Consider the following 55,646-nt stretch of genomic DNA (forward strand, 5'->3'; position numbering starts at 1 on the left):
GTCACGTCGATCACCGGAACGCGGAGGTGGGGAACATCAGCCAGCCGTCCTACCACCACGGCAACCTGCGGCGCGTCATCATCGACGCCGCGCTCCAGGCCATCGGCGAATCCGGCCCGGCCGGATGGAGTCTGCGCGAGCTGGCCCGCCGCGCCGGCGTCTCTCACGCCGCTCCCGCCTACCACTTCGGTGACAAGCAAGGCCTGCTGACGGCCGTGGCCGCCGAGGGCTTCGCCATGTTCGCCGACGCTCTCGAGAGCGCGGCCGCCGACGTGTGGGAGGTCGGCGTCGCCTACCTCCGCTTCGCCCTCGACCACCGGCCCTACTTCGAGGTGATGTTCCGGCCCGAGCTCTACCGCGTCGACGATCCCAGCGTCCAGTCCGCGCACCAGCGCGCCGCGGACGTGCTCATCACCAGCGCCCACTCGCTGTCGCCGGGCCCGGAACACGACCGGACCACCACGGTCGCCGCCTGGTCGCTGGCCCACGGCTTTACCACCCTGTGGCTGAGCGGCGCCTTGCCGGAAAGCACGGACGGAGACCCGGAGGCCCTGGCCCGCTCGATGATCCGCCTCGTCTTCGGCGCCCTGGCGGGAGGGTCGGCGCCCGGAGAGGACCGGACCGGATCGCGGCGCTAGGACCTGTGCCCGGCGGGCCGTCCGGATCGGCGTGAACCGTCGCCGCGCGAAGCCGGGGCAGGTTCGGATCCCGCAGCGCGCGGATGTGAGGCCCCACCAAGACGGAACCCCCGATCCTGCCGGTTCGGGGGCAGGGTCCTATTCAGCAGGACGACCTACGGTGGTCACTCCCCGTGCTCGGCGTCGAATGCCTCGCGGGCGCGCTCGACCTCCGGCATGGTGACCGTCGCCCAGCCCAGCAGCGCGTCGACGAGGTCCTGGAGGGTCTTTCCCAACGCGGAGACGCGGTATTCGACGGCGACCGGGCGGGTGGCGATCACCACGCGGTCCACCATGCCGTTGCGCTCCAGCCTGCGCAGCGCGGCTGTCAGGGACTTCTGCGAGACCGTGGGGATCACCCGCCGCAGCTCGTTGAAGCGCCGAGGGCTTTCACAGAGCCTGTCGAGCACCAGCAGCGACCATTTGTCGAGCACCTGATCCAGCAGCTCCCGATGTTCGCGGGCGATCGGTGGGTGCCCGGCCTGGGCCGCGGTGGTTTCGTTCATGACACCTGGTCTCGTTGAGGTGGCCTTTCTGTACTAGGTATACATGAGATACCTGATTTCGCACAGAGAAGGCCATCTCATGACTGTTGAGCTTTTCACCCCAGAAGGCATGTTCCAGCCGGTTCCCTACCACCATGTCTCGGTCTCCACAGGCACGCGACACGTCCACGTCGCCGGCCAGGTCGCGCGAGACGAGCAGGGGAACAAGGTCGCCACGGGCGACTTGGCGGGGCAGATCGCTCACGCTCTGCGCAGTACGGCCCGTGGTCTGGCGGGCGCGGGAGCGAGCTTCTCCGACGTCGTACGCCTCCGGTTCTTCGTCACCGGCTGGCAGCCGGAGAAGTACACCGAGTTCATGGCGGGCATCGAGAGCGTGGTGGACGAACTGGGGATCCCCCAGCCGTTGCCGCCGCTCTCGGCGATCGGCGTGGACTACCTCTTCGAGCCCGACGTGCTGGTGGAGGTGGAGGCGGAAGCAGTCCTCGACTGAATAGGCCCATGAGGAAGCCGCGGGGGCGGAGTCTTCGGGCCGCGCAGGGCGATGTAGACGAACAGCGCGCCCATGACGGCGACGCCCGCCCACATGGCCTGCTGCCAGCCGTCGACGAAGGACTGCCGGGCGGCGTGGACCAGGTCCTGCGCGTGCGGGCCCGCGCTGCGGGCCACCTCGACGGCGTTGGCGACACCTGCGCGCGCGGTGTCCGCGAGACCCTGGGGAATGCCCCGCAGGCGGTCGTCCACGGCGCCGCGGTAGCCGGCGGACAGCAGCGCTCCCAGCAGGGCGACGCCGAGGGCGGTGCCGAACTCGCGGGTGACGTCGTTGAGCGCGGAGGCGACACCCTGCTTCTCGCGCGGCAGGGAGCTGGTGATGGCCTCGGTGGAGGGGGCCATCGACAGGCCCATGCCGATGCCCATGGCGAGCATGCCGGGCAGGATGGTCAGGTAACCGCCGTCGGCGGAGACGAACAGGGCCATGAGGGCCAGGCCGACGGCGGCCAGCGCGATGCCCGCAGCCATGGTCGAGCGGGGGCCGATGCGCGCGGCCGGCTTGGGGGCGAGGCCGGAGGTCGTCATCATCATGACGGCCATGGGCATCAGGGCCAGCGTGGACAGCAGCCCCGACCAGCCGAGCACGGCCTGGAAGAACGGGAAGAGCACCACGGCGATGCCCGCCTGGACGCCGAAGACCACCAGCAGCGTGATCGAGCCGCCAGCCAGTCCACGTTCCCGGAACAGGCGCACGTCCAGCAGCGCGGCGTCCCGGCGGTGCGACTCCCAGGCCACGAAGCCGATCGCGGCGACGAGACCGGCAGCGAGACTGATCAGGGTCGCGGGCGCGGTCCAGCCGCGCTCGGGGCCCTCCTGCAGGACGAAGATGAGGCCGGCCACCGCGACCGCGGACACCAGCGCGCCGACGGTGTCGAAACGGTGGGCGGACCTCTCGCGGGAGTCGGGGACCGACTTCAGCGTCATGGCCAGGGCCACGACGGTCAGGACCACGGGCAGGACGAACAGCCACCGCCAGTCGGCGACGTCGACGAGGAGGGCGGAGAGGAACATGCCCAGGATGCCGCCGCCTCCGGCGACACCGGTCCACACACCGATCGCCGTGCCGCGTTCCTCCTCGGGGAAGGTGGAGGTGATGACGGCGAGAGTGATGGGCATGATCATCGCGGCGCCGATACCGCCGGCCACGCGCGCGGCCAGCATCACCTCGGCCGTCGGAGCCAGGCCCGCCGCGACACCGGCGACGCCGAAGACGCCCAGCCCGGCGATGAGCATGGGCTTGCGTCCCAGGCGGTCGCCGATCGCGCCGAGCGGCAGCAGCAGCGCCGCCAGGGCCAGGGTGTAGATGTTGATGATCCACAAAATGGTGTTCTGCGAGGCGCCGAACTCGACGGCCATGTGCGTCTGGGCGACGTTCAGCCCGGACACCGACGCGATGACGGCCATCAGCGCGATGGAGACGGCGATCAGAACGCTGCGCAGCTGACGCGCGTCCGGTGCGCCTCCGCCGCTTCTGTTAGCGGCCTGCGGAGGCTGGTTCGTAGTCATGGATTCCCCTCATCTGGGCATGCGATCTTCCGCACACGACGGTAAGCGTGGCTTGCGGTTGAGGCATAGGATGTTGCGTATGACGCAAGAAAGTGGAGAGCTGGACGGCCTCGTACGCAAACGCATCCGCGCTCTGCGGGTCGCTCAGGGCTGGTCCCTGGAAGAGCTGGCCACCCGCGCCAACCTCAGCCAGTCCTCACTGAGCCGCATCGAGAACGGTCAGCGCCGCCTCGCCCTGGACCAGCTCGTCACCCTCGCCCGCGCCCTGGACACCACCCTGGACCAGCTCGTCGAGACCGCCACCGACGACGTCGTCATCAGCCCGATGATCGACGACACTCACAGCCTCATGCGCTGGCCCGTGAAGGGCGACCCGGGCGTGAGCGTCGTACGCCAGCGCATGACCGCGCCACCCGACAGCCCCTCCCGCATGCGTGCCCACCCCGGCCGGGAATGGCTGGTCGTCCTCTCCGGCACCGCGATCCTCATGCTGGGTCACCGGCGCTTCCGTCTTGAGACCAACCAGGCCGCCGAGTTCCCCACCATGCTGCCGCACGCCATCGGCGCCGAAGGCGGACCGTGTGAGATTCTGGGCATCTTCGACCGCGACGCCCGCCGCGGACACCAGCGCGACAACGGCGGCGTCTGCGACACGCCCGGCACCCGCGCATGACGTCGACGACATGCCCGCCTCGTACGGCCGGCCGCGCCGGCGCTTCTCATCCCTCGGCGCGGACCTCGGCGATCACGTCCCGCAGCACGTCGTCCAGAGAGTGCGTCGACCGCCATCCCGTCAGGGACCGCAGGCGCCCGGTGTCCGGCACCCGTTGCAGCGGCTCCTCCGAGTGCGGTCCGTACACCTCCTCGTGCGGGACGAAGACAATTTCCGAGTCCGAGCCCGCGAGCTCGATGACGCGTCTGCCGAGATCCAGGATGCTCGTCTCCTCCGACGACCCGAGGTTGAACGTGCCGCCGATCGACCGCTCGTTCTCCAGCAGCAGGAGCATCGCGGTCACCGCGTCGTTGACATGCAGGAAGCACCGGGTCTTGGCTGCCGTCGCCGTAGATGGTGACCGGCTCGTTCGCCACCGCCTGGCGGACCAGCCGGGGCACCACCATGCCGTAGGCCGGGCTCTGCCGGGGGCCCACGGTGTTGAAGAAGCGCACGATGATCGTGTCCAGCCCGCGCTCCCGGTGATAGGCGTTGACCAGGCACTCGTCCACGGCCTTCGCCAGGCTGTAGGACCAGCGGGCGACCTCGGGCCGGCCCAGCACGTGGTTCGCGTCCTCCCGCAACGGCATCTCCCGGCTCTGGCCGTAGACCTCGCTCGTGCTGGCCAGCAGGACCTTCTTGCGAAAGGCGTCGGCCGCCTGCATGACCACCTGCGTGCCGCGCACGTTGGTGATCAGCGAACCGAGCGTCCGGCTCACGATCAGCCGGACTCCGACCGCCGCCGCCAGGTGCACGACCACGTCGCAGCCCTCGACCAGCTCCGCCACCAGCCCTTCGTCCAGCACCGAGCCCTTGACGAAGGTGAAGCACCCGCCGGCCGTGTGCGCGGCGAGGTTGTGGCCCGTGGACAGGTCGTCCAGGACGACCACGGAATGGCCTTGTGCGAGGACCGCTTCGCCGAGATGGGATCCGATGAAGCCGGCCCCTCCAGTGATCAGGTATCTCACGGTTGTTCCTGGCAGAAATGGATGGGCAGCCGTGACGCATACGATTCATAGAGCATAATCGAAATGCTCAGCCGTGGCCTGTGCGCGCCGACCGGAAACTCCCCGGACATTCGGCGGATTACCCGGCGGCCGAAAAGCAGGAGGCGGATTGAGGAGACTGCTGGTGGTCGTCGCGCACGGCGATGACGAGACCCTGGGCGCCGGCGCCACACTCGCGCGGCTGAGCGAAGCGGGCGTGCGCATCCGGCTGTGCGTCCTGACCCGCGACGACGGCTCCCGCGACCCCACCGGGGGCGGCGCGACCGACCGTGCCGGGGCGATCGAGAAGGCCGCCGGCATCCTCGGCATCGAGGAGGTCAGCGTCCACGGCTATGGCGACAACCGGCTCGACCAGGTAGGTCAGCTCGAACTCAACCGTACGATCGAGGCGGAGATCCGGCTCTTCGGCCCGGACACCGTGTTCACCACCAGCCTCAGCGATCTCAACCAGGACCACCGCCTGGTGAGCTCCGCGGTGCGGGTGGCGGCCCGTCCGGGGCGCACCGGCGTCACCGAGATCCGGTGCGTCGAGGTGCGGTCGGCGACCGACTGGGGCGAGGCGTCCGGCCTGCGGCCGGCGTTCTCCCCCAACTGCTGGCAGGTCGTCTCCGAGAAGCATCTCGAACGCAAACTGGCGGCGCTGCGCGCGTACGGCGGGGAGGTGGAGGAATGGCCGCTCCCGCGAAGCGAGAATGGCGTGCGGGTATTGGCCGCATATCGCGGCAGTCAGGTGGCCGCCCCCTTGGCCGAGGCCTTCGAGATAGCGCGCGTCATCCACGATTAGCCGGACCTCTTGATCGGTTCCCTCGGCGGGGTAATCTTCTGTCGTGAGCTCCATGCCTTCGGAAGCGATGGCAGCGATTCGTGCTCGACAGCAGGAGCAGTTCCGGCATCTCGCCAAGAGTGGCTGCGAGAAATCCGTCCTGGACGATTTCGAAGCGTTCTTGGCCGCACCGGGGACGCTGTCCCGCCCGTCATTGATCGTGCGCTGCCGGATCAGCGCCCAGGATCTCGATGTGCGCGTGGTCGTGGACAAACCCATATCGCGGCACAGGCTGACGGATTCCCTCCTGCCCGCCCTGCGGCGCCTGCTCCCCCGGATACGTCACCCCGCGGACTTCTTCGTGCTGCTGAGCGACAGCGTGTACGTCTCCCCTGCCGGCCGGGCCGAGTTCGTCGAGTTCCTCATGAGGGCGCCGCTGCTGAGATGTGACCGGCGTGACGGCGACGACATCAGCGCGCACTCCATCCTCATCCCCGACTTCGCCATTCTCGGGCCCCGGTACGCCGGCGAGCTCGCCGCCATCGCGAAGGCGTCCGCGGCGATCCCGTTCGAGCGGCGCCTCGGCCTGATCAAATGGCGGGGCACGCTGTCGGGTCCCGGATACCCGAACTTCGGCAACCGGCGCGACTTCGCCCGCTACGCGCTGCTGATGGCCTCGCGCAAGCACCCCGAGGTGCTGGACGCGCGCCTCGTCACGTACGACAACCTGACCGACAGCGAGTCCGCGCTCGCGCTGCGACGCCACCTGCGGGAGATGTTCGGCGACCCCGCGGAAGAAGTGCCCGCCGAGGGCTTCGTACGCTACAAGTACCTGATCTCGCTGGACGGCGCGGTGGCGGCGTGGAAACGCGTGCCCACGATCCTGGCTTCGAGATCTGTCCTGCTGCTGCAAGCTCAGTGGAGCCAGTTCTTCTACGCGGGGCTGAAACCGTGGGTCCACTACGCACCCGTCCGGCATGACCTGTCGGATCTGCTGAAAGTCCATGAACGGCTGGCCGAGCATCCGGAGGAGGCGGAGGCGATCGCCGACAACGGGCAGCGCTTCGCCGGGGAGATACTGCACCCGGCCGCGCTGGACACCTTCTTCGTCCACGTCGTCAACAGGTGCGGCGAGCTGTCCAGCTGATACGGATGACGGTCGACGCGTTCTCCCTGATCTCGCCGATGCTGCGGCAGCCGGCGATCCGCATCGCGATGCGCAGCTCCTCGACCAGGAGGCCGACCGCGTCGACGACCCCTCGCTCCCCACCGGCTGCCAGCGCCCACATCACCGGCCTGCCGAGCAGGACGCCGTCGGCTCCCAGGGCGATCGCCTTGAGGACGTCGGTGCCCCGCCGGAACCCGCTGTCGATCAGCAGGCCGGTGCGCTTCCCGACGGCCGCGGCGATCTCGGGAAGCATCCTGATCGTCGACTCCGTCGTGTCCAGTTGCCTGCCCCCGTGATTGGACAGGATGAGCGCGGCCACCCCCAGGTCCAGGGCCGGCGGGACGTCGAGCGGGTTCATGATGCCCTTGAGCACGACGGGCAGCGCGGTCTGTCCGCGCAACCACTCGACGTCGCTCCACGTCAGCGCGGGATCGAGGTCCGCGCCGACCGAGTGGATGGGGTTGTCGTGCACGACCACGTTCCGCCGCGCGAAATTGGCGGCGACCACGTCCGCCGGGAGGGCGAACCGGTTGCGGACGTTCCTGTAGCGCCTTCCGGTGACCGGACATCCCACGGTCAGGACGATCGCCTTGTATCCCGAGCCTTCGGCCCGCTGAATCAGCTCCTTCGTGAGCGCCCTGTCCTTGAAGATGTACGTCTGGAACCAGAGGTGCTCGTTGCCGGAATCCCTGGCGACGTCCTCCATCGCGACACTGGACATCGAGCTCACGATCATCGGGATGTCCAGGGCCTTCGCGGCTCTCGCGGCCGAGACCTCTCCGCTCTCGTGGACGAGCCGGTGAAAGGCCGTCGGGCTGAACCCGACGGGAAAGCCGAACGAATGCCCCAGCAGGCTGGTCCGCAGGTCGAGGTCGGCGACGTCACGCAGGCACAGGGGCAGCAGCCGGATCCCGTCCAGGTCGCGGCGGTTGGCCCGGCTGGTGATCTCGTCGCAGGCGCCGCCGTCGATGTAGTCGAAGACGCCGGCCGGCAACCGCTCCCTTGCCAGGGTCCTGAAATCGTCGAGGCTGGGCGGTGTCATGGCGGGGGCGGGCCCTCGTCGACGGGGGCCCAGTCGCCGTGCCGGTGCACGATCTTCCATATGCCGTCCTCACGCCGGTAGACGTGGGTGACCCGGATCGTCATCGGCTCGGCGGGCCGCCCGTCCACGGACGCGGTGAAGCGTTCGCACCCCACGGTGTAGGCGAGGTCGCCGACGATGTCGACGACCTCCACGTCGAAGCTGAGGTCGCCGCACCGGGAGAACCTCGACCCCACCCAGTGGTAGACCCGGTTGAGCTCGGCGGATCCCGTGGTGCACGACCCCCAGGCGCCGAAGAGGCTCAGCGGGTCCCGCGTCGACCACATGCTCATGAACGGCGCCTGGTCTCCCGAGAACAGCGCTCTCATCGCCTCGGTCTGGCGGGCGAGGGTGTCCGCGCGAAAGTCGTCGAGCTCACCCATGGGGCCTCCCGAGGCGGGACTTTCCTACAGCCGGGAAGTTATACCGGCGGGTGACCCGTGTAAACGGGTCACCCGCCGGGGAAGTCCCGACGCTTATCATGTCCTCGGTATAACCGAGCTTCCGCAACAGCCTGTCCCTTACTCCGGGCCATTCACACCGGATAATGCTGTACAGCACGGAATCCCTGACCCGGCCGTCGTCGTAGATCATGTGCTGACGGATCACGCCTTCCTGCACGGCTCCCAGAATCTTCATGGCGGCCCTCGAACTCAGGTTGTACGGGTCGGTGATCAGCTCCACCCGGTTGACCGACAACCTTTCGAAGGCGTACGTCAACGTCAGCAGCCTGACCTCCGAATTGATGAGCGTTCCCCGGGCGCTGCCCGTGTACCACGTCGAGCCGAGGGCGAGGCGGCGGTGCTCGGGAGCCATGTCGTAGTACCGCGTCGATCCGACGATCCTGTCGTCCGCCCGGCGCCGGACCGCGAACGGGTAGAGCTCCCCCATCGCGTCCCGTTCCACGGAGTAGTCGAACCAGTCGTCGAAGTCGGACCCTCGTACGGTGGTGAAGTACGTCCAGATGCTCTGGTCGTCGCCGGCGGCGGCCCGCAACGGCTCCCGATGCCGCATCGCCAACGGCTCCAGCACGACGCGGGGCCCGGAGAACGTGCCGGGCCGGGCGAATCTCATCCGCCTCCCCTCCCTCGCTGACTGGTCCTGACCTCGACGTAGTGCGGGAACGGACGGACGACGCCCGGGTCGTGGTCCAGCAGCACCACGTCGCCCGACGCGGCCACTTCCCGGAATCCGTGGAACCTGTAGGTCAGGTACATCATGCGGTTGCGTTCGTTGGCGACGAAGTCCGCCCGCAGCCGGACGCCGTGGCGCCGGGCCGACCGCACGATGTGGCTCAGCATGATCCCGCCCACTCCGCGGGTGATGACGCGGCAGGACATGACGAGCAACTTCACCAGCCAGGCGTCCGGACCCCGCTCGACCAGCGCCAGGCCGATGGTCCCGCTGGACCCGTACCGATCTTCCAGCTCGGCGACCAGCAGGAGGTGATCGGGCGAGTCCTTGAGATCGTTCAGCTCCTCGTACGCGTAGTGGCGGCCGGTCGTGTTGAGCTGGCTGGTCCTCAGCGTGAGTTCCTCCGCCCGGCGCAGGTCGAGCTCCCCGGCCGGGCGGATCGTCATGCGCATGCCGAGCGTCTCCAGGAACTTCTCGCGGCTGCCCGGGGACTCGTTCTCGGCCCGGTTGCGCTGGATGTCGGCCTGGCACATCTGCCGCCTCCGCCTCGACTCGTCGGTGACGAACCGGGGTCGCATCCGGGGCAGGTCCAGCAGCCCGCCGAGGTCGGCGGCGTCGATCACGCTCACCTGAGGCAGGGCGTACCGCACCTCGTCCCGTTCGAACGCCTGATCGTCGACGAGGGCGAGGGTGTCCAGGCCGATGCCGAGCTCGCGGGCGATGATCCTGATCGACGCCGACTTGTCGGCCCAGCCGATCTGCGGATGCAGGAAGAACTCGGCGAGACCGAACTCGGTGACCTTCGCCCACGCCAGGTCGTGGTCGTTCTTGCTGGCGACGGACTGCAGGATGCCTCGGTCGTCGAGCTCGCCGACGACGGATCTGACGCCGGGCGCGAGGACCAGGTCGTCGCCTTCGAGCAGGGTGCCCTGCCACAACGTGTCGTCGAGGTCCCAGACGACGCACTTGATGCCCGGCCCCTGCCGCTCAGCCCGCATGCTCACACTCCGTCGCCGTCATCGCAGGTACGGCCGCTGGAAGGCGTAGTCCGCGAGGGTCACCTGGTGGATCTCGTGGGTCCCCTCGACGATCCCCATGACGGTGGCGTCACGCAGATACCGGGCGACCGGGTAGTCCGTGGTGCAGCCGTTCGCCCCGTGGAGGTGGACCGCGTCGTTGGCGACCCGGATCGCCGCCTCGGCCGCGTGGTACTTCGCCAGCGCGGTCTCCATGACGGCGCGCGGGTCGCCCGTCTCCCGCAGGCATGCGCTCCGGTAGCAGACCGCCTGGGCGGCGGTGTGCGCGACCAGCATGTCGGTGAGGTGCCGGCGGACGAGCTGGTGGTCTTTCAGCGTGCGGTCCCCCTGGGTGCGCTGCCCGGTGTACGAGACGCAGGCGTCCAGGCATCCCTGGATGATTCCGGTGCTCCCCCAGGCGACCGAGAACCGCCCGTGGTCGAGCGCCAGGTTGGCGACGAAGCCGAGTCCCGCGCCCGTGGGCCCCACCTGGTGCGATCTCGGGACCCGGACGTCGTCCAGCCGGACCTCGGCCGGCATCGACCCCCGGGTGCCGAAGATGTCCGTGACCGGTGTCACGGTGAGGCCGTCACTGTGCCGGTCCACCACGAGCGCGACCGGCTCGCGTTCGCAGTGCGCGAAGACCAGGAACAGGTCGGCGATCTGCCCGAAAGTGATCCACTTCTTCGTGCCGCTGACGAGGTAGCCGTCGCCCACCTCCACCGCCCGCGTCCCGATCGCCCGGGTCGCGCTGCCGGCGCCGGGCTCGCTCAGCGCGAAGGCGATGATCTTGCGGCCGGTGCAGAGCTCCGGCAGCCATCGCTGCCGCTGATGCCGGTCGCCCAGCGCGGTGAGCGCCTGCGCCGCCATGTTGTGCACCGTCATCAGGCTGCGCACGGACGAGCACGCCTTGCCGATCTCCTCGGTGACCAGGCCGTAGCTGACCGGATCGAGCTCACCGCCGCCCCACCGCGCGGGCAGGGCGGCCCCCAGGTAACCCTCCTCGCGCATCGCGGCCAGGACGGAAGCGGGAGTGGCCTGCTGCCGGTCGATCTGGTCCGCCAGCGGGGCGATCCGCCCGGCGGCGAACCGCCGCGCCCTGTCGCGCCACCCGGCCTGGACGTCAGTCAGCCGCATGGCCGGGCCCGAATGGCGGCTGCGTCTTCCTCAGGACGAACGCCGTCAGAGCATCGATCGAGGAGAAGTTGACGATGTCCAGATCTTCCCGCTCCGCCTTGATCGAGAACTCGTTCTCCACGAACTGGACGAGCTGCAGAGCGAACAGGGAGTTGACGAGCCCCAGCTCGAACAGGTCGTCCCCGTCTCCGACCTCCTCCATGACCGCCTGTCTGAGGTAGCTTCTGACCCTGGCTTTCACGTCCATCGGAGCCCCTGCTGTCCGGAGTAGTCGAAGAAGCCCTTGCCTGACTTCCGTCCGCGCAGGCCCGCGTCGACCATCTGCCTCAGCAGCGGGCACGCGCGGAACCTGCCGTCCCCGTAGCTCTCGTTCAGTACGTCGAGCGTACGGAGGACCGTGTCCAGGCCGATCAGGTCGGCGGTCGCCAGCGGTCCCATCTCGTGGGCCAGGCACTTGACGAAGATCTCGTCGACGTCGGCCGGGGTGGCGACCCTGTCGTGCACGACGCTGATCGCTTCGTTGATGGCCAGCATGAGAACGCGGTTGGACACGAAGCCGGGCATGTCGTTGGTGACGACCCCCCGCTTGCCCAGCCCGCCGAGGAAGCCCTGGACCGCCTCCACGGTCGCGTCGCTGGTGTGCCAGCCCTTGACGACCTCCACGACGGGCTTCCGGAAGACGGGGTTCATGAAGTGCACCCCGATGACGCGGTCGGGCCGCCGCGTCGCGCCGGCCAGGCGGGTGATCGAGATCGCGGAGGTGTTGGCCGCCAGGATGCGGTCCGGCGGGCAGATCCGGTCGAGCCGGGTGAAAACCTCCTCCTTGATCGGCCGGCTCTCCGTGCTGTTGTCCACGACGAGGTCGATGTCGGCCAGGAGGCCGTAGTCGGTCGTGCAGTCGATCCGCGACAGGATGCCGGCATGGCTGGCCTCGCGCACCCCGGCATCGAACAGGGACGCGTACCTCAGGTTCTCGCCGATGGCCGACCGTGCCCGGTCCAGGATCCCGGTCTCGACGTCCACCAGGACCACCCGGTGCCCGGCCTGGGCGAGGCACTGCGCGACCTCGGTCCCGATGGTCCCCGCACCGATGACGCCGACGTTCGGAAACTCCATGGCGACTCCCCTGCCTGTACGTCGAGCTCGCTCAGGCGGTCAGCCCGAGGTCCCGGTGGACGATGCGCTCGATGGCGCCGGCGCCGTCGAAGTCCAGCTCCGCACGCCGATCGGGTACGCCACGGCCGATCGAGCCGATGGCCCGGGCGAACATCCCCGGCAGTTCGGAGAGGTCGAGCGACACCTCGAGGTCCACGAACTGCCGCAACCGGGCCGCATGACGGTATTGCTCATCGCGCCGATCCCTCCAGAACGGGAAGCAGAGAATGCGGGCGTTCCCCTGCAGCGCCTCCAGCAGCGAGTTGTAGCCGCCCGAGGAGATCACCAGGTCCGCGCCGGCGTGGAGAAAGGGCATCTCATGGGTCTCCTTGTGGAGGCGCAGGTTGCCTGTTTCGACGAGGTCGCGGTGCCGCCGCGGCCAGGCGATGTTCGACCGGGGCCCCCGGACGATGTCGAAGGTGACGTCCGGGTACGCGCGGACGAGCTCCAGACAGCCCTCGATCAGCGGCTCGCCGAGCTGGCCGCCGCCGGCCGAGGCGACCACCCAGAGGTCGCCGTCCTTCAGGCCGCGGTCCTCGCGGACCGTCTTGACCGTGTCGTGCGGCACGCCGTCCGCGACATAACCGGTGTGGACCGTCTTCTCGCGGATCGCGGGCCCGAGGTTGTACTGCGCCGCGAAGTCGAAGACCTTGCGATCGGTGGCGACCAGGATCCGGTGATAGTACGCGTCCAGATACCGGCCGGCCTTCCCGCCGAAGACCAGCCGGCGCAGGTTCGCGGTCTCGTTCAGCACGCCTCTCGTCACCAGGTACTTGAGGCATCGCGTGTCCTCGATGACCTCCGCGAGCTCCTCCCCCGCGCCCAGCGGAAGATGGTCGACGAAGATGACGTCGGGCTCGAACGCCTCCACGACCGCCGTCAGGATCGACTTCCGCAGCCGGACGGCGCCGGCTTCGTCCAGGACGACGAACGGCCGCCGGTCCCAGTAACGCGCCTTGTCCTCCAGGAGGCTGTCCCAGCTCGGCAGGTGGACGTACTCGCACTCCTCCGGCACGAACCAGTGCGCCGCTGACCGGTGACCGGTGACGATGAGGCACGAAAGACGCCCTTGGAGCCTTCTGGCCAGGCAACCGAGTCTTCTCAGATGCCCGATGCCGGTGCCCCTGTCGTAGACGAAGAAGATCGCCCTCTTGCCCGGGCGGTTCGACACGCTAGTTCGTCCTCCTGCGTACGAGTGACCTCCGGACGACGGCGAGGAAGTCGTCCATGTCGGCGAACGTGACGTCCGGGTAGATGTAGAAGAGAGGCTGGCCGGCCAGGGCCAGCGCGTCGTCCACGCCGCGCACGCGCACCGGGATGGCGCCGGCTCCCTCCAGGGCGAGGACCGGAAGGGTGCAGAGCTTGACGTCCTTCCTCCTGGTGAGCTTGAACACCGCGGCGCCCGCCCACGCCTGGACCCTGATCCCGGCGGCGATCGGCGTCGACAACGCCAGCTGGCCCGCCTTCGCGTGGATGGTCCAGCGAAGATGGCCTGGCAGACAGGTCAGTATGGGGTCTTCCGCGAGCTCCCGGTCGCTCTTGATCTCGGCCATGTAGTCGATCGCACAGGCCCAGGACTCCCTCAGCATCATCTGCCTCAGGCGCTCCTTCACCCGATCCGTGGGCGCGAGCCCCGCGCGGGCGTCGATGCGGACGCCGGCGAGTTCGTCGGGCGGGATCGCCACATACGGTTCGAAGATGTGCGCTGTCAGGTCGCGGTAGAGAGCGTGGCGGGCATCGGCCGGCAGGGGGTCGAACATGGTGAGCGAGTCGTATTTGATCGTGTAGATCAGGGATTTCAGCAGGGAGACGAACCGGCCCTCGGCATTGGCGTATTCCGGATCGGGCTCGACCCGGGCGGCCATGGTCATGGCGGACACCATGTCGTTCGGATCGAATACCGACCACAGCACCCGGCCGTACTCCGTGCGCGCTCCGGCGGCGATCGCGCTTTTCCGCCGCCGGTCACCGGCCGGCATCGAGTCCCGGAGCAGCGACCGGTAGTCGAGGATGGTGATGTGCTCGTCGAGCCGTAACCGTTCGACCCAGACGCCCAGACGATTCCAGTAGCGCTCGACGACGCTGTCCGGCTCGTTCACGAGCTTGTTGTAGCGGCTCCCGTCGGAAACGACCGTGAATCGCGCCAGAGGCCCTTGGAGATCAGGTCTCGCCGCCCGATAGATCTGCTCGACCGTCGACACGATCTCGTTGAGACCGAGGAGGAAATTGAGCTCGGCCAGGTCGGGCAGCCGGCCGCGGGTCTTGAGTGGTGAGGAGAATTTGAACGGCAGCGCCGGAATGACCATCTCGATGGGAGAACCGGCTTCGACCCGCTCCGCCACGGTGCCGCACAGCAGCTCTCTGGAGCAGCTCCGCAACGGCTCGGCGCGATACTGCCGGTCGAACATGACTTCCGTGATGACCTGAGCTGTTCCGACCTGGCGTGGATCGGCCAGCCCGTAATCCTGGTAATTATCGCGCGCCCTCGACCGTGCGGCGGCGGCCCGATGCCCGGAGAAGACGTCGCAGGCTTCACGCAGGGCGGGAATCAGCCGGTCGTGGACGGCCTCGGCGTCGATATGCAGCGTCTTCGCGACGAACCGGTCCTCGTCGTAGAGTTCGAGCCGCGGATCGCCGGCGAGTTCGTGCATGAAATGCGAACTGATCACGGCCTCTTGGATCTTGTCGAGGCCGACCTGGTAGGACACCTGTTCCGGATAAGGAGCCCGGGGAAACTTCATGGCGCCAGATCGCCGCATATCCAGTCCATGTGCCGACGCCCCCTCAGCTAATACCGGCCACCTCGACGGGGCCTCGGTGCTGAAATGTCTTTCGGGACCATCCGCCGCGGGCGGAACATGGCTGAACCACTACTATCACAGCCCTATCCGGCCAACAAGCAGTCATTTCCGTGGCCGCGCCGCTCCGAGATCATCCGAACGGCCCGGCCGTTGACGACGGCCCCGCGAGATCGGTTCATGTCGCTTGACGTGCGCGAAGACGTGTGTCGATACTGCGATATGCGGAGCTTCGACCAGGTGGCCGTCTACGAACACAGGGCCTGGAAGGGGTTCCTGCTTCCGGCCGTTCTTCCGGGCGCGCGCCGCATCACCGCCGGCCTCGGAGAGGGATTCCAGGATGTGCTTTCACGAATACCGGCCGGCTGCCGGTTATTCGTGTTCCATATCAACCTGACGCTTTCCGCCCGGGTGCCGTTCGACCGGGAAAAACTCGTCGGAGAACTGCGGGCCCGAGGCGTCACGGTTCGAAACGCCGGGATCACCGACATCTCGAAGCGCGCCGTCCAACGAGCCTGTGCCCGGGCCGGGGTCGCCACGGCCACGGCACCCCGCCAGGGCGATCCCGGCGAACCGCTGCTGGTCAAAACGAACTGCAACTACCACGGCGTTCGAGAATGCGAACTGACGCTTCCGCAGCGGCGAATGCTCGGATACGAGGCACCGCACGACATGCCGTCCTCCAGAGCGGAGGGCGAATATCGGGTGATGAGGCGCGACGAAGTTCCCCCAGCAATCTGGGCCTCGCCGCACTGGGTCGTCGAGCGGTACATCACCAATGCGGCCCATCGTTTCCATCGTGTCTATCTCGCGGGTGAGGCCATGGTCGTGTCGCGGGTGCACGACTCGGCGGTCTTCAAGAAGATGCCGGTGGGCATCACGCGCGAGAGCTACTACCTGAAGACGTCCGACGCCGGCCGCCCGGCGGCGCTCCCGGCGGACGTCGGCGCCGTCGCGGCGATGTCCGCCCGCGTCTCGGACGCCGCGCGGGTGGAGTACGGAGCTTTCGACGTGGTCAGCGATGATCACGGCGGTCTCTACCTGATCGACGTCAACACGACGCCCTCCTGGGGCGACGGAGGACATCCCGACCTGCTCGCCTATCTCGGGGCGGGTCTCGTACGGAATCCCGATGGAGGATAGGCGGGAGACGCCGCTGATCCGGCTGCCCTGCCTGGAGGAGCGGCTGCGCCTGCCCCACGTCTATGCCAAGTGCGAGATGGGGAACCCGACGGGGACGCACAAGGACAGGATCGCGGGCGGGCTGGTGCTCGCCGCGATCCGCGACGGAGCGGCCGGCGTCACGGCCGGCAGCTGCGGCAACCTCGGGGTGGCCCTGAGCCGGGCGAGCCGCGCGCGCGGACTGCCGTGCACCGTCTTCGTGCCGATCCGGTACCACCACACCCGCTCAGAAGAGATGACCGGCCTCGGAGCCGTGGTGATCGCCCAAGGGGACAACTACGAGGCGGCGGTCAGGGCCAGCCGGAGCTTCGCCAGGAAGCGCCGGCTGTTCGACGCCAACCCCGTCGGCCGTGGGGGAAGGATCGCGATCCTGGCGTACGGGGCGATCGTCGACGAGCTGATGGCGCAGTGCCCGGTGCCGCTGGGGTCGATCTGGCTGCCCGTCGGCAACGGCACGTGCGCGGCCGGGGTGCACGCCCGGCTCCGGCACCATGGCGTCGAGGTGCGCATCGGCGTGGTGGGAAGCGCCGGGAACACCGCCCTGACGGCGAGCCTCGCCAGCGGCCGTCTGGTCGAGCTGGACGCGGCGCGGCTGCTGGAGACGGAGGTGAACGAGCCGCTCGTCAACTGGTCCTCGTTCCATGCCCGCGAGGCGATGGACGCGGTCCTGGGCACGGGGGGCCACTTCTGCGACGCGACGGACGAACAACTGGTCCTGGCCAGTGACGGCATGTTCAGGCACGCCGGTCTCCGCGTGTCCCCGGCGGGCGCGGCCGGTCTGGTGGGCCTGCGGGCCTTCGCCTCACAGCTCGACCGGGCGTCGGCGCACGTGGTGGTTCTCACCGGTTGAGCTCACAGGAACCGCCGGAGCTTGCCGCCCGGCAGGTTGATGGCCGGGACGTTGACGAGCTCGAACCTGGCGCCGGGGAAGCGCCCGCGCAAGACCGCGGCCAGGGCGGTGTCACCGCCGGGCCGTCCCACCCAGGAGATCACGATCCGATGGTCCTCTCCCGGCGCGACCTGGAACTGCTTCACCGGAGGATCGGCCGCCGCGACCGCCGCGCCGATCTCCTCGGCGGTGATCGAGCCGGTGCCGTCCCCGTAGGCGGCCCGCTCGCGTCCGGGCATGGCGACGATGGTCTGGCCGTCGTGGCCGCAGCCGCACTCGCCCGAGGTCACCGTCGCCCTGTCGCCGATGCGGTAGCGGATGAAGGCGTGGCGCCAGTTGAGCGCGTTGGTGATCAGCAACTGCCCCGTCCCCGTCGGGCCGAGGCTTCCGTCGCCCGCCTCCACCTCGACCGTCAGATGATCCGTCACCACGTGCATGCCGGTGCGATGCCGGCACTCGTACGCGATCAGGCCCGCCTCGCTGGCGGCGTACGCGTCGAGCACAGAGCATCCGAGCCCGGCCTCGATGCGCGCGCGGTCGTCGGGGTAGAGATTCTCGCCGCTGCACACGACGTAGGCCGGCGCGATGCGCCCGCCTCCGTCGTGCGCGCCGTCCAGCTCGATGAGATCCAGCAGCACCGAGGGCTTGGCGTGCAGCAGGGCGATCCGTGCGCGGCGGAGGTGCTCGACGAGCGCGACGTCGGTCATCTCGTCGCGGCCAAGGATCAGCCTCCGCAGGATCGCGCCGTCAAGGGCGGGCATCACGACCGAGGTACGGAGATCGCGCGGTGAGTCGGAGATCACGAAGACCGAGGGTTCGCCCGGGACCAGGGACGAGAAGAAGGCGGGCAGCACCGTCGAGAAGCGGAGGTAGCTCGCGTGGTTGAGATCGAAGAAGCTCGGCAGGTCCCAGGCGACGCGAAGGGTCCGGCCGAAGGTGCCGTTCGTGGAGATCCGGAGGAACTCGCCGCGAGGATCCTCGAAGTCGGTGCTGATGAAGTCGAGGCGCCTGTCGTCGTGGTCGGCCCGATCGATGACCGGGAACCGGTCCAGATCCCGCACCGCGCCCTGGAAGAGGTTCCGATAATGGGGGACCGCGGCCGAGCACTCCGCCAGGAACGCCCGCTTCAGGTCTCGGCAGGTCAGCCGTTCCACCCACAAGGGGTACGCCTCGAGTGCCAGTCCGAGATTGACGCGGGCGTTCTCGCGCGAAGTCTCGTCCGCGGTGAGATCGTCTCGCTGGATCGCCGGCATGTGGCTCAGCACATGAGCAGGATCTGGATCCCCCGCGCGCATGCCAGTCGCTCGTCGGCGATGTCGTCGATGTGCCGGCGCAGTGCGGCGCGGACGTCGTCGACCGTGCCGAGATGCTCCTCGGCGACCTCGATCACGACCCTCTGCTTCGCGCCCGCTGTCGCGTAACTGTCGTTCATGTCCCCTCCCCCATCATGGAGATGACGCTGGCCGCGCCCCTCTATGGCTTTCTGTGCGGCGAGCGTAACACGGGGTGACATGGCCGATCCGCCAACCTTTCGTGTGGCGCCACGCGGGGGTCCGGCACGTAGGGTGAGCGCGTGTGGTACTTAGTGATCTTGTCGGCGGTGATCGCCGGCGGTCTCGCCGTCGCCCGGCGCCGGCTGGTGATCGTCCAGGTGACGGGGCCGAGCATGCTCCCGGTGTACCGCTCCGGAGATCGTGTGCTCATCCGCCGCGTGGCCGGTTCGAGACTCAGGCGGGGTCAGGTGGTGGTCTTCGAATCGGCGCTGGAAGGCCGGTGGCGCACCGGCCCGCTGTCCGCCCCGAAGGACTCGAAGTGGCTCATCAAGCGGGTGGCCGCGCTGCCCGGCGATCCGGTGCCGCCGGAGGTCACGCACGCGGTGAACGCCCCGGAGGGGGCGCTGGTCCCCGAGGGGCGGCTGGTCGTCATCGGCGACGGCCCGGCGAGCGCGGACTCGCGGAACTGGGGCTATCTCCCGGCGGACCGGGTGCTGGGCGTGGTCGTGCGCAGGCTCTCCCCCGCTGAGGGGTCCGGCGTGAGCTCGTAGCCGCTGGCCTGCAGGCCGAACAGCCGCGCGTACGTCCCTTCCATCGCCATGAGCTCGCCGTGGGAACCGCGTTCGGCGATCCTCCCGTCGCTCAGCACGACGATGAGGTCCGCGTCCCGCAGCGCTCCCAGCCGGTGTGAGATCAGGACGCTGGTACGGCCCGCCCGATGCCGGCGCAGTCCCAGGTGGACGGCGTGCTCGGCCTCCGCGTCCAGGCCGGAGCTCGGCTCGTCGAGGATGAGCAGATCCCGCCGGTGGCGCATCAGGGCGCGGGCCAGCGCCAGCCGCTGCCACTGCCCGCCCGACAGGGTCACCCCGGCCTGGCGCTCGTCGTCGTCGCCGAAGAAGATCCGGCTGAGCAGCGTGTCGTAGCCCCTGGGCAGCGTGTCGAGCGTGTCGTGGATCCCGGCGCGCCGGGCGGCGGCCCGGACGGGCTCCGGATCGGCGCCCGCGGCCAGGTCGCCCAGCATGATGTTCTCGCCGGCGGTGAGGTCGTACGCCATGTAGTCCTGGAACACCGCGCCGACCCGGGCGCGCAGGTCGTCCGGGTGCACCTCACGCAGGTCCACGCCGTCCCAGTGGATGGAGCCGCGGACCGGGTCGTACAGCCGGCACAGCAGTTTGACCAGGGTGCTCTTGCCCGCCCCGTTCAGGCCGACGAGGGCGACGGCCTGGCCGTGCGGGATGAAGAGGTCCACGCCGCGCAGCACCCAGGGGTGCTCGTCGTCGTAGCGGAACCACACGTCACGCAGTTCGATGCCCGTTCGCAGCGGGGGCAGCGCGGCGGGCTCCGGGGCCACCGGGAGACCGGGCCCGGCCCGGACGACGCCGATGTAGTGCCCGAACATCAGCAGGGCGTTGTGCGCGCCCGCCCACTGGCTGACGATCGCGGTCAGGGCCGTCTGCACCCCGGCGACGGCGGCGACGAACACCGAGACGTCCCCCACGCTCAGACCTCCCGCGGCGGCGGCGAGCACGGCCCAGATCAGGCCGCCGGCCGCGACGGCGGCGCCCAGCAGGGACAGCAGCCCCTGGCTGTGCAGCGTCCGCCGGTCCAGATCCCGCTCGGCCTCGTTGACCGTCCCGAGCTCCGTGAGCATCCGGCCGCGCAGGAAGTCGCCCAGCCCGAACAGCCGCACCTCCTTGGCCGCGTCGGGGCTGGTGAGAAGGGAGCCGTAGAAGAGCTGGCGGCGCGTGTTGGTGCTGATGCCCCACATCATGCGGGCCCTGCGGCGGCTCAGCGCGAGCTGGACCCGGGCCGACGGCAGGGCGGCGGCGATGACGACGACGACCATGACCGGGCTGAGCACGGTCAGCGTGACGACGAACCCGAACAGCGTCAGGATGCCCTGGCAGATCGCCAGGGACGAGCCGACGATCTGCTGCGGAGCGTTCTGGCCGGCCTCATGGGCCAGCCGCAGCTCGTCGTGGAAGGCGGGGTTCTCGAAGCGGCTGAGCCCGGGGTCGGCGTTGACGGCCTGGAACAGCCGGTCGTAGATCAGCGTCTGCAGCCCCCGGTGCAGCTGTCCCTTGAGGTAGTCGGAGACGTGCGGCAGGACGACCAGGGCCAGGCCCGCCACCCCGAGTGCGGCCGCGAGCGGGAGGAGGACGCCCTGGCCCCCGCCGTCCGCCAGCCTGTCGAGGACCAGCTTGGTCAGCCACGCGGTCACCACCGGCGCCGCCCCCATGAGCAGCACCGTCGCCAGCGAACCCGTCAAGGCGGCCGGCTGCGCCCGCCAGGCCAGCTCGACCGCCACCCATCCGCGGCGGAACAGGGAGACCCCGGCGGGACCTCCGGCACCCCTCACGTGATCACCGCTCGGCCGGCGCTGGCGAGGCGGGTGACGACCATCGGCGCCGGCCGGCGCGAAGCCGACCGGCGCACGTACCGCATGACGATCACTCGGCGAGGACCTCGATCAGCGCCAGGGGGTGCAGGCCGTGTAACCGGCGGCGATGCAGCACGTCCTGCGGATGGTGTAGCCGACGAACTTCGTCTCGTCCCAGCAGGTGTCCGCGGCGGCGGAGGTCTTGGGCAGCAGCTTGTCGAGCAGCCGGTCACCCAGCTTGCCCAGGGAACGGATCATGAAATCTCCTCTGTCGAGCCCCGTAAGAGGTCATGCCGGAGCGGTGATCATTACTTGCCGGCGCCTGCAACCTATGCGGACCAAGATCAGAAAATAATGATCAAGATCGTCATATCAGACGATTCCGCTTTGATGACTTTTGCTGTTGACAGATTTTTCCGGGTCCGTCAGCATCACTGACCTGCTCGATCCGCCGGCTCTGGACGCGGGTGCCCGGCCCGCGACGCATTCCGTGAGCGTACGAGCAGGTTTGTGACAGCATGGGGGCGCACCTCGATCTTCCCGCCCTCGCCTGCCACATGGCACGGTGCGGACCTCTGAACGGCTGCGGTCAGTCACGAAGCTGGGAGAGCTCGATGGAATTTCGGCTGCTCGGGCCCGTTGAAGTCTGGAACGACAGGCGCCAGGTGTCTCTCGGGGGGACCAAGCCCCGGACGCTGCTCGTGGCGCTCCTCCTCGAACCGGGCAGGGTGGTCACCAGCGAGCGGCTGGTCGAGGCGATCTGGGCAGAGGACCCGCCGGCCACCGCGAAGGGGATCCTGCACACCTATGTGGCCTCGCTGCGCCGGGCGTTCGCGGCCGCGGGGCTGCCGCCCGTCATCATGTCCCACCGCGTCGGCTACCTCGCCCAGATCCCGCCGCGCACTCTGGACAAGGACCTGTTCGAGCAGCATCTGGCCGAGGGGCGCGGCGCCGCGCGGAAGGGCCACCACCGGGAGGCGTCGGCCTCCTTCCGGGCCGCGCTGTCACTCTGGCGCGGGACGGCGCTCGGCGGCATCGGCGACTCCTTCCTCCGCGCCGAGGCGGACCGGCTGGAGGAGCTCAGGCTGGCGGTCATCGAGGAACGGGTCGCCGCCGACCTGGGAGCGGGCCAGGACCAGCAGCTCATCGAGGAGCTGACAGAGCTGGTCGCCCTGTATCCGGGACGCGAGCGCCTGCGCCGCGACCTCATGGTGGCGCTCTATCGCTCGGGCAGGCAGGCCGACGCCCTGGCGATGTACCAGCACGGCAGGCAGGTCCTGATCGAAGAGCTGGGCATCGAGCCGGGGCCGGAGTTACGCGAGACCCAGGCGGCCATCCTGCGTTCCGACACCACGCTGCTGCACAGGGCGAAGGCCGCCGCCCAGCTGCCCCGCCAGCTGCCCTCGCCCGTGCCCGACTTCACCGGCCGCGCCGAGGAGATGGCCCGGCTGAGCGGATATCTGACCGGCCCGGACGCCGTGCCGCTCTGCGTCATCTCCGGGCAGGGCGGCGTCGGGAAGTCGGCTCTTGCGCTGCAGACGGCGTACGAGGTCGCCCCCCACTATCCCGACGGGCAGCTCTACGTCGAGCTGCGCGGCACGACGGAGGCGCCCGTCACCCCGGAGGAGGCGCTGGGGCGGCTCCTGCGCGAGCTCGATCAGCCCGGCACGCCGATACCCGCCGCTCTGGAGGAGCGCGCCGCCCGCTACCGCACGCTGCTGGCCAGCCGGCAGAAGCTGATCGTGCTGGACGACGCGGTGTCCGAGAGCCAGGTGAGACCGCTCCTGCCGGGCGGCAGGGGATGCGCGGTGATCATCACCTCGCGCAATCGGCTCGCCGGGCTGGCCGGCGCGGCGTTCGTCGATCTGGGCCTGCTGCCGCGGGAGTCCGCGTTCGAACTGCTGTCACGGATCAACGGTCCCGAACGGATCGCCGGCGAGTCGGACGCGGCCTGGCGCCTGGTGAACCAGTGCGGTGGCCTGCCTCTCGCCCTGCGCGTCGCCGGGGCGCGACTCGCGTCGCGCCGCCAGTGGTCGGTGGCCCGGCTGGCCGACCGGCTGGACGACGAGCACCGCAGGCTGGACGAGCTCGCCGTCGGGGACCAGGCGGTACGCGCCAGCATCGGCCTGAGTTACCAGCTGCTGCCGCCGCTGGCCAAGACCGCGCTGCGCCGGCTCGGCCTGCTCGGGATGCCGCACTTCACCGTCTGGGTGGCCGCCTCCGCCATGGAGGAGAGCCTCGACGTCGCCGAACAGGCGCTGGAGCAGCTGGTCGACGCCTCCCTCGTCGACCTCGTGGACGCGGATGCGACGGGCCAGGTCCGCTACCGGCTGCATGACCTCACCCGGCTGTTCGCCAAGGAGCGCGCGGCGGCCGAGGAGACGGAGGAGGCGTGCGCGGCCGTGGTCACCCGGGTGCTGGGCGGGTGGCTGTGGCTGGTCGAGCAGCTGAGCGAGGCCCTGCCCACGGGCATGATCCCGATGCGGGCCACGACCGGGCTGACCCACCCGGTCGACGCCGAGGTGGTGCGCGCGGTGCTCGCCGACCCGCACGCCTGGTTCCGCAGAGAGGAGGAGTCGCTGATCGTCGCCGTCGAGCTCGCGGCGGCGATGGACCTCGACGAGATCGCCGTCGAACTGGCCTCCGCGTTGTCCGCCGTGGCCTTCGAGGGCAGCCAGTATCTCTTCGACAACCCGTTCGCGGCCTGGCACCGGACGCACCAGGCCGCCCTCGCCGTGGCGCGGCGGATGGACAACACGCTCGGCGAGGCGAAGCTGCTCGCCGGGCTCGGCCAGCTCTCCTACGAACGCGACTCCTTCGCCGAGTCGCGCGAGTATCTCAGCCAGGCCCTGCCGTTGTTCCGCGCCGCCAAGGACACCAGGGGCGAGGGCACCACCCTCGCGGCACTCGGCGCCGCCTGCCGCGAGCAGGGATATCTTCCTGAGGCCCTGCACTTCCTCGGCAAGGCGGAGGAGCTGTGGGACGACCTCGCCGACTCGGCGGCCGTCGCGCACATCAAGCGGCTGATGGGCACGGTCCACCTCGAACGGGGAGACTACGCCGCGTCGTGGGCCTGTCTCACCGCCGCGCTAACGCTCTACCAGCAAGGCGAGAACCGCCGCGGTGAGGGGCTGACGCTGCGCAGCATGTCGCTGTACCACCGCGCGCGAGGCGAGCTCGACAGCTCGGAGGCTCTGTGCGAACGGGCGCTGGCGATCTTCGAGGACCTCGGGGACCGTCTCATGGTGGCCTACTGCCATCGTTCCCTGGCCAAGACCCGCGTGCGGCTGGAGAGATACGACGAGGCCCGCGAACCGCTGGAGGAGGCGCTGGTCACCACCCGCACTCTCAGCGACCGCTGGGGCGAGGCCTGCACCCTGCGCACCCTGGGCGAGCTCTATCTGGCCGAAGGGCGGCTCTACCAGGCCAAGAGCCACCTGGAGGAGTCGCTGCGGCTGTGGGAAACGCTGAACATCGCCCTGTTCCGCGCCCGTACCCTGCGTGACCTCGCCCTGGTCCACCAGGCCCTCGGCGACGACGCGACCGCCGAGACCATCCGGTCGGAGGCCGTGGAGGTCTTCCAGCTGTACGGCGCCCGCGAGTACGGCGAATCCCGCTCGCTGTAATGATCTGTAACGCCGCTACAGCGCTTTTGGAGCACCTGGCCGCACCATGGTGACCTGGCGTCTCACGCGGAGCGCCGACGGTCCATCACGAAGGCTTGCATGACTGAGATAGTGCTTCTATCGGACAAGCGAATCGCCGAGACATCGGTGAGGGAGTGCGGAGAACCCCTGCTGGATCTCCGCACCGTGGAGGCGCTCCAGCTTGACCTGAGGCTGGCCGACCCGGCCGGCGCCTTCGCACACGTACGGGTGAGCGTGGCCGACCGGCTGGTCGCGGCGCAGACCCGGCTGCCCCGCGGGCTACGCCTGCTGATCGTCGAGGGCTACCGCCCGCCCGCCCTGCAGAGGCGGTATTTCGCCGACGCCCTCGCCCGCCACCGGGCCGCGCACCCCGAATGGGACGAAGGCCGCGCCCGGATCGAGACCAGCCGGTACGTCGCACCACCCGAAGTGGCCCCGCACACCACGGGCGGCGCCGTCGATTTGACCCTGTGCACCGCCGACGGCGTCGAGCTCCCGATGGGCACATCGGTCAACGCCACTCCGCCGGAGAGCGACGAGGCCTGTTACACCGCCTCGGCGGACATCTCCCCGGAGGCGAGAGAGAACCGCCGGCTCCTGTCCGCGGCCATGACCTCCGCCGGGTTCGTCAACTACCCGACCGAGTGGTGGCACTGGTCCTACGGCGACCGCTACTGGGCCTTCAGCGCCGGGGCACACCACGCCACGTACGCCACGACCGACGCGCTGTGAGTTCGCGGCCTCTCGATCGGCACGGTCGTACCGCCTCACGGTAGGCGCCGTTCCTCGTTCACGGGGCTGTGGCGTCGTCTGGAGGGAAGTTACAGCGGATTTGCAGGGCCCGCCGGGAGTCTGTCGACATCCGATCGATGCTTCCCCGGAGGATCTCGTGTCCCAGTCCGCTGTCTTACGCGTCGCCATCACCGGCACGCTCATCGCCTTAGGCATGGTCACCACGGCGAGCCCCGCCCTGGCGGCCCCCAACCTGCACCTGCCCTTCCCGTGCGGCCAGCAGTGGCGGCTGGACACGTGGGCGCACGCCCCCGCGCTCGACATGGTCAAGGAACCCGACCAGCACGGCACCGACGGCGCCACGTTGGTCGCCCCCGCCGCCGGGACGGTGAACCAGTCCTTCTACCACAGCAACGCCGGCAACGTCATCCAGATCAACCACGGCGGCGGCTACTTCACCACCTACCTCCACCTGGAGTCCCGCGCCGTCTCCGTCGGCGCCAGGGTGAGCATGGGCACGACGATCGGCCGGGTCGGCAAGACCGGCCCCACCTCCAACGGGCATCCGCACCTGCACTTCGAGCTCGGCTACGACGCCGACGGAAGCGGTTCGGCCAGCTGGGGAACCGCGGGCTCCGAACGGGTCAGGCCCACCTTCAACGGTGTGACCTACGGCGGGTCGAACGGCCAGACCTGGCGCAACGTCACCAGCCGCAACTGTTCGTCCCCCGGACTCGACGCTCCGGCGATGATGCGTGACGACGGCGACGGGTCCATGACGATCTACCGGTGGACCTCCAGCGGATCGGCTTTCGGCCGCGCCTCCGACTACACCTCCGGCGGTTGGACGATGTCCAACACCGGGGATCGGGTGGCTTCCGGGGATGTCGACGGTGACGGCAAGGACGACGTGGTCGCCGCGTACCAGAACTCCGACGGGACCTTCAGCTACCACGTGTGGAAGAACGGGGTGTCCTACGCCGGTAAGTGGTACACCTCCGGGCCTTACGCCCTGGGTCCGGTCGGTGGACGCCTGGTCGTCGCCGACTTCAACGGTGACGGCAAGGCAGAACCGGCGATGATGCGCGACGACGGCGACGGATCGATGACGATCTACCGGTGGACCTCCAGCGGATCGGCTTTCGGCCGCGCCTCCGACTACACCTCCGGCGGCTGGACCATGTCCAACGTCGGGGACCGGGTGGCCTCCGGTGACGTGGACGGTGACGGCAAGGACGACATCGTCGCCACGTACCAGAACTCGGACGGGACCTTCAGCTACCACGTCTGGAAGAACGGCGTCTCCTACGCCGGCAAGTGGTACACCTCCGGCCCTTACGCCCTCGGCCCTGTCGATGGACGCCTGGTCGTCGCCGATCTCACGGGTGACGGCAAGGCAGAGCCCGCCATGATGCGCGACGACGGCGACGGATCGATGACCATCTACCGGTGGACCTCCAGCGGATCAGCCTTCGGCCGCGCCTCCGACTACACCTCCGGCGGCTGGACCATGTCCAACGTCGGCAACCGCGTCGCCTCCGGCGACGTCGACGGGGACGGCAAGGACGACGTCGTCGCCACGTACCAGAACTCGGACGGCACCTTCAGCTACCACGTCTGGAAGAACGGCGTCTCTTACGCCGGCAAGTGGTACACCTCCGGCCCTTACTCCCTCGGCCCCGTGGACGGACGCCTCGTCCTCGGCAACTGGTAGCCCCAGAACCAACCGCATCTGCACTCATTCCAGGAGGAATCGACAATGCGACGCTTAACCAGACTGGCCGCCATGGCCATGCTCTTACCTTTGGGCATCGTCGGCCCGTTCGCGGCGACGCCGGCATCGGCCGTCTCGCCGGTCCAGCAGGAGCCCCCGCCCGGCGACCCGCCGCTGCCCGAGTACCCGGGTCTGCCGTCGGACGGCGCGATACGGTCGTACGCGGTGTCGACCACCCCGGTCCCCTGCGACAACAACGGCGCCGACAAAGCCCTGACCCGCAACCAGGTGATCACTCGGGCGCGCAGCTGGCTGGCCGTGGGCGGCGTCCCCTACAGCCAGGTGAGGTGCTATCGCAACTCGTACGGCGACTACCGCACCGACTGCTCCGGATTCGTCTCGATGGCGTGGGGGCTCGGCGGCTCCGGGAGCGCCTTCTGGACCGGCAACCTGATGGACCAGGCGTTCCAGATCTCCCGCAGCTCCCTGCAGCCGGGCGACGCGCTCCTGCGGCACACCGGCAACACTTCCGAGAATCATGTGGCGTTGTTCGTCCGATGGGCGGACGGCGCCCACACGCAGCCGGTCGTCATCGAGCAGACCGGCAGCTCGGGCACCATCGAGCGCACCTGGTCCGCCAGCTACGCCGGCCTCTACACGCCCATCCGCTACGACAACATCGGCGGAGGAGGCGGGACCGAGGAGCCGGCGATGATGCGCGACGACGGCGACGGGTCCATGACGATCTACCGGTGGACCTCCAGCGGATCGGCCTTCGGCCGCGCCTCCGACTACACCTCCGGCGGCTGGACCATGTCCAACGTCGGCGACCGGGTGGCCTCCGGTGACGTCGACGGGGACGGCAAGGACGATGTCGTCGCCGCGTACCAGAACTCCGACGGCACCTTCAGCTTCCACGTCTGGAAGAACGGCCTGTCCTACGCCGGCAAGTGGTACACCTCCGGGCCTTACGCCCTGGGTCCGGTCGATGGACGCCTGGTCGTCGCCGACTTCAACGGTGATGGCAAGGCAGAACCGGCCATGATGCGCGACGACGGCGACGGCTCCATGACCATCTACCGGTGGACCTCCACCGGATCCGCCTTCAGCCGCGCCTCCGACTACACCTCCGGCGGCTGGACGATGGCCAACGTCGGCAACCGGGTGGCCTCCGGTGACGTGGACGGGGACGGCAAGGACGACATCGTCGCCACCTACCAGAACTCCGACGGCACCTTCAGCTACCACGTCTGGAAGAACGGCGTCTCCTACGCCGGCAAGTGGTACACCTCCGGCCCCTACGCCCTCGGCCCCGTCGATGGACGCCTCGTCGTCGCCGACCTCACGGGTGACGGCAAGGCAGAACCCGCCATGATGCGCGACGACGGCGACGGATCGATGACCATCTACCGGTGGACCTCCAGCGGATCGGCTTTCGGCCGCGCCTCTGACTACACCTCCGGCGGCTGGACCATGGCCAACGTCGGCAACCGCGTCGCCTCCGGCGATGTCGACGGAGACGGCAAGGACGACATCGTCGCCACCTACCAGAACTCCGACGGCACCTTCAGCTACCACGTCTGGAAGAACGGCGTCTCCCACGCCGGCAAGTGGTACACCTCTGGGCCTTACGCCCTCGGCCCCGTGGACGGACGCCTCGTCCTCGGCAACTGGAACTGACACCACGTCTGGATAGCAGGTCCGGGCCGGAGATGCCCGGACCTGCCCCATGCGGATGACGTCCGCCCCCGGTGCCTCCACCGACGGCACCGGCGCCTCCCCTGCGAAGGACTCCCCATGTTCAGATCTCTCATGTTCCGTGCCGGCATCACGGGCACGGCAGTCATCACCGGTTTAGCCATCTCGACGAATCCCGCTCTGGCCGATCCGACGCCCCCCATCACGGCGGCCGCGTACCAGCTCGCCCCTTGCGACCCCCGCGGCACCACCGCGCGCGACGCCAGCTTGGCCACCCAGCTCAACAGCACCCTCAACGCCAAGATGCGCGGTTACATGTCCGCCTACCGCGTCTCCTGCGCGCGAATGATCATCAAAGCCGTCCGCGACCGCGGGCTCGACCTCCGAGCCGCGGCGATCGCGATGACCACCGTCATCGTCGAGAGCAGCATCCAGAACATCAGCGAGAAGGTCGACCACACCAGCCTGGGACTGTTCCAGCAACTGGACAGCTGGGGAAGCGCCGAACAGCGCCTCGACCCCACGTGGGCCACCAACGCGTTCCTGAACAAGATGCTCCGGCTCTACCCCAACAACAGCTGGAGAACAGCACCGATCGGCGAAGTGTGCCAAGCCGTCCAGGTGTCGGCATATCCCGAAAGATACGGACAGCAGGCCGGCGACGGCCAGATCATCGCCAACACGATCTGGCCCTACGCCGGCGGAGGTGGGACCGAGGGGCCGGCGATGATGCGCGACGACGGCGACGGGTCCATGACGATCTACCGGTGGACCTCCAGCGGATCGGCCTTCGGCCGCGCCTCCGACTACACCTCCGGCGGCTGGACGATGGCCAACACCGGGGATCGGGTGGCCTCCGGGGATGTCGACGGGGACGGCAAGGACGATGTCGTCGCCGCGTACCAGAACTCGGACGGGACCTTCAGCTTCCACGTCTGGAAGAACGGGGTGTCCTACGCCGGCAAGTGGTACACCTCCGGCCCTTACGCCCTGGGTCCGGTCGGTGGACGCCTCGTCGTCGCCGATCTCACGGGTGATGGCAGGGCAGAACCGGCCATGATGCGCGACGACGGCGACGGCTCCATGACCATCTACCGGTGGACCTCCACCGGATCCGCCTTCAGCCGCGCGACCGACTACACCTCCGGCGGCTGGACGATGGCCAATGTCGGCGACCGGGTGGCCTCCGGGGATGTCGACGGGGACGGCAAGGACGATGTCGTCGCCGCGTACCAGAACTCCGATGGCACCTTCAGCTACCACGTCTGGAAGAACGGCCTGTCCTACGCCGGCAAGTGGTACACCTCCGGCCCTTACGCACTCGGCCCTGTCGACGGACGCCTCGTCGTCGCTGACCTCACGGGTGACGGCAAGGCAGAGCCCGCCATGATGCGCGACGACGGCGACGGATCGATGACCATCTACCGGTGGACCTCCAGCGGATCCGCCTTCAGCCGCGCCTCCGACTACACCTCCGGCGGCTGGACCATGTCCAACGTCGGCAACCGCGTCGCCTCCGGCGACGTGGACGGAGACGGCAAGGACGACATCGTCGCCACCTACCAGAACTCCGACGGCACCTTCAGCTACCACGTCTGGAAGAACGGCGTCTCCTACGCCGGCAAGTGGTACACCTCCGGCCCCTACGCCCTCGGCCCCGTCGACGGACGCCTCGTCCTCGGCAACTGGTAGCGGCTTCGCCGAGTCACCGGGCGGCGAAGTTCTGTGTCCAGTAGATCTGCCCCTGCGCGTTCTTGGCCGCACCCACCCCGATGAGGGTGTACGAGCAGTTCATGATGTTCTGCCGGTGGCCCTCGCTGTTCATCCAGCCCCGGACCGCCTCGGCCGCCGACCGTTGTCCCATGGCGATGTTCTCGGCCAAGGCGGAGCCGGTGAAGCCGGTCGCACGGATGCGGTCGGCCATGTCGCGGCCGTCCAGGGAGTCGTGGTCGAAGTAGTCGTTCTCCGCCATGTCGGCCGAGTGCCCGGACGCGGCCTTACGCAGCCGCGCGTCGTGCTTGAGCGGGTCGCAGCCGCCCTTGGCCCGCTCGGCGTTGGTCAGCCGGACGACCTCGTTCTCCAGCACCGTGCCGACGGACTGGACGGCCTCCTTCTTCTCGGGAGCCGGCGTCTCCCTGGTGGAAGTGGGAGTGGGCGTGGGGGTGGGCGTGGGGGTGGGCGTGGGGGTGGGCGTGGGGGTGGCGCAGGTCACCCGGGTGGCCTTGGACTTCGCGGTGCCGCCCCGGTAGTCGGTGGCGACCGTGTAGTACGTGCCCGGCTCGCAGGGCAGCTTCAGGGTGATGCGGCCCTTCCTGGTGGCGCCGCTCTTGATGACCGGATCGTCGCCGGGGACGGCGCGCATGACCCGGACGCGCAGCAGCGCCGGGTGCTCACATCCACGGCGCACGGCCGAGGCCCGGATACCGAGCGCGGAGACGCCCGGCTTGACCACGCTCACGCGGCACTCGTCCGATTCGGGGGCCGGCTCGGGAGTCGCCTCCTCGGTCTTCGCCGGCGCGGCGCCGCCCGCCGGCTCGGCCGCCTCGGGCGCCGCTCCGCTGGTGGACGGGGCGCAGGCGGTGAGGCCGGCGACCACGGCGAGTGCCCCTAGGGTTCGGCGCATGAGGGTTCCTCCAGGGGAGGGGAGACGCTGGTGGTCCCGCATTCTGCCGGTTCCGATACTGACTTGTCACGACAATACGGACATTTCACCCCGTAAGCGGTGTCCACCAAAGGTCGGGCGGTCTGTGTGACCCATGCCATACGCGGTTCCTGTCAGCAATCGGAGTGCCGCACCGCTCAAGTCACCGGAAGCAAGCGCACCGACAGGAGCACCACATGAAGCACCGCATCGTCGTCCTCGGCGCCGGCTATGCCGGGGCCTACGCGGCCGGGATCCTGGCCCGGCGGCTGTCCCCGGCGGACACCGAGATCACCGTGGTCAACGCCGAGCCGCACTTCGTCGAGCGGATGCGGCTGCACCAGCTCGCGGCCGGGCACGAGCTGGAGACCCGGAGACTCGAAGATGTCTTCGCGGGCACGGGGATACGGCTGCGCCTGGCCCGTGTCACCGCCGTCGACCCCGAGCGCCGGGTCGTCACCGTGGCCGACGCCGGCGGCGAGCTCGGCTACGACACGCTGCTCTACGCGCTCGGCAGCCACGTCGCCGGCGGCGTCCCCGGCGTGGCCGAGCACGCCTTCGACGTCACCGGCCGGGCCTCGGCGCTGCGCCTGCGCGAACGCCTGGACGGCCTGGAAAGACGGGGCGAGGGCGGGAACGTGCTGGTCGTCGGCGACGGGCTGACCGGCATCGAGACCGCCACCGAGCTCGCCGAATCCCGGCCCGGCCTGTCGGTCACGCTGGTCGCCCGCGAACAGCTGGGCGCCCGGCTCTCCGACGGAGCCCGCGGCCACCTGCGCCAGGCCTGCGACCGGCTGGGCATCACCGTCCTGGAGCACACCGGCGTCGAAGCCGTCGAAGCGGCGCGGGTGCTGTGCGCCGGCGGCACCGCCCTGACCTCCGACGCGACCGTGTGGACGGCCGGGTTCGCGGTCGGCCCCATCGCCGCCGCCGCCGGGCTGGAGGTCACCGAGGCCGGTCGGATCGTCGTCGACCGCACCATGCGGTCGGTCTCGCACCCCGACGTCTACGCCGCCGGCGACAGCGTCCACGCCGTCGGCGAGAACGGCCTGCCGCTGCCGATGTCGTGCGCCTCGGCCGGTTTCACGGGCATCCAGGCGGTCGAGGCGATCGTCGGGCGGCTGACCGGCCGCGAGGTCCCGTCGACCACGCTGAAGTACTACGGCAACCACATCAGCCTCGGGCGGCGCGACGCGATCTTCCAGCTGGTCGACGGTGACGCCCGGCCCAAGGCCTGGTCCCTGCGGGGCCGCACGGCCGCGCTGCTGAAGAAGGGCATCATCAGGAGCTCCGCCTGGAGCATGAGCCACCCGACCTTCGGCATGCCGGCCAGGAAGCGCCGCCTGGCCGCCCGGCCCGATCGCTCGGCCGAGGCCGCCGTTGCCTAGAGTCGGCCGCGTGGACGCCTTCGCCACCGAGCAGTTCGAGGCCAGCCGGTCCCGGCTGGCCTCGCTCGCGTACCGTCTGCTCGGCTCCGCCGCCGACGCCGAGGACGCCGCGCAGGACGCGTTCCTGCGCTGGCAGGCAGCCGACCGCGACCGGATCGAGGTGCCGGAGGCGTGGCTGACCAAGATCGTCACCAATCTGTGCCTCGACCGGCTCCGCTCCGCGCGGGCCAGGCGCGAGCGCGCGGTCGGCGTGTGGCTGCCCGAACCGCTGCTCAAGGGCGACCCGATGCTCGGCCCGGCCGACACCTACGAACAGCGCGAGTCGGTGTCCCTGGCCGTGCTGACCCTCATGGAGCGCCTGTCCCCCGTCCAGCGGGCCGTCTACGTGCTGCGCGAGGCGTTCTCGTACAGCCATGCCGAGATCGCCGAGATCCTCGACATCACCGAGTCCGCGAGCCAGCAGCACCTCCATCGGGCCCGGCAGCGCATCGCCGCCGCGCGCCGCGGCGGCGGCGAGATCGACCCCGAGTCCGCCCGCGGGATCGTCGAGGAGTTCCTCGCCGCCGCCGCCTCGGGCCGCACCGAGCGGCTGGTCGCGCTGCTCACCGACGACGCGACCGCGGTCTCCGACAGCGCCGGCCTGACCGAGACGCTGCTGCGGGTCGACACTGCGCGGCGCGTCGCCGCCGTCGTACGGGCCGGTCTCAGATCCACTCCCGCGAAACGGCGGCTCGCCGGCGGCACGTCCGCCATCCACTACGCGGTGGTCAACGGCGCCCCCGCGGCCCTCTTCGTGGTCGGCGACCGGGTCGTGGGCACCATGTCGTTCGACATCGCCGACGGCAAGATCGCGACCGTGCGCGGCATCGCCGCCCCCGCCCGCCTCGCCCGCCTCGCCGCGGCCTGGCGGCAGCACGACCGGGACACGCCGCTCGTCACCGAGTGGTGACCCGGCCTGAACTCCCAGGACCCGTAGGGATGATTCCGTACGGGCCCAGGTCCCGAGTCAGGGCTCTCCCTGATGGCAGGCGCCGCGCCGCGTGCCACCATGATCCGGATGCACGCACCACCGTTCCTCTTCTCAGCACTCGTACCAGCGGCCCCGGAAGCGCATGGGAGGGCGCCGGGTGGACTGGATCGCTGAGGGCGTTCAGGCGGTGAGCGATCTCCCCTTCCCTCTGCTCGGGCTGGTGGCCGGAGCCATGGCGTTCGCCGAGTCGGGGCTGGGGGTCGGTTCGGTCCTGCCCGGCGAGACGGGCGTGCTGCTGCTGGGGGTCGCCGCCACCACCCCCGGGCGGTTCGCCGCCCTGCTGCTGATCGTCGCGCTGGGGGTCACGGCCGGCGACCACGTCGGCTACTGGCTCGGACAGCGGTACGCCGGTCGCATGCGGGATACGCGGGCGGTGCGACGGCTCGGGGTGCGGCACTGGGATCGCGCGACCGACGCGCTGCACCGTCACGGCGCGGCGGCGGTGTTCCTCACCCGGCTGGTCCCGGTCGTCCGCACACTCACGCCGGCGGCGGCGGGGGCGGCGCATCTGCCCTACAACCGGTTCCTCCCGGCGTCACTGGCAGGGTCGTTGCTGTGGTCGGCGGTGTACGTCGGCCTGGGCGCGTTCGCCGGGGCGTCGGCCGCTCACCTGGAAGGGCTCCTGGGGCGCTTCTCGTGGCTGCTTCTCGCGGCCGTGGCGCTGGTGGCGGCGGCGGTGGCGGTGCTGCGGCGCCGGGCGGCGACGGATCACGGGGACGACGAGCGCGCGTGAGCCGTCGGTGATACGCGTCGGCCCCGGCCGGGTGGTCCGGCCGGGGCCGACGGCGCGCGGGTCAGTCGGCGCAGATGGCGAAGACGCTGATGCCTACGTCGTTGTAGCCGTCCTGGCGGCCGATGCCGATCCAGCCGCGTCCGTCATCGGTGGGGAACGAGCCGACCAGGATCGCCCTGTTGCCGCGGGCCTCGGCGCCGCCGCCGAGGACCTTCTTGCCGCCGGGGCAGTAGAGCGTGCGGCGCTGGAAGTTGGGGACGTTGGCGTTGGGCAGCGTCACGAGCTGGTAGCCGGAGGGCAGCGCCGCCTGGCGGGCCGCCGCGGCGGGGACGTTCGTCGTGCTGGCCGCGGCGGCGGTGGTCACGCACGCGCCCGCCGCGAGCAGGGCGAGCGGAAGGGTCAGGAGCTTCTTGAACTGCATAACTCTCCTTCTTGCGTGCCCCTGGTGACGCACTCCGGGCAGCACGAAACACGCCGGCGAATGCGGTGCTGGAGAGCGGTGACGGGGGCGAAAGGGCCTGACACGAAGAGTATCCATGCAATTACTCTCCGCGTCCAGAGCCCGATCACGTCAAGAAGTGAACGGGGCGCCCCTCGCGGGAGCGGGCGCGCCTCGCGTCGGCACCCGGGTCAGCGGCCCGGGGAAAGGGCGGACAGCGACATCTCGATGAAGTCCTCGCCGATGTCCACCAGGCTGCGCGGGCCCTGCGGGTCGTACCACCGGTAGGTCCAGTTGAACATGCCCACGATGCCCATCACGGCCACGGTCGGGTCGATGTCGTCGCGGAACTCCCCGGCCTTCGCCCCTTCCGTGATCACCTGGGCGAGCAAGCGGCCCCACCGGTCGGCGTTCTCCTTGATGTCGGTCGCCTCGCCCCCGTTCACCACCTGGTCGAGGTTCTCCCGCATGAAGATGAACAGCTCCGGGCGGCGTGACATGGCCAGCACGTACGCGCGCAGCCCGCTGACCAGCTTCTCCGGCGCGGTCGCCTCCTCGGCGACGATCCGCTCCAGTTCGGCGCGCATCTGCTCGATGGGCTGGTGCAGCAGCGCGACGAGCAGCTCTTCCTTCGTGCCGACGTAGTAGTAGAGAGTCGCCCGGTTGATGCCGACCTCGGCCGCCACGTTCTCCAGGGTGGCCTGGGCGTAGCCCAACTGCTCGAAGACGCGTCCCGCGCCCTCCAGGACCTCCTTCCACCGCGCGTCGGACTTGCGGCCGCTGGCCAGGCGTCGCTCCATCCGGCGGCGGGCGATGTCGCTCGGCGGCGGTGGGCGCCGTTCTCGAGGAGCCATCGGTGTCCCCCTCCCTCAGCTCGACTCGCATAAACAGCAACGTTGATGATAGCGCAGGCGGCGGGGGCCGGCGCCCCCGCCGCGGTGGCCGTCACCGTTCCCGCAGGACTCGCTTCAGCACCTTGCCGCTGGCGTTGCGCGGGAGGTCCGGCTCTATCTGGAAGGTCTCCGGCACCTTGTAGCCGGCGAGCCGGGCGCGGCAGAAGTCCCTGGCCTGGTCCTCTTCGAAGGAGGCTCCGGGGGCGACCACCACGTGCGCCCGGACGATCTCGCCCCAGCGCTCGTCCGGGACGCCGACCACCGAGACCTCCAGCACCGCCGGATGCTCGCTCAGCACCTGCTCGATCTCGACGGGGTAGACGTTCTCCCCGCCGCGGATGATCATATCCTTCTTGCGCCCGGAGAGGTACAGGTATCCCTCCTCGTCCCGCCGGGCCAGGTCGCCGCCCCGGAACCAGCCGTCGACCAGCACCTCGTTCGTCGCCTCCGGCATGTTGAGATAGCCGGCCATCACCGCGTCGGACCTGGTGACGATCTCGCCGACCTCGCCGTCCGGGACGTCGTTCAGCTCCTCGTCGCACAGCCGCAGGTCCACGCCCATGCCGGGCTTGCCGATCGAGCCGAGCAGGTGCTCGTGGCCTTTCAGCGCCCGGTGGTGGTCCTCGGGAGTGAGCACGGTCTGGAGGCCCGCCTCCGTCCCGGCGCCGAACAGGTTCATGAAGTCGCATCGGAAGGTCTTCATGGCCCTGCGGAGCAGGCTCGGCGACATCGGGGCCGCGCCGTAGGCGATCGACAGCAGGTTGTGGTAGTCGCCCTTCTCGACGCCGGGCTCCTGCAGGAGCATCTCGATCATGGTCGGGACCAGGAAGACGCCGTGGAGCACGTCACGGCGCAGCCACTTGAGCACCGTGGCGGGGTCGAATCCGTCCAGGATCAGCGACGGGTTGCCGCGGGCCACGCCCGACAGCACGTAACACATGCCGGCGGCGTGGAACAGCGGTGCCGGGGAGTAGTGGAACGCCTCCGCCGGCAGCCGCCGCTCCAGGATGCACTGGAACGTCATGTGCTTGACCATGCGCTGGTGGTGCATGACGCCCTTGGGCAGCGCGGTGGTGCCGCTGGTGAAGGCGAGGCACATCAGCTCGTCGTCGTTGATCACCGTGTCGATCTCGTGATCCTCGCCGGTGGCGAGCAGTTGTCCGTAGTCGCGGTCGGCGACGGGGGACTTCTCGAAGCAGATCGCGGCGGTCAGCGTCGGCACGTCGACGGACTCCACCATCGAGGCGTACCGCTCGCTGAAGAACAGCACCTTGGCCTCGGCGGTGCGCAGCAAGGTCTGCAGTTCGGGCCGGGCGAGGCGGTAGTTCAGCGGGACGTACACCGCGCCCAGCTTCATGCAGGCGAGCAGCACCTCCATGTAGCTCGTGGAGTCGGTGGCGAACAGCGCCACGCGGTCGCCCTTCACCACGCCCATGCGGCGCAACTCGTGGGCCACCCGGTTGACGCGGCTGTTGACCTCCGCGAAGGAGTACGAATCGGTATCGGTCACAAAGCATGGCTTGTTCGGCGTGTTCCGGGCGTGGATCCGGATCCAGTCACCGGTGCGGCTCGTGCGCTGCATGGACATCGGCACCCCATCTGGAGTCAAAGGTCAGGAGAACTCCGGCAGCACGTGCGTACCGAGAAGCTCGATCGACTTCATGACCTTTTCATGCGGAATGTCATAGGGCTGCACGAGGCAGAGCAGCAGGTCGGTGCCCACCGCCTCGTACCGCTTGGCCATCTCGACGCACTGGTCGGGGTTGCCGACGATCACCGCGTCGTTCTTGAGCAGGTAGTCGAAGTCCAGCGTGTTCAGGTCGACACCGCCGAGGAGCCGCTTGGCGTACTCGTAGCTGCCGAGCTGGGTGCCGTCCTTCCAGTCGCCGAGTTCGGCGATCTTCTTCAACGACTCCTGGACGTACCACCCGAAGCGGGGACCGGCTTCGGCGTAGGCGTCCTCGGTGGTCTCCGCGCAGTGCACCTGGGTGAAGGTGGCGATCTGCTCGTTGACGTACTTGCCGACCGGCTTGGCGCGGCGGATGCCGTCGCGGTACCGGCCGAACCGCTTGACCAGGGTCTCCGGCCCCGACGCGACGGAGAACGACAGCAGGCCGATGCCCTTCTCGCCCATCAGCTCATGGCTGTCGGAGCTGGAGGACGCGCCCCACAGCGGCGGGTGCGGCGCCTGCAGCGGCTTGGGAACCACGCCCCGCGGCGGGATCTTGAAGTACTCCCCCTCCCAGGAGAAGGTCTCCTCGGTCCAGCACCCCATGATCACGTCAAGGGCCTCCTCCCACATCGGGCGGGTGTCGGAGGGGTTGATGCCGAAGCCCTCCAGCTCGATGCGGGTGCCTGACCGGCCGGTGCCGAACTCCAGGCGGCCGTTGGAGATGATGTCGATGGTGGCCGCGGCCTCGGCGGCGCGCACCGGATGGTTGTACGGGAAGGGCAGCAGCCGGACCCCGTGGCCGATGCGGATGTTCCTGGTCCGCGCCGCGATGGCCCCGTACAACGCCTCGGGCGCGGAGGAATGGGAGTAGTCGCCGAGGAAGTGGTGCTCCACCGTCCAGACGCTGTGGAACCCCAGCCGGTCGGCGAGCTCGATCTGGCGCAGCGTGTTCTCGAAGGCGTCGTACGCGCTGCGGTCGTTCCACGGGCGGGGCACGGGGATCTCGTACATCAGGCCGAACTTCATGTGATAACTCCCTCGTGCAGTGGCAGCGCGGTCACCTGCAGGTCGTAGGCGACCAGCTCGCCGGTCATGGAGAAGGTGACATAGAGCTGACCGTCACCGATGCAGCAGTTGGTCGGCTGTGCTCCCGTGGGGACCTCGATGGTCCGCTTGAGAGCGCCTACGGCGTCATAGACGAAGATGACGTGCCCGACGCTGCCGCAGACGTAGAGGTCGCCGTCGGCGTCGAAGCACATGCCGTCGGGCGAGCCGGCCGGAAGCTTGGCGAAGACCCGCGGGTCGCCGAGGCCCGTCCCGGCCGACCAGTCGAAGACCAGGATCTTGCGGGTCATCGACTGGGCCACGTAGAGCCGGCCGTCCGGCCCGAAGGCGATGCCGTTGGGCATCGCCGGGACCTCGGCGACCTGCGTGATCGTACGGTCCGGGGAGATCGCGCAGATCCGGCCGGGCTTCAGGCCGCGCAGGTCCTCCCAATTGTGCGAGTCGGTGACGTAGAGCCGGCCGTCGGGGCCGAAGCACAGGTCGTTGGGACGGTGCGGCGGCGGCCCCGGCAGGCCGGTGGCGACCACCGTGACCTGCCCGTCGAGCACCTTCTGCACACGGCCGTCGACCGGCTCGGGCGCGTGCCAGTAACCGCCGGACCGGGTCGCCGACAGGCCCCCGTTGTCGGCGACGTAGATCGCGCCGTCGGCGCCGAGGGCGCTGCCGTTGGGCCCGCCGCCGAGCCGGGCGAGCACCGTCTTGCCGCCGTCGGCCGCGACCCGGGTGACCACCTGACCCTGCATCTCGACCACGGCCACGGCCCCGTCGCCCAGATGGCTCGGCCCCTCGGGGAAGCCGAGGCCGCCGGTGACGACCCGGAACCCCGGGCTGGTCATGGCCGGACCGGTCCGAGGGCCTTGACCCGCGGCATGACCTCGGCGGCGAACAGGCGCAGGTTCTTCTCGGCGGTCTCCGGGGTCATGCCGGCGAAGTTGAACACGCCGTTGAACCCGTCGTTGCCGACCTTCTCCTGGATGGCGACGATGCGCTCCAGGCACTGGTCGGGGGTGCCCCAGATCTGCAGCTCGATGAAGTTGTCCACGACGCGGTCGGAGCCGTGCTTCTGGATCGAGCGGGCGAGTCGCTGGTAGTACTCGTAGCCGAGCGTGGTGTCGAAGTGCCGCCCGCCCAGCTCGTAGTGGTTCAGGACGTACTCGTAATAGCCGCCGATGTACTCCTGGGCCATGTCCCTGGCCTTGATCGGGTCCTCGTCGCAGCAGACCCAGCCGGTGACCAGCGGGGCCGGCGCGTCGACCCCCTTGATCTCCTTGAAGGTGGCCCGGTAGCCCGCGAGGTCCTCGGCGACCTCCATCCAGTCCTTCTGCGGGTTGATCAGGATGCCCGCGCCGATGTCGGCCATGATCCGCACCGACTCGGGCGACACGGCGGCGGCGTAGAGGCGGTCGTCGAACCTGCGCGCCGGCTTGGGGCGCAGCTCGCGGCGCGGGATCTGGTAGTACTTGCCGTCGTACTCCAGGATGCCGGTGTCCAGGGCCGACATGATGATGTCGGCGGCCTCCACGAAGCGCTCACGGGACTCGCCCATCGGGATGCCGAAGCCCTCGAACTCGATGCGGCCGAGGCCCCGGCCCAGACCGAAGACGAACCGGCCGTTGGACACGATGTCCAGGACGGCGACCTGCTCGGCGACCCGGATCGGGTCGTGCCAGGGCAGGATGACCGCGCCGGAGCCGAGCTGGATGCGCTCGGTGCGTCCTGCCATGTAGGTCAGGAACTGCAGGACGTCCGGGATCATGGTGTACGACGTGAAGTGGTGCTCCACGCCCCACAGGGCGTCGAAGCCCAGCGGTTCCGCGAGGTCGGCCAGGCGGAGCTCCGTCTGGTAGATCTCGTCGTCGGTCGCGTTCTCGTGACCTTCGAAGATGCAGGTCATACCTACACGCATGGGGATTTATCCTCCAAAGGATACGGCGCTGCCGGCCGTGGAGCCCGTGGCCAGTTGCTGATAGCGGCCATGACAGAAGATCAGGGGTCGGCCCTGCGCGCGGACGCCGAGGTCGAGCACGCGGCCCAGGACGAACAGGTGGTCACCGGCCGGGTAGCTGTGCTCGAAGGCGCAGTCGAACCAGGCCAGCGCCCCGGAGATGACGGGCGAGCCGGTGGCCTCGGACAAGGTCCAGTCGACCCCGTCGAACTTGCGGCCACCCGACCGCGCGAAGCCGCGGCACAGGCTCTCGTCGTCCTCGCCGAGGACGTTCACGCAGAAGGTGCCGAGCGGCACGATCAGCGGCCAGGTCGTGGACGTCCGGGCCGGCAGGAAGCCGACCAGCGGCGGGTCCAATGACGCCGAGACGAAGGACCCGACGGTGAGGCCGACCGGGCCCTGTCGCGTCATCGCCGTCACCACGGCCACCCCCGTCGGGACGTGGCCCATCACTTGCCGGAACCGATCGGAGTCGAACATGTCGACCGCTGGCCGACGGGTCGGGGTTCGGACCACCATCTGCCTCGTCTCCCAGGTCGTTGGATCGAGTCTGCTGGTACGCGCCGGGTTTCCGCGTGCACGTCACCATTGATGTTGACGTCACGCTAGCATCGCACCTAGTTTGCGTCAACGTGGATGCTGACAGAAATCCCCCGACGGGTCCGGCCTTCGGCGTCATGCTCATTCCGAAGGTGTCCTGGCAGACGCTACGAGATCACTGCCTGCTGGCCGAACGGCTCGGGTTCGACCACGCGTGGATCGACGACCACCTGACCAGCCCGGCGGATCCCGCGCAGGACTGGCTGGAGGCCTGGAGCACACTGGCGGCCCTAGCGACCGCGACCACGACGATCCGCCTGGGCAGCCTGGTGTCCAGCCCGGTGGTCCGTCATCCGGCGCTGCTGGCCCGCCAGGCCCTGACCGTGGAGCGGATCAGCCAGGGGCGGCTGGAGGTCGGCCTCGGCTCCGGGTACGCCGACTCCGACCACGCGCTGGCCGGTTCGCGACCGTGGCCCGGGCGGGAGCGCGCGGAGCGGTTCCGGGAGGCCGTCGCGCTCGTCGACCGGGTCCTGCGCGGCGAGCCTGTCGAGCCCGGGCGGTACTACCGTTCCCGCATCCCGCCGCTCGGCCCCCGGCCGGTGCGATCCCCGCGTCCGCCGCTCACCGTCGCCGCCCACGGACCGCACGCCATGGCCACCGCCGCGCGGTACGGGGACGCCTGGAGCACCTTCGGCGGCTTCGGCCTGTCCGCGGCCGAGCACCTCGACCGCACCGCCCGCCAGGCGCGCCGGATGGAACGCGCGTGTGAGGAAGCCGGCCGGGACCCGGCCACGCTGGGCCGGACGTTGCTGACCGGCCGCCCGCTGGTCAGCTCGGAGAACATGTGGGCCGGCCCGGACGCTTTCGCGAGCTTCGTCTCCCGCTACCGTGCGGCCGGCATCGACCGGTTCGTCTTCTACTGGCCACCGCAGGACTACTGGCCGCACGGCCAGGCCGACGAGGACACCGTCCGCCGCATCGTCACAGATGTCATCCCGGCACTGCGGAACAGCTGAGCGCCGTCAGCTCGCAGCGGCCCGCCGCGAAGGACGTCCGGCGCTGCGGGGCGGCTGAGCGCCGTCACGGAGGACGTCCGGCGCTGCAGGGCGGCTGAGCGCCGTCACGGAGGTCGTCCGGCGCTGCGGGCGTCAGCCCGTGGCGGCTCGCCGTGTCTCGTGCGCTGCGGCGAGTCGCCGGCGGAAGTCGGGGGCGGCCATCGCCTGTTCCTCCAGGGCCAGCGACAGGGGCAGGACCTGGGCGACCGCCGCGCGTACGGCCGCGTTGATCGTGGCCTTGGTGCCGCGTACGGCCGCACGGGGCAGCTCGGCCCAGCGTCCGGCCAGCGCCAGGGCGGCGTCCAGGGCGGAACCCTCGGTGACCAGCTCGTGCAGCAGCCCCCAGGCGACGGCCTGGTCGGTGCTGATCATCTCGCCGCCGAGCAGCAGCCGCTTGGCCCGCTGCGGCCCGGCGAGCAGCGGCCACAGCGCGGCGGGGCCGTTGCCGGCGGGCAGCCCCACCTGCACGTGCGCGTCACCGAAGCGGGCCGAAGGCACGGCGAAGGACACGTCGGCGGCGGAGGCCAGCATCGCCCCCAGCCCCGTGGCGTCGCCGTTGACCGCGGCGATCAGCGGCTGGTCCAGCTCCAGGATGCCGTAGACGATCTCGGCGGCCTCCTGGATCGGCGTCAGGCCGCTGAGCGAGGCATAGGGACGGCCGGGGTCGGTGTCCCCGCCGGCGCAGAAGGCCTCCCCCGCGCCGGTGAGCACGTAGACCTCGGCGTCGGTGCTCCGCCGCGCCTCGCGGAACAGCGTCGACAGCTCCGAGTGCATGACGTCGTCGACGGCGTTGCGCCGCTCGGGGCGGTTCAGCGTGAGCACGGTGACGGCCCCACGCCGCTCGATGGCGATCCTGCGATAGTTCTCCTGGCGCAGCACGTACGGCCTCCTCGATCATGTCGGGACGGGTTCCCCGGGCGGTGTGCCGAGCCCGGCCCAGAGCGTGTCCAACTCGGCCCAGAGCGCCTCGGGCAGATCGGTGGTGAACCGCGCGGCGTTGGCGACGACCTCGCCGGCGTCGCGCATGCCGACGACCACCTGGGTCACGGCCGGATGCCGGAGCGGGAACTGGATCGCCGCCTGGGGCAGCTCGGCGCCGTGGCGCCGGCAGCGGTCGGCCATCCGGCCGGCGGCCTCCAGCAGCCACGGCGACGGCGCGCGGTAGAGGTAGGGCAGGCCGGGCCCGGGCCGGGCGACGGCGAGCAGCCCGGAGGCGTACGGTGCGGCGGCCAGCACGGGAACCCCGGCCTCCTGGCAGCGCGCCAGCAGCGTGGCGGCCGAGCGCCGCATGAGGTTCCACTCCCCCGCGATCATCACGGTGTCGACGGCCCCGGCGGCGACCAGCGCCTGGGCGGCCCGCGGCCGGGTCGTGCCCACCCCGATCGCGCCGACGGCGCCCGCCCGGCGCAGCTCGTGCAGGGCGGGAACGGCCTCGTCGAGCGCGGGACCGAGCAGGTCGTCGGGGTCGTGCAGGAAGACCGTGTCGAGCCGGTCGAGTCCGAGCCGCTCCAGCGAGGTCTCCACGGTGCGCCGGACCCCGGCGGCGGTGAAGTCGAAGCGGGGTTCCCGCCGGGCGGCGGCTCCGTCCAGCCGGTACGGGTCGGCGATCGCCATCGTCCGGCGCCCGACCTTGCCGCTGACCGTGAACCGGTCACGCGGCAGGCCGCGCAGCGCGGTGCCGAGCAGGCGTTCGGCGGCGCCGTCCCCGTAGCTGGGAGCGGTGTCGAAACTGCGCAGGCCGCACTCCCAGGCGGCCTCGACGGCCGCGACGGCGATCTCCTCGGCGTGCTCCGGCCCGGTCTCGCCGCTCGCCGCGGCGAGGCCGCCGATCGGGCCGCAGCCGAAGCAGAGCCGGTCCAGCCTGGTGTCCTGCATTCTTGACCGCCTTTCGGGTGCGACCCTAAGCTTCGTCAGCGTCTACGTCAATGCTGACAGAAGGAGTTCGACATGCTCGTCGGACGTGCCGTGCTGGTGACCGGGGCAGGCCGGGGGCTGGGCCGTGCCTACGCCGTGGACGCCGCGCGGCACGGCGCCGCCGTCGTGGTCAACGACGTCGACGCCGGGGCCGCCGGCGAGACCGCCGCCGAGATCGAAAGGGCGGGCGGGCGCGCCGTGGCCGTCCCGAGCGACATAGCCGACCCCGGCCAGGCGGCGGCCCTGGTCGAGGAGTGCGTCGCCGCGTTCGGCCGCCTGGACGGCCTGGTCAACAACGCCGGGCTCTACCACGAGGCGCTGCCCTGGAACGAGGACCCGCGCCGGCTGCGGGAAGCCGTCGGCGTCAACGTGCTCGGCACCGCGTACTGCCTCGACGCGGCGGCACGGGCGATGCGGGGCGCGGGCGGCGGGTCCATCGTCAACGCCTCGTCACTGGCCATGTTCGGCTACCCGAACATGGCGGCCTACGCCATGACCAAGGGCGCCGTCACCGCGCTGACCTGGGCTGCCGCCCTCGACCTCGAAGCGGACGGAATCCGGGTCAACGCCCTGTCGCCCAAGGCCCTGACCCGGATGACCCGTGACGCGATCAGCCGCGCCCCCACGCCGGACGGCGCGAGCGCCCCTCTCGACGGCATCGACGAGATGTCGCCCGCCGCCGTGGCGCCCTTGGTGACCTACCTGCTCAGCGATGCCTCGGAGGGCGTCACCGGGCAGTTCTTCAGCTTCGACGGCCGGCGTCTCGGCATCGTGCCGCACGTGGGACTCGCCGGCGCTCCGCACGCCGTACGGGAGCGGTGGAGCGCGGCGGACGTCGCCGCGGCGTTCGAGGGCGATCTCGGCGCCGCGCTCCAGCCCTACGGCGGACAGGGACGGCTCCCGCCGCGGCGGCGCGGCTGACGTGGCGGGCGCCGTCAGCGCAGCGGCATCGGGAAGCCGTCGAGATCCGGGAAGCACTGCCGGATCAGGTCGATCTCGTCCATGGCGCAGGTCGGCACCCGCACCGCCGTCTCGCCGGCCACCACCGAGGGCAGTGCCGCGGCGGCCTCCTCCACGGTCAGGTCCGGTGAGAAGTAGCCGTCGGTCGTCGCGATCAGGATGCGCGCGAGCCGGCCGCCACCGGCGGAGACGACCTCGCCGGTGACCGGGCAGTCGCGGTGCGCCAGGGCGAGCACCACCGCCGCGACGCGCGCCGGGTCCAGCTTGGGATCGAGCTTGCCGTACACGTCGGCGGCCATCCGCGAGCTCGCCACCGGGGCGATCGCGTTGACCCGGATGCCGAGCGGGGCGCCCTCCGCGGCCAGCACCCGGGTCAGGCCGACGACGCCCATCTTCGCCGAGGCGTAGACGGCCGAGCGCTTCTGGCCGAACAGGCCGACCGACGAGGAGGTGTTCACGATCGAGCCGCCGCCCTGGGCGGTCATGTGCCGCCAGGCGGGGACGATCAGGTGGTAGGCGCCGAGCAGGTGCACGGACAGCGACAGGTGCACGTCGTCCATGCCCACGTCGCCGAAGTCCTTGGGCCGTCCGACGCCCGCGTTGTTGATCAGGACGTCCACCCGGCCGAAGGCGTCCACGGCCGCCGCGATGATCGCCTCACCGCCGGCCGGGTCGGCGACGCTGCTCGTCTCGGCGACCGCCACGCCGCCGGCGTCCGCGATGTCCCGCGCGGCCGATCGGGCGGCCTCGGCGTCGAGGTCGTTGACCAGCACCCGCGCGCCGCGCCGGCCCAGCTCGCCCGCGTACGCCCGGCCCAGGCCGTGCCCGCCGCCGGTCACCACCGCCACCGCGCCGTCGAAGTCGAGTTCGGGCATGTGTCACTCCTTCGTCGATGGCCGGGGTGCGCGCCGTCGCGCACCCCGGCCGCCGGTCACTGCAGGTTGAGCTTGGTGAAGTTGCCCGTGCTGCCCTCACGGTTGATCAGCTCGCCGATCGGCTTCCACTCGCCGATCTTGCTGGTGGTGGCTCCCTCGTAGCGGAACATCTGGCCGCCCTCGAACAGGTAGGCGTCCTCCACGCCGTTCATCTTCGAGGTCAGCCCCTCGACCAGCAGCGGGTACGGCTGGCTGATGGTGCGCGCGGCCACGGCGATGTTGGCGCGGTTCAGCCCGCCCTGCATCGCGTCGGCGTTGCGCAGCACCGCCACGAGGTACCAGCCCCAGAACCAGCCGTTGGTGTACTGCGCGACCTCCGGGTCCAGCCCGTCCTTCTTCATCTGCTCGGCGTAGAGCTCGGCGTACTCCGGCGCCTTGTTCGCCGGGTCGCTCGGGTTGTAGTAGTACTGGATGACCATGGTGCCGTCGCCGGTCAGGCCCTCCTTCTGCAGCGGCGCCAGCGACGTCTCGATCTGCGCGCACGAGTTGCCCGTGATCACGTCCGGGTCCCACGAGCTGCGCTCGACGCCGCCGATGGCCTGCACGCAGAACGTGCCGGCGACGGCGAAGATGGCGACCTGGGCCTTGCTGGCCGCCGCCGAGGTCAGCTGGTCGGTCATGTTCGGCGCCGACGGGTCGATCAGCTCCTTGGCGACGATCTTGATGTTGCTGCCTTCGGCGGCGTCGGTGAAGGCGGCCTCGTACGCCTTGCCGAAGTCGTTGTTCATGGCGACCACGGCGACGGTCGCGCCGTCGGGATACTTGTCGGAGATCCAGCGCTTCCAGAGCCCGGCCTCGTTGCCGTAGTTCAGGCCCATGCCCGTGGTCCACGGGTAGTTCTCGACGTCTCCCCAGCGGTCCTCGGAGGAGGCCACCAGCAGGTGCGGCATGCACTCGTCGTTCATGACGTCGCGGATGGCGCCGTTGTTGGACGAGCCGAGGATCGCCACGCTGGCCGCGTACTTGTTCTCCTGGATCGCCTTGTCGACGTTCTTGCGGGTCAGGTCCGGCTGGTAGTGGTCGTCCAGGATGTCGAGCTGGATGGTGCGCCCGCCGACGCCGCCGTTGGCGTTGACGTACGAGAGGTAGTTCTTCAGTCCGTCGCCGATGTAGCCGTACGCGGCGAGCGGGCCGCTGTGCGGCATGCTGGTGAACAGCCGGATCTCCTTGTCGGTGATGCCGGTGTTGATGTCGTAGTCGGTGGGACACTTCGACACGTCCAGCTGGAAGCCGCCGGAGCCGCGGAAGACGCACCCGTCGCCGACCTGGCCGAGCGAGGCGTCGACCTCGGCCTTGGGGATGTGCGGGTTGTCTGCGGCGGCGGTCACGTTCTGCTCGGCCTCGGAGACGCACATCTCCGCGGTGGCCGCCTGCTTGTCATGGGAGCACGCGGTCAGGCTCACCGCGGCCAGGAGGACCACGGCCACAGCCGCGGGTCGTACCGTTGAGAACACGAGCTCAGCCTTTCGTCGGTGCACCGGAGTTCTCCGGTTGCGGGGACGACGCTGTCTGGGATCCCCCTGCGTCCGCAGACGGCGTCGGTTGGGAGGATGCGGAAAGCTGGAACCTGCGCCAGCCCGCGGGGACGGGGTCGGTGAACTGGACGAGCCGCCGGCCGGCCTTCTTCAGGCCGCCGGCCACTCCTGTCGGCATCAGGAAGACGATCGCCAGCAGCAGCAGGCAGGAGATGATGCCGACGATCTGGCCGCCGTCGCTGCCCTGGAACGCCGGCAGCGCGGCGGCCCAGTCGGAGACGAACGTGCGGAGGGTGACGAAGATGATCGCGCCGGGGATCGCGCCCAGCATGGTGCCGCTGCCCCCGGCGACCAGCGCCACCAGGAGGAAGATCGACAGGTCGAGTGTGTAGCGGGTGTCGGACGCCTGTGGCAGCTGGATCGCCAGCAGCGATCCGGCCACTCCTCCGAAGGCCCCGCTGATCGCGAAGGCGAAGATCTTGACCCGGGCGACCTGGACGCCGCTGGCCGCCGCGCTCAGCGGGGCCTCGCGCAGCGCCACCATCGACCGGCCGATCCGGCTGCGCAGGATGCTGCGCGCCACCAGGAAGACCAGCACGGCCACGGCGGCGATGACGTAGAAGCGCACGATCGAGGGGCCGACGCGGGTGTAGGGGTTGACGAAGAACCACTCCGGCGCCTGCATGGCCTCGCGGGCGAATTTGCCGCTGGTGCCGCCGGTGAGCTCCTCGAACCGGATGACCAGCGCCGGGAACAGCGCCGCCACCGCCAGCGTCACCGCGGCCAGGTACAGGCCGCGGATGCGCAGTGCCGGGATGCCGATCAGCGCGCCGACGGCCAGGCAGATCACGATGGAGACCGGGATGGTCGCCAGGTAGGGCCAGTCGTGGTCGGCGACCAGGATCACCGTGGTGTAGCCGCCCAGCCCGATGAACGCGCTGTGCGCCAGCGAGATCTGCCCGCAGTAGCCCATCAGGATGATCAGTCCGAGGATGGCCACCGAGTAGGCGGCTATCTGCGAGAGCGTGTCCACCTGGGACACGGTGCCGAGCAGGTGCGGCAGGCCGAGCAGCAGCACCGCCGCTCCGCCGGCCAGGGCCAGTCGCAGCAGCCGGTGCCGGCGGCTGCCCCGTTCGATCCGCAGCGGCATCACACACGCTCCATCGCTCGGTTGCCGAAGAGTCCGGCCGGCTTGAACTGCAGCACCGCGATGATCATCGCGAAGCCCACCACCAGGCCGAGTTCGCTGCCCACGCCGGGCAGGTATCCGGTCACCAACGAGACGCTCAGACCGGTCAGCAGGCCGCCGGCCAGGGCTCCCCGGATGCTGTCGAGGCCGCCCAGGGTGGCCGCCGCGAAGGCGTACACCAGGATCTTGTTCATGAACCCGGGGTCGACGTACGTCGACGGGGCGATCAGGCAGGCGCCCAGCGTGCCGACGGCGGCGGCCAGCGCCCAGCTGAACTGCACGGTGCGGCCGATGTCGATGCCGAGCAACCGGGAGTTCGCCACGTCGTTGGCCACGCAGCGGAAGGAGAGGCCGAGACGGGTGCGGTTCAGCACCAGTTCCAGCACCACGACCGCGCCCACCACCAGCAGCGCCGTGCCGATCGCCTGGTAGGACAGGCGGGCCCCGGCGATCTCGATCGCGTCCGCGGTGCCCTGCGGGAACGGGCTGGGGAAGCTCAGCGGCCGGAAGCCCCAGACCAGCGCGGCCAGCGCGTTGAAGCCGAGGAACAGCGCCAGGGTGACGATGATGATCGCCATGTGGTTGTCCGGGTCGAACGGGCGGATCAGCACGCGTTCGAGCACGGCTCCGCCGAGGCCGGAGACGACCATCGCGATGACGATCGCCGGCAGCACCGGCATCGGCCACATCTCCAGCACGGTCAGCGCCAGATAGCAGCCCAGCATGGCCATCGGCCCCTGGGCGAAGTTGATGATTCCGGTGGCCTTGAAGACGATCACCAGGGACAGCGCGGCCAGGCCGTAGAGCAGTCCGTTGGTGATGCCGTCGAAGAACCGTTGCAGGTACAGCTGCGCGCCGCCGTCGATGACGGCCCAGACGGAGAAGGCGGCGAGCAGCACGATGACGACGAGGACGGCACGCAGCCGCGCCCGCCGGCGGCGGGCGGCGACGACGTCGAGGTCGGCTTGACCGCCGGATACCGCCTGGGACAACACGGTGCCCATGCAAGCTCCTGGTTCAGTTTCCGAGGTAGGCGAGCCGGACGGCGTCGTCCTGCCGCAGTTGGTCAGCGGACGCTGACAGGACGAGGTTCCCGGCCTCCAGTACGTAGCCGCGCTGGGCGATGTCCAGCGCGAGCACGGCGTTCTGCTCGACGAGGACGATCGCCACACCGCGCTCGCGGTTGATGCGGGCGAGCACGTCGAACAGGTCACGCACGATCACCGGGGCCAGGCCCAGCGACGGTTCGTCCATCAGCAGCAGCCGGGGACGGAGCATCAGCGCCCGCGCGATGGCCAGCATCTGCTGCTCGCCGCCGCTGAGGCTGCCCGCGGTCTGATGGCGCCGCTGCGCCAGCCGGGGGAAGGTCTCGTACCAGGACGCGATGTCGTCGGCCACGCCCTTGTCACGCCGGGTTACGGCGCCGGCGAGCAGGTTGTCCTCGACGCTGAGGTCACCCAGCGTGCCGCGGCCCTGCGGCACCATGGCGATGCCCCGGCGGACGATCGAGCTGGTGGAGGCCCCGGAGATGAGGTCGCCGTCGAAGCGGATCTCACCTGTGGTGGTGGTGAGCTGGCAGATCGAGCGCAACGTGGTGGTCTTGCCCGCGCCGTTCGCGCCGAGGACGACGACGACCTCCCCCGTGTCGACGGTGATGTCGATGCCGTGCAGGGCCTCGACGCCGTCGTAATAGGCGCGCACGCCGCTCATGCGGAGCAGGGGTTCGGTCATCGCGGGCTCCCCAGGTACGCCTCGACGAGGCGGGGGTCGTCGCGGATCTCGTCGGGACGTCCCGAGAGCAGGTTGCGCCCGGAGTCCAGGACCACGACGTAGTCGGCGATGTCCATCACGAGCTGCATGTGGTGCTCGACCAGCAGCAGGCTGAGCCCGAGCTCGTCGCGCAGGGCGCGCAGCAACGTGCCGAGGTCTCGCACGTCGCCCTGGGTCAGGCCGGCGGCGGGTTCGTCGAGCATCAGCAGCCGGGGCCGGGTGACCAGCGCGCGGGCCAGCTCCACCCTCCGCAGGGTGCCGAAGGGCAGTCCCTGGCAGGGTTGGAACGCGACATCCTCGATGGCGAGCACGGCCAGCGCGGCGTACGCCCGCTCGGTCAGCTCGCGGTGCTCCGAGCGCACCCCCCAGCCGAAGGGCGCGCCGAGGAATCCGGTCCGCCCGAGGCTGTGCGCGCCCACCATGACGTTCTCGATCACGGTGAGCCCCGGCCACAGGGCGAGGTTCTGGAAGGTACGGGCGATGCCCAGGGCGGCGAGGTCGCCGGCCCGGGCGCGCAGCAGGTCGGCGCCGTCGAACGCGATGGCGCCGGCCACGGGCTGGACGAGGCGGCTGACGCTGTTGAACGCTGTGGTCTTGCCGGCGCCGTTGGGGCCGATCAGCGCGCAGATCTCGCCGCTTCGCACCTGTAGAGAGACGTCCTCCAGAGCGGTGACCCCACCGAACCGCACGGTCAGACCGCGGACGGTCAGCAGCGTCTCGCCCGACGGGCTGCCGGCGGTGCCGGGGGCGGGGTCGGTGTCTGGCGGACGAGTCTTGAGGGTGAAAGAACGTTTGATGCCGCTCATCCCCGTTCCTCCTTGTGATGTTCCAGGGGCGGGATCGCACGCGGGCCGCTAGGACGTGACTGCGTCTACGTCGTCGTTGGTGTTGACGCAGCTTTGCATTCGGGTTCGGGTTAGCACAAGAGGTCACGGCCGTTTATCTGTCGAGCCCGCGAGCAACGTCACCACTGACGTTGACGGAAACCCGGGGGATGGGATTCACTACGTCAACACAGACGCTGACGGCCTGAAGCTGCGCCGCCAGGCTGTCCCTCCTAGATCACCCATTGTGATACACCCGCTGATTCAGCTGGTGGGCGGGGGGCGCCGAGGCACGAACAGCGGAAGGGGACTGTATGAACCTGGAGCGCGATCTCGCGCTGGAGATGTTGCGACGGATGCTGCGTATCCGTCTGTTCGAAGAGGCCACGATCGAGCTCTTCCACGCCGGCGAGCTGCCGGCGATGGTGCACCTGAGCATCGGTCAGGAGGCCGCCATCGCGGGCGCCTGTCTGGCGACGACCGCGGACGACTACATGACCGGCAACCACCGCTCGCACGGCCACCCCATCGCGAAGGGTGCCCGCCTCGACCGGCTCATGGCGGAACTGCTCGGCAAGGCCGGCGGCGTCTGCAAGGGCAAGGGGGGCAGCATGCACCTGGCCGACTTCTCCGTCGGCAGCCTCGGCGAGTCCGGCATCGTCGGGTCCGCCATACCCGTCGCCGTCGGCGCCGGTCTCGCCGCCGACGTGCTGGGCAACGGCCTGGTCGCGCTGTGCTTCTTCGGCGACGGGGCCGCCAACGAGGGCGTCCTGCACGAGTCGATGAACCTCGCGGCCGTGTGGAAGCTGCCGGTCGTCTTCTTCTGCGAGAACAACGGATGGGCCGTCAGCGTGCGCGCCGGGGAGCTCACCTCCGTCGAGGACATCTCGGTGCGCGCCACCGGCTACGGCATGCCCGGCGTCACCGTCGACGGGCAGGACCCGGTCGCGACCTACGAGGCGGTCTCCGCGGCCGTCGCCCGCGCCCGTCGCGGCGAGGGCCCCAGCCTGGTCGAGGCCAAGACCTACCGCTTCCATGAACACGCCTACGGCCTGCGGGTCAAGAACAGCTACCGGGACCAGTCCGAGGTGGACGTGTGGCGGCAGGAGCGCGACCCGATCGACCTGTTCCGCCGGCGTCTCCTCGACGAAGGGCTGGCCGACGAGGCCGCCGTCGAGGCGCTCGACTCCGAGGTGCGGGCCGAGGTCGCCGCGGCCGTCGAGTTCGCGCGTGACAGCCCGTATCCCGAGCCCGAGGAGGCGTACCGGGATCTCTACTACGTCGAAGGGGCGTCCACATGAGCACCGCGCCCGCGGCCGCCAGGCGCGCCGCGCAACTGGGCTTCCTCCAGGCCATCCAGCAGGCGCAGCACGAGGAGATGACCCGTGACGAGCGCGTCATCCTGATGGGGCAGGACCTGCGCGCCAACGTCTTCGGCGCCGCGCAGGGCTTCCTGGAGGACTTCGGCCCCAGCCGCATCCGCGACCTGCCGCTGTCGGAGGCCGCCAGCGTCGGCATGGCCGCCGGCGCCGCCATGGCCGGGCTGCGCCCCATCGTCGACCTGACGGTGGCCAGCTTCATGTTCTGCGCCATGGACCAGTTCGTCAGCCAGGTCGCCAAGAACCGGTACATGTTCGGCGGCCAGGCGAGGATGCCCGTGGTGTTCCGCCAGGCGCTGTACTACCACGGCGGCACCGCCGCGCACCACGCCGACCGCCCGTACCCGATGTTCATGAACGTCCCCGGGCTGAAGATCATGGTGCCGAGCAACGGCCCCGACCTCAAGGGCCTGCTCAAGACGGCGATCCGCGACGACAACCCGGTGCTCTGCTTCGAGGACGCCACCCTGTGGGGCCGCCGCGGCCGTGGCGCGGCCCCGGAGGACGACGACCACCTGATCCCGTTCGGCGTGGCGTCGGTGCCGCGCGAAGGCACCGACGTCACCGTCATCGGCATCGGCGGGGGTGTCAGGCACGCCCTGGACGCGGCCGAGGACCTGGCCGGCGAGGGCGTCTCCGTCGAGGTGGTCGATCCGCGCACGCTGGTGCCGATGGACTGGCCCGCCATCCTCGCCTCGGTCGCCAAGACCGGCCGCTGCGTGATCGTCGACCCCGCCAACCGCACCTGCAGCGCCGCCAGCGAGATCGCCGCGCACCTCGTCGAGGAGGGCTTCGGCAGCCTGCGCGCACCCGTGCTGCGGGTCACCAGCGACGACATGCACGTGCCGTTCAGCCCGGTGCTGGAGAAGCAGATCTACCCGTCCAAGGAGAAGGTCGTCGCGGCCGTGCGCCGCGTGCTCGGAGTGGAGAAGTGAGCGTGGAAACCGAGGTACGCCTCCCGCAGTTGAGCATGGGCATGTCCGAAGCGGAGATCCTGGAGTGGTACTTCGAGGACGGCGCGCGGGTCGAAGAGGGCCAGGACCTGGTCGAGATCGAGGCCGAGAAGGCACGCGAGGTCCTGCCCGCCCCGACCGGCGGCACCCTGCGGATCAAGGTCGAGCCGGGGGACGTCGTCGACGTGCGCAGCGTCCTGGCCGTCATCGTCGGCGACGCGCCGTGAGCGCTGTGACGACCGACCCGCGCGGCCCCAGCACGGTACGGCGCGCCAGCGGCATCCGCCGCCGCACCGCCGAGCACATGGTGCGCTCGCTGGCCACCAGCCCGCACGCGGCGATGGCCGTCGAGGTCCGCTTCGACGCGGTGGAGGCCGCGCGACAGGCGTCCGCGGCCCGGCCCGCCGTGCCCGCCTACACGGCCTGGGCCGTCACCCGTGCCCTGGCCGACTTCCCCCTGGTCAACTCCAGCTGGGAAGACGGCTCGATCCGGGTCTTCGAGCACGTCAACCTCGGCGTCGCCGTCGACATGAGCCACGAGGGCCTGGTCGTGCCGGTGATCCGCGGAGCCCACGAGCTCGACGTCGAAGGGCTGCACGAGCGCATCACCGAAGTCACCGGCAGGGCTCGCTCGCGCGCGCTCGGCGTCGCCGACATGGCGGGCGGCACGTTCACCCTGTCGAGCCTCGGCCGCTCCGGCACGCTGTTCACCATCCCGGTGATCAACCAGCCGCAGGCGGCGATCCTGTCCATGGACACCATCGCGCGACGGCCGGTCGTGGCCGACGGCACTCGGGTCGAGGTGGGCCTGGTCGCCGTGCTGACGATGTCGTTCGACCACCGGGTCTTCGACGGGGCGTACGCCGCCGCCTTCCTGGCCCGGGTGCGCGAACGCCTGGAGAACGCCGACGGGAAGGTGGCCGCTGGTGGCTGACGACGAGCGGCGCGGCGGGCCGTTGGCAGGGCTGCGGGTCGTCGAGACCGGTTCACTCATCGCCGGTCCCTTCTGCGGGCAGCTGCTCGGCGACTTCGGCGCGGAAGTGATCAAGGTCGAGGATCCGCGCGGCGGCGACCCGATGCGGCAGTGGGGCAGTCATCGGCCGCAGGGGCTCTCCCTGACCTGGCCGATCATCGCCCGCAACAAGAAGTCGATCACCTGCGACCTCCGGCAGGCCGAGGGCCAGGAGCTCCTGCGTCAGTTGCTGGCCGGCGCGGACGTGTTCATCGAGAACTTCCGGCCCGGCACGCTCGAACGGTGGGGACTCGGGCCGGCCGCCCTGGCCGAGCTGAGCCCCGGCCTGGTGGTGACGAGGGTGACCGGCTACGGCCAGGACGGCCCCTACGCCGGGCGGGCGGGCTTCGGGTCGATCGGCGAGGCGATGGGCGGCCTCCGGTACCTCACCGGAGAGCCGGACCGGCAGCCGAGCCGCGCCGGCATCTCGATCGGCGACTCGCTGGCCGGCACCTTCGCCGCGCTCGGCACGGTCATGGCGCTGCTGGCCAGGGAGCGCACCGGGCGGGGCCAGGTGGTCGACTCCGCCATCTACGAGGCCGTGCTGGCGCTCATGGAGTCGATCCTGCCCGAATGGGAGCTGGCCGGGGCGCGGCGCGAGCGGACGGGATCGATCCTCCCCGGCGTCGCGCCCAGCAACGTCTACCCCACGCGGGACGGCTCGGCCGTGTTGATCGCCGCCAACCGCGACACGGTCTTCAACCGGCTGGCCGAGGTGATGGGCTGCCCGGAGTGGCAGGGCGACGAACGGTTCGGCACCCACACCGCGCGCGGGAAGAACCAGGCGGAGCTGGACGAACTGGTGTCCGCCTGGACGCGGGAACAGGATCGCGACGCGTTGCTGGAACGCCTCCACGAAGCGGGGGTGCCGGCCGGTCTGATCTACACCG

General features: G+C 70.1%; 55 protein-coding genes and 1 pseudogene (1 of these 56 cut by a window edge). 23 read left to right on the plus strand and 33 right to left on the minus strand.

The window, feature by feature from the left end:
- The first annotated feature begins 26 nt into the window (after positions 1 to 26).
- Positions 27 to 638: a TetR/AcrR family transcriptional regulator gene (locus ABD999_RS30660; protein WP_271279896.1), complete on the plus strand. Its 612-nt coding sequence runs from the start codon at positions 27 to 29 to the stop codon at positions 636 to 638.
- Positions 639 to 802: 164 nt separating this feature from the next.
- On the opposite strand, the gene ABD999_RS30665 is transcribed toward ABD999_RS30660, so the two are convergent.
- The gene (locus ABD999_RS30665) at positions 803 to 1,183 is read right to left on the minus strand and encodes a winged helix-turn-helix transcriptional regulator (protein ID WP_271279895.1); all 381 of its coding nucleotides are present in this window, start codon (positions 1,181 to 1,183) and stop codon (positions 803 to 805) included.
- Between the two features lie 79 nt (positions 1,184 to 1,262).
- Between ABD999_RS30665 and ABD999_RS30670 the strand changes: the two genes are divergently transcribed.
- A complete protein-coding gene (locus tag ABD999_RS30670) occupies positions 1,263 to 1,673 on the plus strand; it encodes a RidA family protein (protein ID WP_148029823.1) in 411 nt (136 codons plus the stop codon).
- Here ABD999_RS30670 and ABD999_RS30675 read toward each other — a convergent pair.
- Positions 1,616 to 3,238 carry an MFS transporter gene (locus tag ABD999_RS30675; RefSeq protein WP_271279894.1) on the minus strand — a complete coding sequence of 541 codons (1,623 nt, stop codon included), beginning with the start codon at positions 3,236 to 3,238 and terminating at the stop codon, positions 1,616 to 1,618. The two genes, ABD999_RS30670 and ABD999_RS30675, sit on opposite strands and share 58 nt — an antisense overlap.
- Positions 3,239 to 3,317: 79 nt before the next feature.
- Between ABD999_RS30675 and ABD999_RS30680 the strand changes: the two genes are divergently transcribed.
- Positions 3,318 to 3,911, plus strand: a complete 594-nt coding sequence (locus tag ABD999_RS30680; RefSeq protein WP_271279893.1) for a helix-turn-helix domain-containing protein — start codon at positions 3,318 to 3,320, stop codon at positions 3,909 to 3,911.
- Positions 3,912 to 3,957: 46 nt separating this feature from the next.
- Here ABD999_RS30680 and ABD999_RS30685 read toward each other — a convergent pair whose 3' ends face one another.
- Positions 3,958 to 4,254 carry an NAD-dependent epimerase/dehydratase family protein gene (locus tag ABD999_RS30685; protein WP_333485743.1) on the minus strand — a complete coding sequence of 99 codons (297 nt, stop codon included), beginning with the start codon at positions 4,252 to 4,254 and terminating at the stop codon, positions 3,958 to 3,960.
- A 91-nt stretch (positions 4,255 to 4,345) separates the two neighbouring features.
- Positions 4,346 to 4,918 (minus strand): annotated as a pseudogene (locus ABD999_RS30690) (NAD-dependent epimerase/dehydratase family protein); the annotation flags it as partial.
- A 148-nt stretch (positions 4,919 to 5,066) separates the two neighbouring features.
- Between ABD999_RS30690 and ABD999_RS30695 the strand changes: the two are divergent.
- Together ABD999_RS30695 and ABD999_RS30700 are read left to right on the plus strand one after the other, a co-directional pair.
- Positions 5,067 to 5,741 carry a PIG-L deacetylase family protein gene (locus ABD999_RS30695; protein WP_219547971.1) on the plus strand — a complete coding sequence of 225 codons (675 nt, stop codon included), beginning with the start codon at positions 5,067 to 5,069 and terminating at the stop codon, positions 5,739 to 5,741.
- Positions 5,742 to 5,985: 244 nt separating this feature from the next.
- Positions 5,986 to 6,867, plus strand: coding sequence for a glycosyl transferase family 90 (locus ABD999_RS30700; protein ID WP_271279892.1), 882 nt, complete (start codon positions 5,986 to 5,988; stop codon positions 6,865 to 6,867).
- Here ABD999_RS30700 and ABD999_RS30705 read toward each other — a convergent pair.
- Genes ABD999_RS30705 through ABD999_RS30745 form a run of 9 tightly spaced genes read right to left on the minus strand, consistent with a single transcriptional unit; the run spans position 6,839 to position 15,119 of the window.
- Positions 6,839 to 7,930: an alpha-hydroxy acid oxidase gene (locus ABD999_RS30705; protein WP_271279891.1), complete on the minus strand. Its 1,092-nt coding sequence runs from the start codon at positions 7,928 to 7,930 to the stop codon at positions 6,839 to 6,841. The genes ABD999_RS30700 and ABD999_RS30705 overlap by 29 nt on opposite strands.
- Entirely contained in the window at positions 7,927 to 8,352 is a 426-nt protein-coding gene (locus ABD999_RS30710; RefSeq protein WP_271279890.1) for a YybH family protein, read from the minus strand. The genes ABD999_RS30705 and ABD999_RS30710 overlap by 4 nt, the downstream gene beginning before the upstream one ends.
- Positions 8,345 to 9,043 (minus strand): GNAT family N-acetyltransferase, encoded by a 699-nt coding sequence (locus ABD999_RS30715; protein WP_345483023.1) that lies wholly within the window; start codon positions 9,041 to 9,043, stop codon positions 8,345 to 8,347. The genes ABD999_RS30710 and ABD999_RS30715 overlap by 8 nt, the downstream gene beginning before the upstream one ends.
- Positions 9,040 to 10,101, minus strand: a complete 1,062-nt coding sequence (locus ABD999_RS30720) for an HAD-IIIC family phosphatase (RefSeq protein WP_271278788.1) — start codon at positions 10,099 to 10,101, stop codon at positions 9,040 to 9,042. Before ABD999_RS30720 ends, ABD999_RS30715 begins: the two co-directional genes overlap by 4 nt.
- Before the next feature lie 18 nt (positions 10,102 to 10,119).
- The gene (locus ABD999_RS30725) at positions 10,120 to 11,256 is read right to left on the minus strand and encodes an acyl-CoA dehydrogenase family protein (protein WP_271278787.1); all 1,137 of its coding nucleotides are present in this window, start codon (positions 11,254 to 11,256) and stop codon (positions 10,120 to 10,122) included.
- Positions 11,243 to 11,503, minus strand: a complete 261-nt coding sequence (locus ABD999_RS30730; RefSeq protein WP_271278786.1) for a phosphopantetheine-binding protein — start codon at positions 11,501 to 11,503, stop codon at positions 11,243 to 11,245. Before ABD999_RS30730 ends, ABD999_RS30725 begins: the two co-directional genes overlap by 14 nt.
- Positions 11,494 to 12,372 carry a 3-hydroxyacyl-CoA dehydrogenase family protein gene (locus ABD999_RS30735; RefSeq protein ID WP_219547955.1) on the minus strand — a complete coding sequence of 293 codons (879 nt, stop codon included), beginning with the start codon at positions 12,370 to 12,372 and terminating at the stop codon, positions 11,494 to 11,496. The genes ABD999_RS30730 and ABD999_RS30735 overlap by 10 nt, the downstream gene beginning before the upstream one ends.
- Positions 12,373 to 12,403: 31 nt before the next feature.
- On the minus strand, positions 12,404 to 13,582 hold the full coding sequence (locus tag ABD999_RS30740; protein ID WP_271278785.1) for a glycosyltransferase: 1,179 nt from the start codon (positions 13,580 to 13,582) through the stop codon (positions 12,404 to 12,406).
- 1 nt (position 13,583) lies between these two features.
- On the minus strand, positions 13,584 to 15,119 hold the full coding sequence (locus ABD999_RS30745; protein WP_271278784.1) for an L-tyrosine/L-tryptophan isonitrile synthase family protein: 1,536 nt from the start codon (positions 15,117 to 15,119) through the stop codon (positions 13,584 to 13,586).
- Positions 15,120 to 15,389: 270 nt separating this feature from the next.
- Between ABD999_RS30745 and ABD999_RS30750 the strand changes: the two genes are divergently transcribed.
- Together ABD999_RS30750 and ABD999_RS30755 are read left to right on the plus strand one after the other, a co-directional pair.
- Positions 15,390 to 16,352 carry an ATP-grasp domain-containing protein gene (locus ABD999_RS30750; RefSeq protein ID WP_271278783.1) on the plus strand — a complete coding sequence of 321 codons (963 nt, stop codon included), beginning with the start codon at positions 15,390 to 15,392 and terminating at the stop codon, positions 16,350 to 16,352.
- On the plus strand, positions 16,342 to 17,241 hold the full coding sequence (locus tag ABD999_RS30755) for a pyridoxal-phosphate dependent enzyme (protein ID WP_271278782.1): 900 nt from the start codon (positions 16,342 to 16,344) through the stop codon (positions 17,239 to 17,241). Before ABD999_RS30750 ends, ABD999_RS30755 begins: the two co-directional genes overlap by 11 nt.
- Positions 17,242 to 17,243: 2 nt before the next feature.
- On the opposite strand, the gene ABD999_RS30760 is transcribed toward ABD999_RS30755, so the two are convergent.
- Both ABD999_RS30760 and ABD999_RS30765 read right to left on the minus strand, forming a co-directional pair.
- Positions 17,244 to 18,533: a phenylacetate--CoA ligase family protein gene (locus tag ABD999_RS30760; protein ID WP_271278781.1), complete on the minus strand. Its 1,290-nt coding sequence runs from the start codon at positions 18,531 to 18,533 to the stop codon at positions 17,244 to 17,246.
- Between the two features lie 5 nt (positions 18,534 to 18,538).
- Positions 18,539 to 18,712, minus strand: coding sequence for a hypothetical protein (locus ABD999_RS30765; protein WP_187280999.1), 174 nt, complete (start codon positions 18,710 to 18,712; stop codon positions 18,539 to 18,541).
- A 141-nt stretch (positions 18,713 to 18,853) separates the two neighbouring features.
- Here ABD999_RS30765 and ABD999_RS30770 point away from each other — a divergent pair, with 141 nt between their 5' ends.
- Positions 18,854 to 19,324 carry a S26 family signal peptidase gene (locus ABD999_RS30770; RefSeq protein ID WP_271278780.1) on the plus strand — a complete coding sequence of 157 codons (471 nt, stop codon included), beginning with the start codon at positions 18,854 to 18,856 and terminating at the stop codon, positions 19,322 to 19,324.
- Here ABD999_RS30770 and ABD999_RS30775 read toward each other — a convergent pair.
- Both ABD999_RS30775 and ABD999_RS30780 read right to left on the minus strand, forming a co-directional pair.
- A complete protein-coding gene (locus ABD999_RS30775; RefSeq protein WP_271278779.1) occupies positions 19,246 to 21,132 on the minus strand; it encodes an ABC transporter ATP-binding protein in 1,887 nt (628 codons plus the stop codon). The two genes, ABD999_RS30770 and ABD999_RS30775, sit on opposite strands and share 79 nt — an antisense overlap.
- 111 nt (positions 21,133 to 21,243) lie before the next feature.
- Entirely contained in the window at positions 21,244 to 21,411 is a 168-nt protein-coding gene (locus tag ABD999_RS30780; protein WP_187280998.1) for a hypothetical protein, read from the minus strand.
- A gap of 356 nt (positions 21,412 to 21,767) precedes the next feature.
- Between ABD999_RS30780 and ABD999_RS30785 the strand changes: the two genes are divergently transcribed.
- The 5 genes from ABD999_RS30785 (at position 21,768) to ABD999_RS30805 (ending at position 30,636) form a co-directional block, all read left to right on the plus strand.
- A complete protein-coding gene (locus ABD999_RS30785) occupies positions 21,768 to 24,779 on the plus strand; it encodes an AfsR/SARP family transcriptional regulator (protein ID WP_271278778.1) in 3,012 nt (1,003 codons plus the stop codon).
- A 147-nt stretch (positions 24,780 to 24,926) separates the two neighbouring features.
- A complete protein-coding gene (locus ABD999_RS30790; protein ID WP_271278777.1) occupies positions 24,927 to 25,532 on the plus strand; it encodes a M15 family metallopeptidase in 606 nt (201 codons plus the stop codon).
- 157 nt (positions 25,533 to 25,689) lie between these two features.
- Entirely contained in the window at positions 25,690 to 27,246 is a 1,557-nt protein-coding gene (locus tag ABD999_RS30795) for a M23 family metallopeptidase (RefSeq protein WP_271278776.1), read from the plus strand.
- 45 nt (positions 27,247 to 27,291) lie between these two features.
- Entirely contained in the window at positions 27,292 to 28,926 is a 1,635-nt protein-coding gene (locus ABD999_RS30800; protein WP_271278775.1) for an FG-GAP-like repeat-containing protein, read from the plus strand.
- A 117-nt stretch (positions 28,927 to 29,043) separates the two neighbouring features.
- A complete protein-coding gene (locus ABD999_RS30805) occupies positions 29,044 to 30,636 on the plus strand; it encodes an FG-GAP-like repeat-containing protein (protein ID WP_271278774.1) in 1,593 nt (530 codons plus the stop codon).
- A gap of 13 nt (positions 30,637 to 30,649) precedes the next feature.
- On the opposite strand, the gene ABD999_RS30810 is transcribed toward ABD999_RS30805, so the two are convergent.
- On the minus strand, positions 30,650 to 31,567 hold the full coding sequence (locus tag ABD999_RS30810) for a CAP domain-containing protein (protein ID WP_271278773.1): 918 nt from the start codon (positions 31,565 to 31,567) through the stop codon (positions 30,650 to 30,652).
- A gap of 215 nt (positions 31,568 to 31,782) precedes the next feature.
- On the opposite strand from ABD999_RS30810, the gene ABD999_RS30815 reads away from it, so the two are divergent.
- From ABD999_RS30815 to ABD999_RS30825, 3 genes are all read left to right on the plus strand, one after another.
- Positions 31,783 to 32,973 carry an NAD(P)/FAD-dependent oxidoreductase gene (locus ABD999_RS30815; protein WP_271278772.1) on the plus strand — a complete coding sequence of 397 codons (1,191 nt, stop codon included), beginning with the start codon at positions 31,783 to 31,785 and terminating at the stop codon, positions 32,971 to 32,973.
- Positions 32,974 to 32,983: 10 nt separating this feature from the next.
- Positions 32,984 to 33,922 carry a sigma-70 family RNA polymerase sigma factor gene (locus ABD999_RS30820; protein ID WP_219547926.1) on the plus strand — a complete coding sequence of 313 codons (939 nt, stop codon included), beginning with the start codon at positions 32,984 to 32,986 and terminating at the stop codon, positions 33,920 to 33,922.
- A gap of 178 nt (positions 33,923 to 34,100) precedes the next feature.
- Entirely contained in the window at positions 34,101 to 34,736 is a 636-nt protein-coding gene (locus ABD999_RS30825; RefSeq protein ID WP_345483025.1) for a DedA family protein, read from the plus strand.
- Between the two features lie 61 nt (positions 34,737 to 34,797).
- On the opposite strand, the gene ABD999_RS30830 is transcribed toward ABD999_RS30825, so the two are convergent.
- From ABD999_RS30830 to ABD999_RS30860, 7 genes are all read right to left on the minus strand, one after another.
- Positions 34,798 to 35,157, minus strand: a complete 360-nt coding sequence (locus tag ABD999_RS30830) for a hypothetical protein (protein WP_148029795.1) — start codon at positions 35,155 to 35,157, stop codon at positions 34,798 to 34,800.
- Between the two features lie 209 nt (positions 35,158 to 35,366).
- Positions 35,367 to 36,029, minus strand: a complete 663-nt coding sequence (locus ABD999_RS30835) for a TetR/AcrR family transcriptional regulator (protein ID WP_148029794.1) — start codon at positions 36,027 to 36,029, stop codon at positions 35,367 to 35,369.
- Between the two features lie 91 nt (positions 36,030 to 36,120).
- Complete coding sequence (locus ABD999_RS30840; RefSeq protein WP_345483026.1) at positions 36,121 to 37,656, minus strand: class I adenylate-forming enzyme family protein; 1,536 nt, start codon at positions 37,654 to 37,656, stop codon at positions 36,121 to 36,123.
- A 24-nt stretch (positions 37,657 to 37,680) separates the two neighbouring features.
- Entirely contained in the window at positions 37,681 to 38,766 is a 1,086-nt protein-coding gene (locus ABD999_RS30845) for an LLM class flavin-dependent oxidoreductase (RefSeq protein WP_219547919.1), read from the minus strand.
- Positions 38,763 to 39,641 (minus strand): SMP-30/gluconolactonase/LRE family protein, encoded by an 879-nt coding sequence (locus tag ABD999_RS30850; protein ID WP_219547917.1) that lies wholly within the window; start codon positions 39,639 to 39,641, stop codon positions 38,763 to 38,765. The genes ABD999_RS30845 and ABD999_RS30850 overlap by 4 nt, the downstream gene beginning before the upstream one ends.
- Positions 39,638 to 40,711, minus strand: coding sequence for an LLM class flavin-dependent oxidoreductase (locus ABD999_RS30855; protein WP_148029790.1), 1,074 nt, complete (start codon positions 40,709 to 40,711; stop codon positions 39,638 to 39,640). Before ABD999_RS30855 ends, ABD999_RS30850 begins: the two co-directional genes overlap by 4 nt.
- A gap of 6 nt (positions 40,712 to 40,717) precedes the next feature.
- Positions 40,718 to 41,230 carry a flavin reductase family protein gene (locus tag ABD999_RS30860; protein ID WP_187280996.1) on the minus strand — a complete coding sequence of 171 codons (513 nt, stop codon included), beginning with the start codon at positions 41,228 to 41,230 and terminating at the stop codon, positions 40,718 to 40,720.
- A 197-nt stretch (positions 41,231 to 41,427) separates the two neighbouring features.
- Here ABD999_RS30860 and ABD999_RS30865 point away from each other — a divergent pair, with 197 nt between their 5' ends.
- Positions 41,428 to 42,306, plus strand: a complete 879-nt coding sequence (locus tag ABD999_RS30865; RefSeq protein WP_271279704.1) for an LLM class flavin-dependent oxidoreductase — start codon at positions 41,428 to 41,430, stop codon at positions 42,304 to 42,306.
- Positions 42,307 to 42,438: 132 nt separating this feature from the next.
- On the opposite strand, the gene ABD999_RS30870 is transcribed toward ABD999_RS30865, so the two are convergent.
- Both ABD999_RS30870 and ABD999_RS30875 read right to left on the minus strand, forming a co-directional pair.
- Positions 42,439 to 43,224 carry an enoyl-CoA hydratase/isomerase family protein gene (locus ABD999_RS30870; RefSeq protein ID WP_271279703.1) on the minus strand — a complete coding sequence of 262 codons (786 nt, stop codon included), beginning with the start codon at positions 43,222 to 43,224 and terminating at the stop codon, positions 42,439 to 42,441.
- Positions 43,225 to 43,239: 15 nt separating this feature from the next.
- Positions 43,240 to 44,220, minus strand: a complete 981-nt coding sequence (locus tag ABD999_RS30875) for an aldo/keto reductase (protein ID WP_271279702.1) — start codon at positions 44,218 to 44,220, stop codon at positions 43,240 to 43,242.
- Between the two features lie 72 nt (positions 44,221 to 44,292).
- On the opposite strand from ABD999_RS30875, the gene ABD999_RS30880 reads away from it, so the two are divergent.
- Entirely contained in the window at positions 44,293 to 45,180 is an 888-nt protein-coding gene (locus tag ABD999_RS30880) for an SDR family NAD(P)-dependent oxidoreductase (protein ID WP_271279701.1), read from the plus strand.
- A 14-nt stretch (positions 45,181 to 45,194) separates the two neighbouring features.
- On the opposite strand, the gene ABD999_RS30885 is transcribed toward ABD999_RS30880, so the two are convergent.
- The 6 genes from ABD999_RS30885 to ABD999_RS30910 are packed head-to-tail and all read right to left on the minus strand — an operon-like array spanning position 45,195 to position 51,394.
- Complete coding sequence (locus tag ABD999_RS30885; protein ID WP_271279700.1) at positions 45,195 to 46,094, minus strand: SDR family NAD(P)-dependent oxidoreductase; 900 nt, start codon at positions 46,092 to 46,094, stop codon at positions 45,195 to 45,197.
- A gap of 56 nt (positions 46,095 to 46,150) precedes the next feature.
- The gene (locus tag ABD999_RS30890; RefSeq protein WP_271279699.1) at positions 46,151 to 47,581 is read right to left on the minus strand and encodes an ABC transporter substrate-binding protein; all 1,431 of its coding nucleotides are present in this window, start codon (positions 47,579 to 47,581) and stop codon (positions 46,151 to 46,153) included.
- Between the two features lie 31 nt (positions 47,582 to 47,612).
- On the minus strand, positions 47,613 to 48,779 hold the full coding sequence (locus ABD999_RS30895; protein ID WP_271279698.1) for a branched-chain amino acid ABC transporter permease: 1,167 nt from the start codon (positions 48,777 to 48,779) through the stop codon (positions 47,613 to 47,615).
- Complete coding sequence (locus ABD999_RS30900) at positions 48,779 to 49,822, minus strand: branched-chain amino acid ABC transporter permease (RefSeq protein WP_345483029.1); 1,044 nt, start codon at positions 49,820 to 49,822, stop codon at positions 48,779 to 48,781. The genes ABD999_RS30895 and ABD999_RS30900 overlap by 1 nt, the downstream gene beginning before the upstream one ends.
- A 13-nt stretch (positions 49,823 to 49,835) precedes the next feature.
- Entirely contained in the window at positions 49,836 to 50,549 is a 714-nt protein-coding gene (locus tag ABD999_RS30905; protein WP_148029780.1) for an ABC transporter ATP-binding protein, read from the minus strand.
- Positions 50,546 to 51,394 (minus strand): ABC transporter ATP-binding protein, encoded by an 849-nt coding sequence (locus ABD999_RS30910; protein WP_271280439.1) that lies wholly within the window; start codon positions 51,392 to 51,394, stop codon positions 50,546 to 50,548. Before ABD999_RS30910 ends, ABD999_RS30905 begins: the two co-directional genes overlap by 4 nt.
- A 332-nt stretch (positions 51,395 to 51,726) precedes the next feature.
- Between ABD999_RS30910 and ABD999_RS30915 the strand changes: the two genes are divergently transcribed.
- The 5 genes in view from ABD999_RS30915 to ABD999_RS30935 are tightly spaced (at most 2 nt apart) and all read left to right on the plus strand, a layout consistent with a single transcriptional unit that may run on beyond the window.
- Positions 51,727 to 52,713 carry a thiamine pyrophosphate-dependent dehydrogenase E1 component subunit alpha gene (locus ABD999_RS30915; protein ID WP_271280440.1) on the plus strand — a complete coding sequence of 329 codons (987 nt, stop codon included), beginning with the start codon at positions 51,727 to 51,729 and terminating at the stop codon, positions 52,711 to 52,713.
- A complete protein-coding gene (locus ABD999_RS30920) occupies positions 52,710 to 53,726 on the plus strand; it encodes an alpha-ketoacid dehydrogenase subunit beta (RefSeq protein ID WP_271280441.1) in 1,017 nt (338 codons plus the stop codon). Before ABD999_RS30915 ends, ABD999_RS30920 begins: the two co-directional genes overlap by 4 nt.
- A gap of 2 nt (positions 53,727 to 53,728) precedes the next feature.
- Positions 53,729 to 53,971, plus strand: coding sequence for a biotin/lipoyl-containing protein (locus ABD999_RS30925; RefSeq protein ID WP_148029776.1), 243 nt, complete (start codon positions 53,729 to 53,731; stop codon positions 53,969 to 53,971).
- A complete protein-coding gene (locus tag ABD999_RS30930; RefSeq protein ID WP_271280442.1) occupies positions 53,968 to 54,678 on the plus strand; it encodes a 2-oxo acid dehydrogenase subunit E2 in 711 nt (236 codons plus the stop codon). Before ABD999_RS30925 ends, ABD999_RS30930 begins: the two co-directional genes overlap by 4 nt.
- On the plus strand, positions 54,671 to 55,646 hold the 5' portion of the coding sequence (locus tag ABD999_RS30935) for a CaiB/BaiF CoA transferase family protein (RefSeq protein WP_187280995.1). 236 nt of this gene lie beyond the right edge of the window; the window shows 976 of its 1,212 coding nt (coding positions 1–976); it begins with the start codon at positions 54,671 to 54,673; its stop codon lies off the right edge, out of view. Before ABD999_RS30930 ends, ABD999_RS30935 begins: the two co-directional genes overlap by 8 nt.

The sequence above is a fragment of the Nonomuraea ferruginea genome (assembly GCF_039540635.1).
Lineage (GTDB): Bacteria > Actinomycetota > Actinomycetes > Streptosporangiales > Streptosporangiaceae > Nonomuraea > Nonomuraea ferruginea.

Bases quoted from the DNA above. Each gene is read 5' to 3' on its own strand.
- ABD999_RS30860 (WP_187280996.1), bottom strand. From the start codon at position 41,230: ATGTTCGACTCCGATCGGTTCCGGCAAGTGATGGGCCACGTCCCGACG.
- ABD999_RS30680 (WP_271279893.1), top strand. From the start codon at position 3,318: ATGACGCAAGAAAGTGGAGAGCTGGACGGCCTCGTACGCAAACGCATC.
- ABD999_RS30880 (WP_271279701.1), top strand. From the start codon at position 44,293: ATGCTCGTCGGACGTGCCGTGCTGGTGACCGGGGCAGGCCGGGGGCTG.
- ABD999_RS30665 (WP_271279895.1), bottom strand. From the start codon at position 1,183: ATGAACGAAACCACCGCGGCCCAGGCCGGGCACCCACCGATCGCCCGC.
- ABD999_RS30755 (WP_271278782.1), top strand. From the start codon at position 16,342: ATGGAGGATAGGCGGGAGACGCCGCTGATCCGGCTGCCCTGCCTGGAG.
- ABD999_RS30915 (WP_271280440.1), top strand. From the start codon at position 51,727: ATGAACCTGGAGCGCGATCTCGCGCTGGAGATGTTGCGACGGATGCTG.
- ABD999_RS30910 (WP_271280439.1), bottom strand. From the start codon at position 51,394: ATGAGCGGCATCAAACGTTCTTTCACCCTCAAGACTCGTCCGCCAGAC.
- ABD999_RS30670 (WP_148029823.1), top strand. From the start codon at position 1,263: ATGACTGTTGAGCTTTTCACCCCAGAAGGCATGTTCCAGCCGGTTCCC.
- ABD999_RS30900 (WP_345483029.1), bottom strand. From the start codon at position 49,822: ATGGGCACCGTGTTGTCCCAGGCGGTATCCGGCGGTCAAGCCGACCTC.
- ABD999_RS30725 (WP_271278787.1), bottom strand. From the start codon at position 11,256: ATGCGGCTGACTGACGTCCAGGCCGGGTGGCGCGACAGGGCGCGGCGG.
- ABD999_RS30730 (WP_271278786.1), bottom strand. From the start codon at position 11,503: ATGGACGTGAAAGCCAGGGTCAGAAGCTACCTCAGACAGGCGGTCATG.
- ABD999_RS30810 (WP_271278773.1), bottom strand. From the start codon at position 31,567: ATGCGCCGAACCCTAGGGGCACTCGCCGTGGTCGCCGGCCTCACCGCC.
- ABD999_RS30715 (WP_345483023.1), bottom strand. From the start codon at position 9,043: ATGAGATTCGCCCGGCCCGGCACGTTCTCCGGGCCCCGCGTCGTGCTG.
- ABD999_RS30920 (WP_271280441.1), top strand. From the start codon at position 52,710: ATGAGCACCGCGCCCGCGGCCGCCAGGCGCGCCGCGCAACTGGGCTTC.
- ABD999_RS30800 (WP_271278775.1), top strand. From the start codon at position 27,292: ATGCGACGCTTAACCAGACTGGCCGCCATGGCCATGCTCTTACCTTTG.
- ABD999_RS30805 (WP_271278774.1), top strand. From the start codon at position 29,044: ATGTTCAGATCTCTCATGTTCCGTGCCGGCATCACGGGCACGGCAGTC.
- ABD999_RS30735 (WP_219547955.1), bottom strand. From the start codon at position 12,372: ATGGAGTTTCCGAACGTCGGCGTCATCGGTGCGGGGACCATCGGGACC.
- ABD999_RS30780 (WP_187280998.1), bottom strand. From the start codon at position 21,411: ATGATCCGTTCCCTGGGCAAGCTGGGTGACCGGCTGCTCGACAAGCTG.
- ABD999_RS30675 (WP_271279894.1), bottom strand. From the start codon at position 3,238: ATGACTACGAACCAGCCTCCGCAGGCCGCTAACAGAAGCGGCGGAGGC.
- ABD999_RS30760 (WP_271278781.1), bottom strand. From the start codon at position 18,533: ATGCCGGCGATCCAGCGAGACGATCTCACCGCGGACGAGACTTCGCGC.
- ABD999_RS30815 (WP_271278772.1), top strand. From the start codon at position 31,783: ATGAAGCACCGCATCGTCGTCCTCGGCGCCGGCTATGCCGGGGCCTAC.
- ABD999_RS30845 (WP_219547919.1), bottom strand. From the start codon at position 38,766: ATGAAGTTCGGCCTGATGTACGAGATCCCCGTGCCCCGCCCGTGGAAC.
- ABD999_RS30905 (WP_148029780.1), bottom strand. From the start codon at position 50,549: ATGACCGAACCCCTGCTCCGCATGAGCGGCGTGCGCGCCTATTACGAC.
- ABD999_RS30840 (WP_345483026.1), bottom strand. From the start codon at position 37,656: ATGTCCATGCAGCGCACGAGCCGCACCGGTGACTGGATCCGGATCCAC.
- ABD999_RS30765 (WP_187280999.1), bottom strand. From the start codon at position 18,712: ATGAACGACAGTTACGCGACAGCGGGCGCGAAGCAGAGGGTCGTGATC.
- ABD999_RS30895 (WP_271279698.1), bottom strand. From the start codon at position 48,779: ATGCCGCTGCGGATCGAACGGGGCAGCCGCCGGCACCGGCTGCTGCGA.
- ABD999_RS30850 (WP_219547917.1), bottom strand. From the start codon at position 39,641: ATGACCAGCCCGGGGTTCCGGGTCGTCACCGGCGGCCTCGGCTTCCCC.
- ABD999_RS30785 (WP_271278778.1), top strand. From the start codon at position 21,768: ATGGAATTTCGGCTGCTCGGGCCCGTTGAAGTCTGGAACGACAGGCGC.
- ABD999_RS30835 (WP_148029794.1), bottom strand. From the start codon at position 36,029: ATGGCTCCTCGAGAACGGCGCCCACCGCCGCCGAGCGACATCGCCCGC.
- ABD999_RS30865 (WP_271279704.1), top strand. From the start codon at position 41,428: ATGCTCATTCCGAAGGTGTCCTGGCAGACGCTACGAGATCACTGCCTG.
- ABD999_RS30855 (WP_148029790.1), bottom strand. From the start codon at position 40,711: ATGCGTGTAGGTATGACCTGCATCTTCGAAGGTCACGAGAACGCGACC.
- ABD999_RS30875 (WP_271279702.1), bottom strand. From the start codon at position 44,220: ATGCAGGACACCAGGCTGGACCGGCTCTGCTTCGGCTGCGGCCCGATC.
- ABD999_RS30710 (WP_271279890.1), bottom strand. From the start codon at position 8,352: ATGGGTGAGCTCGACGACTTTCGCGCGGACACCCTCGCCCGCCAGACC.
- ABD999_RS30830 (WP_148029795.1), bottom strand. From the start codon at position 35,157: ATGCAGTTCAAGAAGCTCCTGACCCTTCCGCTCGCCCTGCTCGCGGCG.
- ABD999_RS30885 (WP_271279700.1), bottom strand. From the start codon at position 46,094: ATGCCCGAACTCGACTTCGACGGCGCGGTGGCGGTGGTGACCGGCGGC.
- ABD999_RS30750 (WP_271278783.1), top strand. From the start codon at position 15,390: ATGTCGCTTGACGTGCGCGAAGACGTGTGTCGATACTGCGATATGCGG.
- ABD999_RS30720 (WP_271278788.1), bottom strand. From the start codon at position 10,101: ATGCGGGCTGAGCGGCAGGGGCCGGGCATCAAGTGCGTCGTCTGGGAC.
- ABD999_RS30705 (WP_271279891.1), bottom strand. From the start codon at position 7,930: ATGACACCGCCCAGCCTCGACGATTTCAGGACCCTGGCAAGGGAGCGG.